The 57671-nt window shown below is 40.1% G+C and carries 60 protein-coding genes (2 of these 60 cut by a window edge); 36 read left to right on the forward strand and 24 right to left on the reverse strand.

What is annotated here, in order from left to right; translation table 11 throughout:
- Positions 1-475 carry the 5' portion of an NIPSNAP family protein gene (locus tag B3E92_RS02800; protein WP_239468817.1) on the reverse strand. The gene continues 317 nt to the left of window position 1, outside the view, so 475 of the gene's 792 nt are visible here — the first part of the coding sequence; the start codon lies at positions 473-475; the stop codon falls past the left edge of the window.
- 207 nt (positions 476-682) lie between these two features.
- On the opposite strand from B3E92_RS02800, the gene B3E92_RS02805 reads away from it, so the two are divergent.
- Together B3E92_RS02805 and B3E92_RS02810 are read left to right on the forward strand one after the other, a co-directional pair.
- Positions 683-1042 (forward strand): response regulator, encoded by a 360-nt coding sequence (locus B3E92_RS02805; protein WP_046675074.1) that lies wholly within the window; start codon positions 683-685, stop codon positions 1040-1042.
- A gap of 305 nt (positions 1043-1347) precedes the next feature.
- On the forward strand, positions 1348-1860 hold the full coding sequence (locus tag B3E92_RS02810) for a GNAT family N-acetyltransferase (RefSeq protein ID WP_286895293.1): 513 nt from the start codon (positions 1348-1350) through the stop codon (positions 1858-1860).
- Positions 1861-1965: 105 nt separating this feature from the next.
- Here the strand turns inward: B3E92_RS02810 and B3E92_RS02815 are convergent, their stop codons facing one another.
- The 3 genes from B3E92_RS02815 to B3E92_RS02825 all read right to left on the reverse strand — a co-directional run bounded on the left by B3E92_RS02815 (position 1966) and on the right by B3E92_RS02825 (position 5721).
- Positions 1966-3798, reverse strand: a complete 1833-nt coding sequence (locus B3E92_RS02815) for a cytochrome-c peroxidase (RefSeq protein ID WP_286895295.1) — start codon at positions 3796-3798, stop codon at positions 1966-1968.
- A 34-nt stretch (positions 3799-3832) separates the two neighbouring features.
- Entirely contained in the window at positions 3833-5179 is a 1347-nt protein-coding gene (gene acpA / locus B3E92_RS02820) for an acid phosphatase (RefSeq protein ID WP_286895297.1), read from the reverse strand.
- Between the two features lie 158 nt (positions 5180-5337).
- Positions 5338-5721, reverse strand: a complete 384-nt coding sequence (locus B3E92_RS02825) for a winged helix-turn-helix transcriptional regulator (RefSeq protein ID WP_046675072.1) — start codon at positions 5719-5721, stop codon at positions 5338-5340.
- A 307-nt stretch (positions 5722-6028) separates the two neighbouring features.
- Here B3E92_RS02825 and B3E92_RS02830 point away from each other — a divergent pair, with 307 nt between their 5' ends.
- Positions 6029-6712, forward strand: coding sequence for a YceI family protein (locus B3E92_RS02830; protein WP_070566941.1), 684 nt, complete (start codon positions 6029-6031; stop codon positions 6710-6712).
- Between the two features lie 134 nt (positions 6713-6846).
- Here B3E92_RS02830 and B3E92_RS02835 read toward each other — a convergent pair whose 3' ends face one another.
- Positions 6847-8574: a tetratricopeptide repeat protein gene (locus B3E92_RS02835; RefSeq protein WP_286895298.1), complete on the reverse strand. Its 1728-nt coding sequence runs from the start codon at positions 8572-8574 to the stop codon at positions 6847-6849.
- A gap of 278 nt (positions 8575-8852) precedes the next feature.
- Between B3E92_RS02835 and B3E92_RS02840 the strand changes: the two genes are divergently transcribed.
- Positions 8853-9344, forward strand: coding sequence for a GNAT family N-acetyltransferase (locus tag B3E92_RS02840; RefSeq protein ID WP_286895300.1), 492 nt, complete (start codon positions 8853-8855; stop codon positions 9342-9344).
- Positions 9345-9359: 15 nt separating this feature from the next.
- On the opposite strand, the gene B3E92_RS02845 is transcribed toward B3E92_RS02840, so the two are convergent.
- Together B3E92_RS02845 and B3E92_RS02850 are read right to left on the reverse strand one after the other, a co-directional pair.
- The gene (locus tag B3E92_RS02845) at positions 9360-10481 is read right to left on the reverse strand and encodes a DUF2931 family protein (RefSeq protein WP_286895353.1); all 1122 of its coding nucleotides are present in this window, start codon (positions 10479-10481) and stop codon (positions 9360-9362) included.
- On the reverse strand, positions 10370-10888 hold the full coding sequence (locus tag B3E92_RS02850) for a hypothetical protein (protein ID WP_286895301.1): 519 nt from the start codon (positions 10886-10888) through the stop codon (positions 10370-10372). Before B3E92_RS02850 ends, B3E92_RS02845 begins: the two co-directional genes overlap by 112 nt.
- 363 nt (positions 10889-11251) lie before the next feature.
- On the opposite strand from B3E92_RS02850, the gene B3E92_RS02855 reads away from it, so the two are divergent.
- The 4 genes from B3E92_RS02855 (at position 11252) to B3E92_RS02870 (ending at position 14154) form a co-directional block, all read left to right on the forward strand.
- Positions 11252-11827, forward strand: coding sequence for a GNAT family N-acetyltransferase (locus B3E92_RS02855; RefSeq protein ID WP_286895302.1), 576 nt, complete (start codon positions 11252-11254; stop codon positions 11825-11827).
- A 172-nt stretch (positions 11828-11999) separates the two neighbouring features.
- The gene (locus B3E92_RS02860) at positions 12000-12479 is read left to right on the forward strand and encodes a hypothetical protein (RefSeq protein WP_046675066.1); all 480 of its coding nucleotides are present in this window, start codon (positions 12000-12002) and stop codon (positions 12477-12479) included.
- 85 nt (positions 12480-12564) lie between these two features.
- The gene (locus B3E92_RS02865) at positions 12565-13728 is read left to right on the forward strand and encodes a PepSY-associated TM helix domain-containing protein (RefSeq protein WP_286895303.1); all 1164 of its coding nucleotides are present in this window, start codon (positions 12565-12567) and stop codon (positions 13726-13728) included.
- 93 nt (positions 13729-13821) lie between these two features.
- Entirely contained in the window at positions 13822-14154 is a 333-nt protein-coding gene (locus tag B3E92_RS02870) for a winged helix-turn-helix transcriptional regulator (protein WP_046675064.1), read from the forward strand.
- 2 nt (positions 14155-14156) lie between these two features.
- Here the strand turns inward: B3E92_RS02870 and B3E92_RS02875 are convergent, their stop codons facing one another.
- Positions 14157-14615 (reverse strand): VOC family protein, encoded by a 459-nt coding sequence (locus B3E92_RS02875; RefSeq protein WP_201638853.1) that lies wholly within the window; start codon positions 14613-14615, stop codon positions 14157-14159.
- A 382-nt stretch (positions 14616-14997) separates the two neighbouring features.
- On the opposite strand from B3E92_RS02875, the gene B3E92_RS02880 reads away from it, so the two are divergent.
- Positions 14998-15621 carry an HPP family protein gene (locus tag B3E92_RS02880; RefSeq protein WP_046675061.1) on the forward strand — a complete coding sequence of 208 codons (624 nt, stop codon included), beginning with the start codon at positions 14998-15000 and terminating at the stop codon, positions 15619-15621.
- Positions 15622-15702: 81 nt separating this feature from the next.
- On the opposite strand, the gene B3E92_RS02885 is transcribed toward B3E92_RS02880, so the two are convergent.
- The 4 genes from B3E92_RS02885 to B3E92_RS02900 form a co-directional block, all read right to left on the reverse strand.
- A complete protein-coding gene (locus tag B3E92_RS02885; RefSeq protein WP_070566961.1) occupies positions 15703-15966 on the reverse strand; it encodes a hypothetical protein in 264 nt (87 codons plus the stop codon).
- 255 nt (positions 15967-16221) lie between these two features.
- Complete coding sequence (locus B3E92_RS02890) at positions 16222-16629, reverse strand: VOC family protein (RefSeq protein ID WP_046675059.1); 408 nt, start codon at positions 16627-16629, stop codon at positions 16222-16224.
- Between the two features lie 128 nt (positions 16630-16757).
- A complete protein-coding gene (locus B3E92_RS02895; protein ID WP_286753346.1) occupies positions 16758-17279 on the reverse strand; it encodes a hypothetical protein in 522 nt (173 codons plus the stop codon).
- 71 nt (positions 17280-17350) lie between these two features.
- Entirely contained in the window at positions 17351-18004 is a 654-nt protein-coding gene (locus B3E92_RS02900; protein WP_286895304.1) for a Pr6Pr family membrane protein, read from the reverse strand.
- A gap of 187 nt (positions 18005-18191) precedes the next feature.
- Here B3E92_RS02900 and B3E92_RS02905 point away from each other — a divergent pair, with 187 nt between their 5' ends.
- The 3 genes from B3E92_RS02905 (at position 18192) to B3E92_RS02915 (ending at position 20850) form a co-directional block, all read left to right on the forward strand.
- On the forward strand, positions 18192-18935 hold the full coding sequence (locus B3E92_RS02905) for a LytR/AlgR family response regulator transcription factor (protein ID WP_286895306.1): 744 nt from the start codon (positions 18192-18194) through the stop codon (positions 18933-18935).
- A complete protein-coding gene (locus B3E92_RS02910; RefSeq protein WP_286895307.1) occupies positions 18932-19294 on the forward strand; it encodes a hypothetical protein in 363 nt (120 codons plus the stop codon). Before B3E92_RS02905 ends, B3E92_RS02910 begins: the two co-directional genes overlap by 4 nt.
- A 71-nt stretch (positions 19295-19365) precedes the next feature.
- The gene (locus B3E92_RS02915) at positions 19366-20850 is read left to right on the forward strand and encodes a sensor histidine kinase (RefSeq protein WP_286895308.1); all 1485 of its coding nucleotides are present in this window, start codon (positions 19366-19368) and stop codon (positions 20848-20850) included.
- 276 nt (positions 20851-21126) lie between these two features.
- Here the strand turns inward: B3E92_RS02915 and B3E92_RS02920 are convergent, their stop codons facing one another.
- A complete protein-coding gene (locus B3E92_RS02920; protein WP_376781280.1) occupies positions 21127-23595 on the reverse strand; it encodes a glutaminase family protein in 2469 nt (822 codons plus the stop codon).
- A gap of 272 nt (positions 23596-23867) precedes the next feature.
- Between B3E92_RS02920 and B3E92_RS02925 the strand changes: the two genes are divergently transcribed.
- Positions 23868-25688: a mechanosensitive ion channel family protein gene (locus B3E92_RS02925; RefSeq protein ID WP_286895310.1), complete on the forward strand. Its 1821-nt coding sequence runs from the start codon at positions 23868-23870 to the stop codon at positions 25686-25688.
- Positions 25689-25780: 92 nt separating this feature from the next.
- On the opposite strand, the gene B3E92_RS02930 is transcribed toward B3E92_RS02925, so the two are convergent.
- A complete protein-coding gene (locus B3E92_RS02930; protein WP_286895312.1) occupies positions 25781-26275 on the reverse strand; it encodes a GNAT family N-acetyltransferase in 495 nt (164 codons plus the stop codon).
- Between the two features lie 152 nt (positions 26276-26427).
- On the opposite strand from B3E92_RS02930, the gene B3E92_RS02935 reads away from it, so the two are divergent.
- From B3E92_RS02935 to B3E92_RS02955, 5 genes are all read left to right on the forward strand, one after another.
- Complete coding sequence (locus B3E92_RS02935) at positions 26428-27063, forward strand: FMN-binding negative transcriptional regulator (protein WP_286895314.1); 636 nt, start codon at positions 26428-26430, stop codon at positions 27061-27063.
- Positions 27050-27586 (forward strand): GNAT family N-acetyltransferase, encoded by a 537-nt coding sequence (locus B3E92_RS02940; protein WP_286895316.1) that lies wholly within the window; start codon positions 27050-27052, stop codon positions 27584-27586. Before B3E92_RS02935 ends, B3E92_RS02940 begins: the two co-directional genes overlap by 14 nt.
- Before the next feature lies 1 nt (position 27587).
- Positions 27588-28319, forward strand: coding sequence for a YggS family pyridoxal phosphate-dependent enzyme (locus tag B3E92_RS02945; RefSeq protein WP_286895318.1), 732 nt, complete (start codon positions 27588-27590; stop codon positions 28317-28319).
- Between the two features lie 11 nt (positions 28320-28330).
- Complete coding sequence (locus B3E92_RS02950) at positions 28331-28990, forward strand: glutamine amidotransferase-related protein (protein WP_286895320.1); 660 nt, start codon at positions 28331-28333, stop codon at positions 28988-28990.
- A gap of 95 nt (positions 28991-29085) precedes the next feature.
- Positions 29086-29409, forward strand: a complete 324-nt coding sequence (locus B3E92_RS02955) for a hypothetical protein (RefSeq protein WP_112375828.1) — start codon at positions 29086-29088, stop codon at positions 29407-29409.
- 158 nt (positions 29410-29567) lie between these two features.
- Here B3E92_RS02955 and B3E92_RS02960 read toward each other — a convergent pair whose 3' ends face one another.
- The gene (locus B3E92_RS02960; RefSeq protein ID WP_286895322.1) at positions 29568-29858 is read right to left on the reverse strand and encodes a putative quinol monooxygenase; all 291 of its coding nucleotides are present in this window, start codon (positions 29856-29858) and stop codon (positions 29568-29570) included.
- An 80-nt stretch (positions 29859-29938) separates the two neighbouring features.
- A complete protein-coding gene (locus tag B3E92_RS02965; protein WP_070566979.1) occupies positions 29939-30550 on the reverse strand; it encodes an NAD(P)H-dependent oxidoreductase in 612 nt (203 codons plus the stop codon).
- A 97-nt stretch (positions 30551-30647) separates the two neighbouring features.
- Between B3E92_RS02965 and B3E92_RS02970 the strand changes: the two genes are divergently transcribed.
- Entirely contained in the window at positions 30648-31544 is an 897-nt protein-coding gene (locus tag B3E92_RS02970) for a LysR family transcriptional regulator (protein WP_046675049.1), read from the forward strand.
- A gap of 37 nt (positions 31545-31581) precedes the next feature.
- Here the strand turns inward: B3E92_RS02970 and B3E92_RS02975 are convergent, their stop codons facing one another.
- On the reverse strand, positions 31582-32151 hold the full coding sequence (locus B3E92_RS02975) for a Crp/Fnr family transcriptional regulator (protein ID WP_286895323.1): 570 nt from the start codon (positions 32149-32151) through the stop codon (positions 31582-31584).
- A gap of 173 nt (positions 32152-32324) precedes the next feature.
- Positions 32325-33728, reverse strand: coding sequence for a dihydrolipoyl dehydrogenase (gene lpdA / locus B3E92_RS02980; RefSeq protein WP_286895324.1), 1404 nt, complete (start codon positions 33726-33728; stop codon positions 32325-32327).
- Between the two features lie 382 nt (positions 33729-34110).
- Between lpdA and B3E92_RS02985 the strand changes: the two genes are divergently transcribed.
- Complete coding sequence (locus B3E92_RS02985) at positions 34111-34587, forward strand: OsmC family protein (protein WP_286753334.1); 477 nt, start codon at positions 34111-34113, stop codon at positions 34585-34587.
- Positions 34588-34670: 83 nt separating this feature from the next.
- Here the strand turns inward: B3E92_RS02985 and B3E92_RS02990 are convergent, their stop codons facing one another.
- The gene (locus B3E92_RS02990; protein WP_046675045.1) at positions 34671-35366 is read right to left on the reverse strand and encodes a LytR/AlgR family response regulator transcription factor; all 696 of its coding nucleotides are present in this window, start codon (positions 35364-35366) and stop codon (positions 34671-34673) included.
- Between the two features lie 3 nt (positions 35367-35369).
- Positions 35370-36380 (reverse strand): sensor histidine kinase, encoded by a 1011-nt coding sequence (locus tag B3E92_RS02995; protein ID WP_286895325.1) that lies wholly within the window; start codon positions 36378-36380, stop codon positions 35370-35372.
- A gap of 172 nt (positions 36381-36552) precedes the next feature.
- Here B3E92_RS02995 and B3E92_RS03000 point away from each other — a divergent pair, with 172 nt between their 5' ends.
- Genes B3E92_RS03000 through B3E92_RS03010 form a run of 3 tightly spaced genes read left to right on the forward strand, consistent with a single transcriptional unit; the run spans position 36553 to position 42361 of the window.
- A complete protein-coding gene (locus tag B3E92_RS03000; RefSeq protein WP_286895326.1) occupies positions 36553-37941 on the forward strand; it encodes a TolC family protein in 1389 nt (462 codons plus the stop codon).
- Positions 37942-37951: 10 nt separating this feature from the next.
- Positions 37952-41242 carry an efflux RND transporter permease subunit gene (locus B3E92_RS03005; protein WP_286895327.1) on the forward strand — a complete coding sequence of 1097 codons (3291 nt, stop codon included), beginning with the start codon at positions 37952-37954 and terminating at the stop codon, positions 41240-41242.
- Between the two features lie 21 nt (positions 41243-41263).
- Positions 41264-42361: an efflux RND transporter periplasmic adaptor subunit gene (locus B3E92_RS03010; protein ID WP_286895329.1), complete on the forward strand. Its 1098-nt coding sequence runs from the start codon at positions 41264-41266 to the stop codon at positions 42359-42361.
- 63 nt (positions 42362-42424) lie between these two features.
- On the opposite strand, the gene B3E92_RS03015 is transcribed toward B3E92_RS03010, so the two are convergent.
- Together B3E92_RS03015 and B3E92_RS03020 are read right to left on the reverse strand one after the other, a co-directional pair.
- Positions 42425-43465: a linear amide C-N hydrolase gene (locus B3E92_RS03015; protein WP_286895330.1), complete on the reverse strand. Its 1041-nt coding sequence runs from the start codon at positions 43463-43465 to the stop codon at positions 42425-42427.
- 174 nt (positions 43466-43639) lie between these two features.
- Positions 43640-44473 carry a hypothetical protein gene (locus B3E92_RS03020; RefSeq protein ID WP_146753145.1) on the reverse strand — a complete coding sequence of 278 codons (834 nt, stop codon included), beginning with the start codon at positions 44471-44473 and terminating at the stop codon, positions 43640-43642.
- Positions 44474-44801: 328 nt separating this feature from the next.
- Between B3E92_RS03020 and B3E92_RS03025 the strand changes: the two genes are divergently transcribed.
- The 10 genes from B3E92_RS03025 (at position 44802) to B3E92_RS03070 (ending at position 52879) form a co-directional block, all read left to right on the forward strand.
- Positions 44802-45587, forward strand: a complete 786-nt coding sequence (locus B3E92_RS03025; RefSeq protein WP_286895332.1) for a methyltransferase domain-containing protein — start codon at positions 44802-44804, stop codon at positions 45585-45587.
- Positions 45568-45987: an alpha/beta fold hydrolase gene (locus B3E92_RS03030; RefSeq protein WP_286895333.1), complete on the forward strand. Its 420-nt coding sequence runs from the start codon at positions 45568-45570 to the stop codon at positions 45985-45987. Before B3E92_RS03025 ends, B3E92_RS03030 begins: the two co-directional genes overlap by 20 nt.
- A 51-nt stretch (positions 45988-46038) precedes the next feature.
- Positions 46039-46389, forward strand: coding sequence for a hypothetical protein (locus B3E92_RS03035; RefSeq protein WP_204990986.1), 351 nt, complete (start codon positions 46039-46041; stop codon positions 46387-46389).
- Positions 46390-46462: 73 nt separating this feature from the next.
- Positions 46463-47386, forward strand: a complete 924-nt coding sequence (locus B3E92_RS03040) for a Dyp-type peroxidase (protein ID WP_286895335.1) — start codon at positions 46463-46465, stop codon at positions 47384-47386.
- Between the two features lie 112 nt (positions 47387-47498).
- Positions 47499-47861 carry a DUF4180 domain-containing protein gene (locus B3E92_RS03045; protein ID WP_075993848.1) on the forward strand — a complete coding sequence of 121 codons (363 nt, stop codon included), beginning with the start codon at positions 47499-47501 and terminating at the stop codon, positions 47859-47861.
- A 3-nt stretch (positions 47862-47864) separates the two neighbouring features.
- Positions 47865-48260 (forward strand): GNAT family N-acetyltransferase, encoded by a 396-nt coding sequence (locus tag B3E92_RS03050; protein WP_286895336.1) that lies wholly within the window; start codon positions 47865-47867, stop codon positions 48258-48260.
- 159 nt (positions 48261-48419) lie between these two features.
- Positions 48420-48920: a GNAT family N-acetyltransferase gene (locus B3E92_RS03055; protein WP_286753323.1), complete on the forward strand. Its 501-nt coding sequence runs from the start codon at positions 48420-48422 to the stop codon at positions 48918-48920.
- Positions 48921-48984: 64 nt separating this feature from the next.
- Positions 48985-49881, forward strand: a complete 897-nt coding sequence (locus B3E92_RS03060; protein WP_286842241.1) for a helix-turn-helix domain-containing protein — start codon at positions 48985-48987, stop codon at positions 49879-49881.
- Between the two features lie 96 nt (positions 49882-49977).
- Entirely contained in the window at positions 49978-51918 is a 1941-nt protein-coding gene (locus B3E92_RS03065) for an oleate hydratase (RefSeq protein ID WP_286753321.1), read from the forward strand.
- 64 nt (positions 51919-51982) lie between these two features.
- Complete coding sequence (locus B3E92_RS03070) at positions 51983-52879, forward strand: 3-hydroxyacyl-CoA dehydrogenase (protein ID WP_286895338.1); 897 nt, start codon at positions 51983-51985, stop codon at positions 52877-52879.
- A gap of 106 nt (positions 52880-52985) precedes the next feature.
- Here B3E92_RS03070 and B3E92_RS03075 read toward each other — a convergent pair whose 3' ends face one another.
- Positions 52986-54107 (reverse strand): serine hydrolase domain-containing protein, encoded by a 1122-nt coding sequence (locus B3E92_RS03075; protein ID WP_286895340.1) that lies wholly within the window; start codon positions 54105-54107, stop codon positions 52986-52988.
- Positions 54108-54338: 231 nt separating this feature from the next.
- Here B3E92_RS03075 and B3E92_RS03080 point away from each other — a divergent pair, with 231 nt between their 5' ends.
- Positions 54339-55088, forward strand: a complete 750-nt coding sequence (locus B3E92_RS03080; RefSeq protein WP_286895342.1) for a hypothetical protein — start codon at positions 54339-54341, stop codon at positions 55086-55088.
- Positions 55089-55232: 144 nt separating this feature from the next.
- Here the strand turns inward: B3E92_RS03080 and B3E92_RS03085 are convergent, their stop codons facing one another.
- Complete coding sequence (locus B3E92_RS03085) at positions 55233-55757, reverse strand: DinB family protein (protein ID WP_112376531.1); 525 nt, start codon at positions 55755-55757, stop codon at positions 55233-55235.
- 167 nt (positions 55758-55924) lie between these two features.
- On the opposite strand from B3E92_RS03085, the gene B3E92_RS03090 reads away from it, so the two are divergent.
- On the forward strand, positions 55925-56599 hold the full coding sequence (locus B3E92_RS03090) for a response regulator transcription factor (RefSeq protein WP_145329625.1): 675 nt from the start codon (positions 55925-55927) through the stop codon (positions 56597-56599).
- Between the two features lie 9 nt (positions 56600-56608).
- Positions 56609-57671, forward strand: the 5' portion of a protein-coding gene (locus B3E92_RS03095; RefSeq protein ID WP_112375808.1) for a sensor histidine kinase. Its footprint extends 224 nt past the window's final position; 1063 of the gene's 1287 nt are visible here — the first part of the coding sequence; the start codon lies at positions 56609-56611; its stop codon lies off the right edge, out of view.

Here is a 57671-nt window from a genome sequence, read left to right on the forward strand (position 1 = left end):
GTTTATTTTTTTCAGCAGATAATTTAGGAAGCGCCGATTTGGGCATTCCTTCAAATGCTTTCATCCATATTGTCTCCAACCTTTTGAAAGGAGGATTACTATAACCTGCCTCGATATAAGCCTTTCCAGCCTCCAGGTATTTTTGATCTTTGGCAAGCCGCTGATCCAAATTAACCAGCAAACTGAAGTCTGCAGCACTGATGAACACATAAACCAATCTATCTTGATCAGTAGCATTTTCTAAGGGCTTAAATACCCCGACCTCTTTAAATCCCAATTGATGCAATGCCGGCAAATACGCCGATTCAAGATACTGATCAATGACTTTCTCCTGCTCATCGTTCTCATAATGATATACTTTCAATTGAAAATACGCTTGTTTCGATTTCTCAAAAGCGAACAGGCAATTTCCTGCCATGATAAATAATAGCGGCAATATGAAATGCCAATTGGGAATAAAAATGTATTTTTTCATTAGAATTCAGGACAACATTGGATAATTAAAAAATAAAGATAATACTATTTTTGAAAGTTCAAAATTAGACTAACCCAGCAAATTAACTCCCTTTTTCATCTTTATATATCGAAAATACGGGTTTATACTTATTAGAATCGGTATTTTAACCTTATTCTCGCAATAGCTTTTTATTTAATTTAGCTCCACCTTTTTTAAAGCTGCAACATGTCAAACAAAACAATACTTATGTTGGACGATGATAAACATGTCCTTGAAATATGTACTATAATCCTCGAAACAAATGGCTATAATATGGCGGTCTCTGAAACGTCTCATGATATTATCGAAAAAGTAGAAGAGGTACATCCTGATTTAATTTTGATGGACAACTGGATACCCAAAATAGGCGGTGTAGAAGCCACACGATTGCTCAAAAATCATCCCTTATATTGCAATATCCCTGTCATCTATCTATCCGCTAATACCGATATCGAAACACTAGCCCAGCAAGCTGGAGCAGACAGCTATCTCGCCAAGCCCTTTGATTTAGAAGACTTAGAAAATAGAATAGCCGAACTACTGTAGTTCTAATCTTATAATTCAGCACTTTTACATATTTTAGCACCAATACGGAAATGCTACTCGTGAAACTTATATTTTGATGTCCTAATTGCGCATAAGGCCACATTGAAACGAATAGGATCATGTGTTGCTTTAATACAATTGCGGCTAGCTCAATTGCAGGCATATATAGTCGTAGTTGTCGCGCCATAATCATCGGGAATCAGCAATTGAGAAGGAATGCTATACCACATTTGAAGTATAAATAATAATACATACTTTCGCGTTATAGTATTAGAAATAATCATTAAGACAGCATTAATTACGTTATGTCAGAGCGCGTTTTAGCATTTCAATCAGGTTCATTCCATATCCGTCAGCTTGCAGAGAACGAATCTCCACTTTACAAAGCGATGCGTATCGAGTCAATTCAAACCGAACCTACACTTTTTAGACGGAGCACTCCTCCTGAAATAGAACTATCTGACTTGGATTGGGCAGAACGCATAAGATACCCACGCATTGTTTTTGGTCTTTTCGAAAATGAAAAAATGATTGGGATAACCAGCATGCTGCTGTTGAATAAAGAAGAGGCCTACTTTGGTCAGTCCTTCATACAGCCGCTGTACAGAAAATTAGGTCTATCGAGTCTTTTGTATAAAATAAGAATGGCGTGGGCCACCGAGAATCAATTAAGAAAACTGACGATAAGCCATCGTGAAATAAATATGATTTCGAAAGCCGCTATCCAAAAAGCCGGTTTTCATTATAGTCATAAAGAACTTGTGCAATGGCTCGACGGAACAACTGGCTACTCCATGTATTATAGTTTATTCCTATAGTCAGTAAGGCTAACTAACTTGACTGTTGATCAATCCCGGCAAACCAAGATAGGGTAAAAATAACAGCTTTTCCATCTTGAATGCGTATATTGAATCGTAGTCATTTTATTGGCTTTCGAGACTTTCCATAAACGCAATAATATCTTTCATTTCCTTTTCACTCAGATGCAAATTTTCATCTGACAATGTCTGATTGGATAATTTGATCCCCAATCCTGCCCCACCCCCATCATTATAAAATTCCATGACCTCATCCAACGTCCGATAGATCCCATTGTGCATATAGGGAGCAGTTTTCTTTACATTCCGGACAGAAGGTATTTTAAAAGCATATTTATAAGAATCAACACCAATGATATCATAGTAGCCTAAATCCGAATCCAGCACAGAATCTTTCATGGATTTTGGAACTCCTAGGACTTCGACTTCGCTCTGAATAAATTTGGGCGGTGTAACACCGTTGAATAAAGGCAGGAAATGACAGGTCGCACATTTTCCCTTGCCCATAAATAAATTAAACCCATTCACTTCCGATTTGGACAATGCGTTCTTATCCCCACGCATATAATCATCAAATCGGCTATTGATTTTGGTCAGGCCACGAATGTAAGAAGCAAGTGCATTGCTTACCTGCTCTGCTGAGATTGGGCCATCCACTGTATTGAATGCTTTATTAAATAATGACCGATAGATTTTATCCGAAGAAACATATTGAACGATATCAGTTACCGAGCCGTCCATTTCCTGCTTATTACCAATGACATCGTGTATCTGATCTTCCAGCGTCAACGAACGCATATCATAGAAGTAGTTGGACTGTAAGGCCGCATTGAGCAAAGTAGGCGTATTACGTTTGAGCAAACGTCCCGAACCATGAATGTCCACTTGCAAGTTCAACCCATCTGTAAATGCAAGGTCAGGATGATGGCATGAAGCGCAACTTCTCGTATGTGTTCCTGACAAAGCAACATCATAAAATAATTTTTCTCCCAATACGGCCTTTTCATTGCTGAAGTGAAATTTTGGTCCCGGGCTAAAGGCATCTACATTAAATGCATTCAGATCAAACATCGTATTGACGTCTTGCCGAAGCATTCGATTGTATCTGATTTTAGGGCCAGGCAGATTACGTTCCAACTGTGCTATCTCTGTACTGATGTTGTTGGCAAATTGGGTAATGAATTGCGCTCTATCGAACGATTCAAATTCCGCGTGTTGTTGCAAATATTTGATCGCCCCTTTAAGCATCAATGTTAGCGTTTCTTTTCTACCTTCATATTGCAAAAGAATTTGTTGTAGGCTGCCTAACGCCATAGAAGACTCGATCATACTATTTCGAGAAAGTGCATTATCAAATCCGGTAATCCCCAAAGATATAATCCGAAATACTTCAAGTTTCGAAGCATCCAAAATGCGCCAATCCTCCAATTGATGATCTTCAAAATAGGAAATCAAATAATCCGTATTGGTTATCAAATGTTCGATTTCACGAATTAGCTTTTGCCTATTGCTATTATCGTAAGTGGGATAGATAAGCTCTTCAATCACCTGCAATCCAATAGGCTCCACCCCTCTAGCCAAAGAGGGATCCAACAAATCCGCATTTTCAACTTCCTCCACCGGAGGTCCATTTAACCTTCTGGATAGATCTGCAGTAAAATACTCCGAAGCCCATTCAAACTTTTTAAAAAGTAGCCTTGTCGTCAAAAAGGCTCTTCTGAGACGTAGCGTATCCACCGTACCTTTCTGTACTTCGGCCTGCAGCGTATCCTTGATATATGTCTTAAAAGAAAGCATCTGACCCAGTACTTCTTTCTGAATCAGATGCTCTCGGGCATTGCCTTCTTTTTGTTTTGTATAAACAGGCTGCCCTGTAGTAAATCCGAGGGTAAATACTATTGCAACCAATAAGATAAAAACGACAACCTTTTTACACATAGTTCAATTTCCTATCTCTCGATATAAAAACCGACTATTTGAAAACGAGCGCATTTCTAAAGGGATTTGCTTTTTTATCCCTTTCAGCAAGAGGCTCTATTCCCCAGCGTTTTTCTATAAATGAAAGGATGCTCACTGTCTCATACAACGTATGATCCACTACACCACGCTTAGCAAATGGTCCAATGACAATTGCCGGGATTCGGCTACCAGGTCCCCAGCGGTCAACGACGGGTGGGTTAACATGGTCAAAAAAGCCACCAAATTCATCGTAGGTCAAAATCACTAACGCATCTTTTGCATTCGGTCCCTCCAATACAGCATTGATCAAATTAACAGCAAGTTGTTCTGATGAATAGACTGCCGAACTTCCAGGATGCTCATCATTGCCCCCACCTGGTTTAACAAAAGATACACTAGGAAGCGTTCCTTCTTTTGCGGCCTTGATAAAATCGTTTTGATCCTTCATGTGTTGTCGCCCTTCCTTACCATCCTCATAATTAGCAAAATATAAAAAAGGCTCATGATTGTAGGCAAAATTATTTTTACGTTCGGCCACAGCGTCATCCCAGCCTTCTGAATACCAAGCCCAACTTACATTTTTCGCTGTCAAGCGATCGCCAATGGTCGGCATAGTCTGAGAAGGTAATAATTTGGAAGTATCAGATTTCGCAGGATAAGGTTTGTTGCGAGAAAGCACATGATTGATTGCATAACCATCTGGCGTAACTACACCATCTTTAATCATCTTTCCATTTGCATCGAGTTTAGCAACCATTGAGCTTGGTGCATCAGGCCAAACAGGAATAGCCGCAGAAATCATATAAATATGATTTAAATAGGATCCGCCGAATACACTCTGAAAGAAATTATCACATAATGTATAGGCTTTGGCAAACGGATACAAAGGTAGCTTCTCTGTATTGTAATAGCCCATCGCTAAACCTTTGGAATCATTATAGAGTGCAAATTTATCCATCTTTCCACCATTGATTTGCAATTGATTATGATAAAACCGATGTGTAACATCGGGCGTCGCCTTATCCGAAGGTACATATTGGTCTATATTAAAAAATTGATTGGGTAGATTGGTTGGAAAGGAATTGTTACGTGGAATTTCGGGGAGGTATTGATAGGCTTTACCATTCTCGTCTACCTGTAAAAAATCCCCCTTTTTGACATTTGCTATGCCATTGGCTCCCTTGAATTCACCATAAAGATTGTCAAAACTATGGTTTTCCATATAAATAACAACCACATGGTTAATTTTTTTGATACCTTCATCAAAGGGAATCTCTTGGTGTCGGGCGTTTTTGGTAACTCCGCAACTGCTGATACTCAAAACTCCAAGAGACAAATAAAGTAAGTGTTGTAACCGCATCCTGTCTTCTTTTTAGTAGGTTAGACTGTAATTTCTAGAACAAACTTACAATTATTATCGTTTTCATAACCTATAATCAAAGGGATTTGCTACCAACGTATCAGGTTCTTTACAGGCATCCTCCCTCTTATCACTAAAAGTAAAGGCGTGTTTACATACTAGGTCGTAGCTTCCAGTTCCCCATTCTTGGTATAAAGCTTACTTCGGTAAGTTATACCCCATTTCGTAATCTCATCGATGATTGGGCCCAAAGTTTTTCCGCATTCGGTCAATTCATACTCCACCGTCAGAGGTTTGGTATTTAATACTGTTCTTCTGATCAGCTGGTTCATTTCTAAATCCTGCAGTTCTTTAGACAACATCTTCGCACCTATCCCCTCAACTTCGCGCAGCAGTTCCATAAAACGTAATTTCTCAACCAACAATAAGGTACCTATAATATGAAATTTCCATTTTCCGGCCAAAATCTCCATGGTATCGTTAATGGCCAACACACGTGTTTTGCATGCACCTGACGACGTTAAAGTTGCTTCCTTTTTCATTTCACTATTTTTTATTCATGTATTGCCCACCCTCACAGGCTTCCTTATCCCGATACGATCAACGATAAATGAACACACAAGCAAAGCTTGGACCACGACATGATTTCTTTATTCTTACAAAAATACGCATTTATAAAGTTACAGACCACTATCTTTTTGGAAAGTAGTTTCTTTAAGGAAACTGATACCAAAAATAAACTATCTATCATCTACCTTTGTATCGACACCATCAGCAGCTGCAAATTGGCACAGTTGATGCGGCAAAATATAAAGTGTAAATAACATATAAAAAATAAAACGATTAAAAATGAAAAAGCAATTAATCTCGGGTTTAGCCCTTATCCTGTTGTTAGCTTCTTGTCAAAATACAAATGGCGACAAAGCAACAACAACAACTGCTCAGGAAGTAACTGAACAAAAAGGACAGACTTACACTGTTGAAGCAGATAAAAGCTCATTAAAATGGACTGGTTACCATAAAGGCGGTTTAAACCCAAGATATGGTGTTTTGAAAAGCGAAGGAACACTTTCAGCTGAAAATAACGCAGTTACTGGTGGTACTTTCACTATCGATGTCAATTCTATTCTGACAGATACAGCTTCTGTAGATCCTGCGACATCCGGTGGCAAAAAATCATCAGATCTGGATGCACATTTAAAAAGTGCTGATTTCTTTGACGTAGCAAAATATCCAACTGCAAAATTCGAAATCACCAAAGTTGGCCCATTTGATGCAGCGCAAGGAAAAAGTGTTGTTGCTGATGCGACAAATACAGTTAGTGGTAACTTAACCATCAAAGATAAAACGGTGAATGTAACTTTCCCTGCAAAAATTACTTTCAATGGTGATGAAGTAACATTCTATTCTAAATTTACGATCCAAAGACAAGATTGGGGTCTTACATACGGTACAGAAGGTAACCCTCAAGATTGGATGATCGCACAAAACGTTGACATTGAACTTAATGTCACTGCAAAAAATGCGAAATAGATTTCGATAGCGCTTCGTCGCTCTTAGCAAATAGATTAATCGGGTAAACTCTACTTGATTAATCTATTTGATTTAAATAACCTCCAAATACGAGATCACCTTTATTCAAGACATGGATCAAATGTGAATCTCCCTTACTTTTCGGTTTGCTCTAATTTTTTCTTCAACCGTTGTTTTGCCTTACGAACGGCTTCCACCGAAACACACAGCAATTCACTCATACTCGCATTACTTAAATCCAATTTGAGCAACGCTAATATCTTAAGATCATTCTCGGTAACCTTTGGATAAGTTTGCCGCATTTGTGTCAGATAAGCGGGATACACTTTGTTAAAAACATGTTTGAATTTTTGCCACCGCTCATCTGTCATAATGTGTTGCTGCAAAAGCGCATTCAAATTATCCGTAACCTGCGTGATGTACGCCGGATCAGATTCGGAGATCTTCGCCACCTCCTGCCTAAGTTGCTGGATAACGACATCATTCTGGCGGATGGTGGCTGTAAATTCAGTCAAAGAGTTTCGTAAAATCATTAGCTCCTGATCTAGCAATTGTTTTTCATAGGCAAGCGCAAGTTGGTCTTTTTCTAGTAAAGTATTCCGCATCTTAATTTTAATTTTCGACTTATTGACCAACAATACAATTATGGCAAAAATCAAGAGAAGAACAATGCCTATAAACTGATACATGCGTTTTGTCCGAATCCGTTTTTCTTCAGTAGCCTGTATAGTCCGATTGTATTTTTCAGACTCCCTTTGCCACAGCATTTTCTGTATCTCTTTATCATTCATCCTTTTTTCCAACGAATCTTTCAACATCAGATACAAATGCAATTGCTTAAGCTCCTCCCCTCCACGTCCTAACCCCCGCATGATGTTAGACTTGGATTTTGCTAATTCTACTTTATATTTTAAAAAATAGGGCTTATCTTCCATCAAACTTTCACAGGTCATCACATATTGCTCAGCCAATTTCCATTCTTTCAATTCGATATACCAATTGGCTAAATTGAGATTTGCACGCATCGCATCTTTCCGCTCATTATAACGCATAGAAAGCTCAATATTTTTCTTAACTAACCCAATAGCTTTTTCCTTTTCACCTTTTCGCCATGCATGATCTGCTAAATTACCCGAAATGATACCAATCCAAACCGAATCTTTCGCCAATTTAGCTTCATCCATTGCGCGATTCAAATAGGTAAAAGCTTGGTGATCGAGCGAGTCCTTTGCTAGATATACAGCAATGGAATTGATCAGATCGACACGTTCCCGTGCAGCCGGCGTGGTAAAAGGTAGCGCTTCCTCTAAATAAGCAACAGCATTTGCCTGTTCACCAATGTAGCTGTAGAAACTCGCCATAAATTGGTAATGCTTGACTACCATGGGGATTTTTTTGATAGTAACTTTAGATTTTAAATCATTCGCTCGTAAAAAGAACGGAAATGCTTCTTTTACCCGTCTATAGATAAAGTTGTAATACCCTTCACGGGCACAACCCAACATTTCTAATTCAGGATCCGGATGTACACGGAGCAACTGCTCAGCCATACGATAATAGCGCTCAGATGATGAATTTATGCGATCAAACGCAATTGAGAAACCGTCAGCCATACGCATATAATAAGCCCATTTTAAAGCAACACTTCTTTTTTTGTCTGCCAATTCCAAAAACGGCGCCAAGGCATTTTTCAATTTTATCGTATCACCCTCAAACCTAATAGGCAACTGAAGAGCAGCCTCCAGTTGGACAACAGGGTTTTTAATTGCAGCTATTTCCACTACAGATTGCCCACATAAATGATTAAAGTTGCTTGACAATACCAAAGAAACGAATACAAAAAAATAAAATATGGTCTTCATGCTTGAAAAAGGTCAATTTCAACGTTCTGTCTGCCTATTGGCATAACCGATAAATTAATTTCAACAATTCTGTGAAATTAATACGCAAAATCCTCCGAGAAAATGGTTAATACTGACTTATTGTTCGTAAATCGGATCGCCGACTTGCGGTTATAAATATAATATTTATAACTTTAACATAATTACACGTTTTCATTAAAATTTCGCCTTCTTTTGATACCACTGCAACCCATTAGGTTTGGCATATCAGGCCTTTTATCTAACACTTTTTCCAAAAGATGACCAAAATTCAAACAAAAACAATGGGATTGACTCTCCGAAAAGGAGTATTGCAAGATCTGCAAGAAATGTTAATCCTATTTTCTGAAACTATTGCGACTGTATGCGCAGATCATTATAATAACGAGCAAACTGCAGCATGGGTATCGTCCGTCAATAATCATGGCCGTTGGCATCGGCTAATCGAAGATCAGTATTTTATTGTAGCTATGCTAAATCAGAAAATGGTTGGGTTCGCTTCCCTCAATCATGGAAACTATGTCGATGTCATGTATGTCCATAAAGATTTTCAACGCCAAGGGATTGCTCAAAAACTTTATACTACATTGGAAGATGAAGCAAGAAGACAAGAAAGAACTTTCGTGACTGCTGACGTAAGTAAAACCGCGAAACCCTTTTTTGAGGCAAATGGATTTAAAGTTATCGCTGAGCAGATACAAATAAGAACTGAAGTCGAAATACCAAATTATAACATGAAAAAAGATCTTTAGATTCACTTCCAAATTTTAGAAATGCTCCCCATAGTCGATTACTTCAGTTTTCAAAAGCAGCTTACTTTCACTATCGGTTCTTAATGTCGCTGTTGCTATTTTAGTCTTTGTGTCAAGACTGAACTCCAGCATAGCCCCAACGTCCTTTTTGTCATTAAAAAATGAAGCGAAATTCTTAAATGTCTCAGTTTCATCAAACAAAAACCGCGCAGCACATCGGTTATTATGTTGATCATACCATTTGATGTACACATCTTTGGTAATACCTCGAGATGCCATGTCCATATCCCGAAGACGCTCATCAAAGACAAATCGTTCGGAATTATAAAACTCAAAGTCCGCATCAAATGCTTTTATGTCAGAAGACAATACAAATTTAGGCTGTACAGGATAACGTTGCCGTAATTTATCCCAGTAGCCATAGGGAATAGATTTATTTGCAATGGCTTGTTGAACATCCGAAGGAATAATCGATGTATCGGACAATACTTGATCGCGCCATTCCTGATTAAAGACATTACCGTACGCTCCATTATCTTTGGATGTATCCGTAGCATGTATCACTACTTTTTCGGCTTGATAACGACCGATTTCGACCTGACGACGTCCTGTCCCACTGGCCCATACTACAAGTACTCCGCCAGGAGCAAAACCCAAAATAATCTTATTATAATGTTCATCATTAGTTTTGATCGCTCCTTTTTCTTGGTATGGTGTACTGAACAACCTCCACAATTTACTATAATCAATCGGACCGTTCATGCGATAAAAAACATCTTCAGCAAAGGAATACCAAGTAACGTCTAATGCCTTAGGCAATGACATCACCTGCTCATATGTACCGCCTCCAGCTTGTCCCCAAACGGCGTTATAGTTTACGATATTGCCTTCACTAAATGTAAATTCATAATCTTCAACTTTCGGAAAGATAAAACGGCCACTATATAACTGGACGGGATAAGCTGCTGGATTACTCATCGCACAGAACCATTTATAGCGCCCATCTCTGATATTATCTTCTTGTGTTAGGCGTTCTTCCCTGAGGTCATTAAACTCACGTATGTCGTTGAGAACGCGAATATAATCGGTAGTAAAATAAGATATCCAAGCAAAGTCGGAACCAAATATTTCCAGGATTTTATTGCCCATGTGATAATCACGCTACTAAAGAATGTCAGGAAAATACTGAGTGTTAAAATCAAGGGAAACATTTCCTTAATCACTCCCCCTAAATCTGCATAAAGCCGATGCTCGTATTCATCACCCCAGGTTGATAAAAAAAGAAGTACCGGAAGCAATAAAGAAAATAAGCAATAAAAAAGAAAACCATAGCCAAGTTCAAAAGCGAATTTTGGTTTCTCTAAGACCTTTAACTTCTTCCGAAAGAAATTAAAATGGAAATAAACCAAAGCGATAACAATAAAATAAGGCGAACAGCAAAATGCGGCATAAACCATATTTAGATCTGCATTCTGTACAAGTAAGGTCGCAATTAGGCTGATGATAGCAACCAAAAAAGCAGAAACTGTCGCTCTTAAAATCATTGTAATTTGTTTTTAATCCAAAAAAAGCTGCCGAAAGCCGTATAACTGACAACAACACGATTCAAAAATAACAAGAAATGTCTTATGAATATAAGCCGATCAATATTCAAATACATTGATCAACTATTCGATCCAACGTGGACAATATATTTTTTTCACAAGAAGGATTTAATTAACTGTTATCCGTTTTCGTCAGGATCGATACATTGAGCCATTTCATATTACATTCAATAAACGGTCGACTTTATCCCCTCAGCGAGATATCGCTCGTTATAGTAAAATTTCTTCGAAAAAAAATCCGATCAAAAGCCCTTTAACGAAAATCATTTAAGTTTACTAACTTCGCTTTTATTCTTCAAAAAAATGGATATACATCATAACATTAGAAGTGCCCAAGAAAGTGACGCACATCATGTCCCTGAAATTATGCTCCAGGCAATGGAAGACATTATATTTCGCTTTATCAAAAAAGAAGATCGAAGCGAGGCTGTAAATTTCTTAACGCAGCTCTTCAAGCAAAAAGGTAATCTCTATAGTTATGAGCATACGTTTGTCGCAATTGACGACAATGGACATATTTTAGGCTCATTAACCGGTTACGATGGTGATCGATTTATTGAATTAAGACAGCCTATTTTGGATCATATGAAGGAACAGTACAATAATAATTTGATTCCAGAAGCCGAAACAATTGGCGACGAATTTTATATCGATTCAATTGCGGTTGCTCCCATGGCACGGGGCAAAGGTATCGGAACAGAACTTTTAAATTATGCGATTACACATGCCAAGCAAAATGGTTTTAAGAAAGTTGGCCTGCTCGTCGACCTAGAGAATCCCAATGCACAAAAACTCTATGAAAGGATTGGTTTCAAACTCGGCAAAAAAACTCCTTTAGTAGGGGGCGAATATTATCACATGTATATTCAACTTGATTAGATACGGCTTTTATCTAATTTATCGCCATTTCAGGCCTTATCCCGCTAATCAGTATCTTTTGAGAAGAAGTCCAAGCAGCTCTGGCAGACGACACCAATTAGATCAGACATAACCACTGATCAATTGGCAAGGATTTTGTATTCTAGAAAATAACTATGAAAATTTGGGAATAATGAAAAAGCTAATTTCAATTGCGGTGGGCTGTCTAAGCCTAGTTCTGGCGACGCCAGCTTTAACACAAGCACAACACAGAGGACATGGTGACCATGGCTGGCATGGCAACAAGGACCGTGAAAAATACATTCGAAAACGGGAAAAAGAGTACGACAAATATGTGCGCGAACGCGATAAGCAAGATCGCAAATACTGGAAACATGCATACGAACATGATCATGGCCGTCCAAGATGGGCTAGTGCACATCACTACGACATGAGACATCATGTGTACTTTAGCGATTACAAAACATTCTATGATCCTTATCGGGGCGGATATGTTTATATGACCAATGGCCGATGGAACTTTTCTGTGAATGTCCCTTCTTTTCTCGTGAATGTCAACTTAGGAAATGCTGCGATTCGTGTGGTCAAAGATGTACCTCTTGACAGAAGACCAGAAGAGTATTACGACGATAATGAGGATTGGGACGATTAACGGTACTATTAAACTTTACGTTTATTTAGAATAATTACTGATAATACTGTATTTTTGCGCTGTTCATCCGATTGACAGCGCATCTATGACAACTAAAAGAGCTAAACAAAAAAGCCTAAAAAATATAGTTAGAAAATTGCATCTATATTTGGGCTTATTATTTGGTATAATCTTTTTTACTGTTTGCGTGACAGGGATGTTATTGAGCTTTGAAAAAGAGCTTACCCCACTTTTATGGCCGAAAGAACAGCAGGTAACTGTACAAAGCAATCGCCTTTCCCTTGCACATATTTCCCAAAAAGCCGAAGCTATATTTCCGGACAAGAAGTTGTTTCGCATCGAAATTCCAGCAGATCCTTCCCGTAGTTTCCGTATTCAGTATGGACAAAAAAAGACCGGATACTGGTATGCATATATAAATCCTTATACAGGAGCACTATTATCCAAAGGTCGGCAGAGTGACCGTTTTTTTCAAAAGACTTTGGATATCCATCGTTTTCTTCTCGTCGAAAAAATCGGAAGTACCCTAACTGGAATCTCAGCTCTAGCGGCTTTCTTTCTTGCCCTAAGTGGTATTTACCTTTGGTGGCCAAAAAATAAATCCATGCTCAAACAACGTGTAACGATAAAAATGGCAGCCTCTCTCAAAAGAAAAATCTGGGATTTTCACGCAGTGGGCGGTTTTTACGCATCTTTGTTTTTAATTATTTTTACCTTGACGGGATTGACCTGGAGTTTCGATTGGTACAATAAACAATTCTATAAAGTATTGGGTTCAACCCAAAAATCAACAAAAGAGAAGATCAGCAACATCAACAATCAGGCTTTTTCAGACTACCTCGTGCTGGATACGATCTATCAGCAGCTAAACAGCCTATATCCCAGCTCTGGAAATATAATTATCACGTTTCCCGAAAAGAAGGACTTAGCTTTTGCACTAACTAAGGAAAATTTTTCAAATGCAACTTTACAGATCAACCAGGCTTTCTTTGACAGCAAATCCGGACAACTACTTAAAAATAACCCTTTAGAAAAATTACCTTTGGCGCAACAGGCTCAACGTATGATGAAATCTATTCATATGGGGTCGATATTTGGATTACCTTCTAAAATTATTGTATTCTTAGCCGTTACACTAGCCGCTTCTCTCCCCATCACAGGGATATGGATATGGTTGAACAAAAGAAGAAAGAAGAAACCGTCAAAAAGCCAAAAGAAGAAAGCAATTCAACTTCAAACCATAGCATAGCGTATTATCCTTATTTTTAAACTTATTCAAATGAATTCTTATATCAGACACACGACTAGATAATAATAGAAGAAATGATCGATATTAGCTGCTATGAAAGACCGCAAAGAAAATTCGACGAATGCAATCAATGAAAAAGCATTACAACAGTTCTGTAACGCCTCCAAGACGCTGGCATTATTCAGTGGCCGATGGAAGCTTTCGATTCTATTCAAACTCCTGGAGCAGGATACGAACTACTCGGAATTCAAAATTCTCCTGCCCCAAGTCAGCGATCGTACACTTGCAAAACAATTGAAAGAATTACAGCTGGACGGACTCATTCAAAAAGACCGAAGTAAAACAGCATCAATCTATTCGCTGACCGATAAAAGTCGTAAACTAAAACCCCTATTGGCGGCGCTTTCTGGGTTTAACAACGACTAACCTTAACTAAAATCAACACGCTCCAAAAACTCAATCACTTCCCCATTCGGACTGTAAACGAGGCTATTTCGTACAAAAACATCTTTTTTACCTTGGCTGAGTATGAGTTGAAATACTCCATCACTCAAATCTTGAGCACCATGGGCGATAGCCTGTATTCGGGCATCTTCGGCGTCTTCTACCGTAAAACACAGATGAAGTAGCGCATTCTCGACATATTCCTCCCCTTCTATACGCCTTCTTCCCTGCGTTGGAATAGCAGCATTCTTATCACAAATTTCCAAATAATAGCCAATAGAGGCATTAAAAAGCATAGCACAACGTTCTAAATTAAACTCGGGTAATGACCATTCATGCACAATAATAAAACCGAGATTTTCATAAAATCCAATTGTCTTATCAAAATCCTGAGCCTTAATCGACAGGTGGTGAAAACCCACAATATTATCTTTCAATTCCATAAAGTATATTTTTTGAACAAAACTAATTTGTTTTTCTGGTGACTGGAACAACTTACAAAATTGTAAGTTGCGCTGGTGGCCATAAAAGAGTATACGTTAAAACTAGCAGTATCAGAGGGCGATTTTAAATTATAGGAGATAGATTTTATTATTTTAATGTACTTTTGCCCATTAAATTTCTCGATCTGAAGAAGGAATAAAAGCTTTGTAACTACCATGAGTCTATAAATATGAGGTATTCATTAGACATCATTTCGATGGACTTTACTGTCCAAAGTATCGTGACATCCAACATAAGAAATCGGATGTTATAAATTCTTCAAAAATCGAGATAGAATGCGCAAAGTTTAAAGCCCTTAGTCTATATATATTTGCAAATAAAATGAAACAGCATCTTCACCGACAATTACGGATCTATAGATATGTAATCTATAGAGAGACGTTAGTCGATCCTTGGGAACATTTTTGGTCATTTATTGGCGCCTTTGTAGGAATATTTATTATCGCTTATATCCAATCTCTTCATTTACCTTCGCTGGAAAATATCTTTTTGATAGGCTCCTTCGGAGCTTCCTCGGTTTTGGTTTATGGTGCCATACAAAGTCCACTTGCCCAACCCCGCAACTTAATTGGTGGGCATGTTGTTTCTGCAATCGCCGGTGTTACCGTTGCACAGCTCCTTCCCGATATTATCTGGCTGACCGCTCCCTTCGCCGTGGCCTTGTCCATTGTTTGTATGCAGCATACACGCACGCTACACCCTCCTGGTGGAGCAACAGCACTCATTGCCGTCAGCAGCGGAACAAAAATTTCATCGATGGGATATTGGTATGTATTAAGTCCAGTACTATCGGGTTGCATAATTTTATTCCTGGTGGCTCTGATCTTTAACAATATCACGAAAAAGAGACATTATCCTGTAAAAAAATCACGTTTACGCCGCTCAAGAAGACAGCATTTAAAAACCCGTTTTGAAACAAGTAGGAGCCCATCGAGTCTTGATTAAAAGTCTTTATAATCTATTGAATAATACGATCTAAAACTAATAAAGGATAGCGTTTTGGGTAGACGCCCAAACGCTATCCTTTTATGATCGCTTCTTCCCGTCATCTAAAACAGTTATTATAGCCCGATAAATTCCATACAGAAGGAATAGTAAACTCGTAATTGTAAGCCCCAAATACTCCACCACCCAAGCAATAAGTATGGCGACCAAATGGATTTTACCATTCTCCGGTTTAAATGCGGCACCTGAATAAACGTAATAAGCGATGGAACCAAATATAAGAATCCATATTATCGCATAAACATAATGAAGCGGATTTTTGCTGAGCTTTCTATTTTTAAACATATGTCAAGTTTTATGATCTAATACTGATCTGCTTATCTAACACGAACGAGCATTTCGTCAAATGTAGGGTGCACATCCGTTTTTGACAAGCCATAACTATAATTCGCTTACCATGATTTAATATTCGTACTTCCTATAAAAAATCGCCCGCGGCAATGGTCGGCATACACTTGCTTCGCTACGTTAAAATCAAAAGAAAAAGTCCCTTACATTACTGCAGGGACCTTGCTTTCACCGATTATTCCGTTGTGATTTTTATGCGGTTGGAAATTTGCTCATATCCATGTAAAATATCTCCCAGGTATGCCCATCAAAATCTTCAATACTTCGCTGTTGCATAAAACCATAGTCTTTCATTGGCGTGGGTTCTATACCGCCAGCTTTCAGTCCTTTATCAACAATTTCGTTCACACGATCCAGACCAGAGACAGCAAGTGAAAATAGTCCTGCGATCTGTTTTTTTGTATCTGCAAGCGGTTTTTCCGTAAATGTTTTAAACTTATCCGGAGATAAAAGCATAACAAAAATATGCTCACTCCAAACCATACATTTACCTTGCTCATCCGAAAACTGAGGATTGTTCGTAAAGCCCAATTGTGTATAAAAATCCATTGACTTATTCACATCTGCTACCGCGAGATTTATAAATATCTGTTTCATCATTTAAAGTTTAATTGCTACTGATCTAACAAAGATGAAAATTTCCATCCAAAAAAAACTTGGCCTATGCGAAGATTTTTATTCAGCATCAATGAACTGGTGGAATAGCTAAATCTTGTTTGGAAAACTCCTTACTTGGAGAGCTCATTCAATTCGGCCTGCGAAAACACATGCTCGCCTTTTAGATAACCATTCGCTTCTTTCAGATAGGTATATATTACATCTCGGCCCTTTGGATTGGGCAATTTATGTAAATTTTTGACCAAGAAATCTTTATCACGCAATCTATCTTTACCATAGCTTAAAAAAGATGGTGCATGCGTCTGCACGCTCCAACGTATAAAACGTAAATCGATATTGTCAGGGTATTTCATGATCATTTCTTCGAGGAGCTTTTTTCCTTTCTTGAATTGCCCCAATTTTGTAAACGGGTTGCCCATATGTTTTGCCCATAATATCTCATAAGCCGCGAGATAACCCTTTTCTGTGGCGGAATTGGCAGCTTTTTCCAATAGTTTCAGATTCGTTTCACAGAGCTTTTTGTTTTGAACAGCAGTCGCGTACTCGGCTCTCATTTTATCAACATCCACTTGACCAAAACAACAAATCCCACATAATACCAAAGAGACACAGATAAAAAATCGTATAACCATTTTCAATTCAATTAAAGTAAAAAATAAACGCTGTTTTGTGATATAACAATATCGAAGAGCTTTGAGTTTTCTTATTTTTTAATCCGTTGAGAACGCTGTTTGTTTTGCCACCTTCCCAATACAATGAGCAATGTACCAATGACGATGAAAACCAACGTTACTCCAAAGCTGTTCAAAATAACCCTGTCCATCCCCAATTCGGAAACATTGACAAAAGGATAGGGATAAAATCCAGAAAACGAACCATGCCACAACGTATAAAAAAGATAGACTAATGGGAAGATCAACCAATAAAAAATATGACTCCACCGGATTGTTCCCTTGTCCAAAAAACGCCACCAAAAAAGGAAAAAACTCAAAGGAGCGAGCACATGCAATAATTCGTCAACCACCATTGATAAACCCTGCGGATGCGACAGAAAGCGAAGTATGGTATTATAGATAATTCCGACAATAAGAATATATAATGTTACGGCAGTAATTGTTTCGGGTCTAGTAAAAAATAGGCCCATTCGACTTTTTGACCAGCAAATAGTAAAAAAACAGCATAACATAACCATTACATTACTCAGAATCGTAAAATAACTAAAAAACTGAATAATATAGTCGACCCTGTCAAGCTTGGAGGTATGAGCACTTAAGATAAACTGTCCAACAATTGCAAACAAGGTAATCATACCAAGGCTACCAGCAAAAACTGATTTTAATGATTTTTGATTCTCCATAGTCCTATCGGCTTTTACCATACTAAAGATAAAAATTTCAACTGCTATTTGGAATTTTAAATGATCAAATCCAATTCACCCCTACTCGAATCTTAAATCCAGATTGTAAATAATTGCAACGAATTGTAAATGGATTCAGTTTCCTTACTTACAATTATTATTTTTATAGGCTATAAAGTATTGATAAATGATCAGAGTAGCCATTATCGAGGATGAACCCGCGGTACGCAAAGAAATCAGCTATTTAATCCAACAGGAAACTGATGTTGAACTTGTTGGCTGGAGTGATACGGTGACAAATGCTGTAAAATTGATTGAAGAGAAACAACCAGACGTTATACTCATGGATATTCAACTCCGTGATGGTACAGCATTTGACATCCTAAAAAAGCTAATCGCTATTCCACAGAATATTATTTTCATTACGGCCTACAATCATTTTGCAATCAAAGCCATCAAATATGGTGCTTTGGATTATCTTTTGAAACCGGTCGATCAAACCGAATTAAACGAGGCATTAGAACGTTACCGGCGTAAAAGCGAAAACAATCCCCAATGGATGCAGCGTTTATCAATGGCGCAGGAAGCTTTACACGCCAGCGAACTTCCCGAAAGCATCGCCTTGTCTTCCATACACCATGTACGTATCGTCCCCGTTCACAACATCGTGTACTGCAAAGGAGACGGTCCCTATACTTTTTTCTTTTTAAATGATGGTACAAAGGAGTTAATTTCTAAACCCCTCAAATATTATGAAGAATTATTGCCACCGCCCTATTTCTTACGCACCCATCAATCGTATCTTGTTAATAGGTCACATATTTCTGGTGTCAATCGTTCCGAGTATATTGTCTTAAAAAACAAAGAGGAAATTCCGATTTCATCACGCAGAAAAAACTCGATCTTAAATCAGCTGTTTCCTGAAAGATGAGCCTATTGAACCGCATTTTCCCTTGGCTGCTACTGTCTTTGTTTTCGATCGCTTGCGCTCGAAAGAATGACGCACTGTCGCCCGATCATAATGCTATTGCCGCAGAGATTAAAACGCTGGAGGACCAAAGATTAAATGCAGCAAATGGGGATTCCATCAAACTTGCCTGGTTAAAGTTGGACCAGCATGCCACCGTAAAAAAAGACACGGTACTCGCTGCCCGTGTAAAATATTATCTAGCACGACTCTATGCTATGAGTGGCCAGGATTCGGCTCTTTTTTTGTTCAACAGGCGCTCGAACTCATTGAACCCACCACCGGAAACGCTAAATACAAAGCTCTTATTTACAATGGCATAGGAAATATCCGCAGCATAGAAGCAAAACAACGCGAAGCGGGCTATTATTACAACAAAGCCGCCACGATTGTTTTGTCGGATACCGCATCAGGATTGTCAACCGAAGCGAAATCAGCGATATTACTGTCCGCTGCCCAAAACAACTTGAGCTCCTTTCAGTATAACCTTGCAGAAAAAATGAATCGTTCGGTACTCCCCCTAATTGATTCGCTGCCTGAAGGACACATTAACCGACAACGCGTATTGGTACAAATGATCCAGACGCTGAATACTTTACAGCGGCCAGCAAAAGATATTGCCCCCTTCCTTCATCAACTCGAAGAATTACATGCCAAAAATCCAGACAAATACAACATTAGTTTTCTATATGATTCGAAGATCCAATACTATGAAACGGCTAAAAAACCGGACTCCATTTTACATTATGAGTTGCTAAAAATAGCGATAGATGAACGTTTGCACCAACAAACAGCGTCCTCTATATTGATGAACAATTTATTCGTAGACTACAGTAATGTTGCCGCAATCTATGTTTCATTAAATAAGCCGGCCTTGGGAGAAAAATTCATCCAAAAAGCCAGCAAACTTAAAGCGCAGTTTCCAAAATTAATCTTTCCAAACAACGAAATTACATTTCAAAACAGTCTAGCAGCCGTCTATCGCTTGCAAGGAAAAAATAAAGCCGCAATAGACGTATTGAATCATCTTGTGCAATTACAAAGGGGTATTTACCAATCGGAGAATACACAAGCGATCGCAGAAATGAATGCCCTATATCAACTCCAGGCGAAGGATCAATCTATTCGAATACTGAACGAAAATATCAAGATCAATAAACTCCAGCTACAACAAAATCGTTTAGGGCTGATCATATCCTCGCTCGCGGTTATTTTATTGATCATCATACTTTTCTTCCTATATTACAGTTTTCGCCAGCGCCGTTCCATACAAGAGAAAGAAAAGGTCTTGTTGCAGCAGCAGTTGTTGCGCACACAGATGGAACCGCACTTTATTTTCAATACCCTTTCCGCTGTACAGAGCTTCATGCGCCTGGATAAGAAGGAAAATGCCATCAAATATTTAAATCGTTTCAGTCGACTACTACGCAGCAATCTCGAATTAAGCCGTGAAAACCTTGTTCCATTAAATGAGGAACTGGAAACCTTAGAAAACTATTTGATCTTGCAGCAAATGCGTTTTGAAGATGCCTTTCATTACCATATCACACAACCTGAAGATCAAGATTTAAGTGCGGTCATGCTACCACCAATGCTCATACAACCCTATGTTGAAAATGCGATTCTGCATGGCATAAACCTCGAAACGGGCGATGGCAGTATCGACATCCAGTTTACGTTATCTGAAGATATCCTACAGGTGACGATTAAAGATAGTGGTAAAGTAAATCCAGACATTCCTGTAATTACCCATCGTTCACTCTCTGGGACCATCAGTCGTGAACGCATGCAGCTGTTGGGCAAGAAAGCAAGTGTACAGATCACCAAAAAACCAACTGCTGGTACCACAGTCATCCTGCATATACCAGTGACATATTAATGGCAAACAAAGGAATATTTAACGTCCTTTCTAGGTTCTACTGCAGTGAAAATTTCAGGAAAACAATACAGAACTTGCAAGACAACACGTATTTCAACAGAAATCAGAAAAAAGAACCATGTTGAGCCAAATTTCGATACAGTAAAATACGAGATATTGAAACGCATAACCCTATAAACAAACGGCGAGCAATCTTTTAATTGCCCGCCGTCTTATTAACTAAACACAAACTAAATATTTCATTGTGGACTCCCGTCTCCTACTCATTTTCCTCATTTATTTCTGTTTCATGATATCCGCTAAAAGTTTCATGTAAAAACCTCCAACAACACTACGCGCCTTGAAGTTTTCGCGGATCCCCGTAGTCGAATCATAAAAATCATTTAATGGGACACGGGATTCCGTTTGAATCGCATGATTATAGACTGGTTTTATCAAAGCTTCAAATGCTTCTCTTGATGGAGCAAATGATGCCGTCCAAAGAATCCAGTCATTTTTTGTGTATGCTTTACGGCTATCCAATGGTATGCCGAATCTATTTTGCTTGGTCAGATAATACTTAATTTCTGTATCATACACTTTTTGTGGAAACAGATTCAATCCCAACACTTTGTCCCAGATCAAATTATATTTTTGACTCCAGGTATTTTTATCATCAAATGTCAGTGCATAATGATCACCGGCATCTGCCATTTCCATCCATTTCGGAACCATTTCCTCGGCAATTGCACGGTATTTTTTTGCTATTGCAGTTTCACCAATGGCCTCCGCGAGCTGCGCATAACAAGCAATACCAACGATAGCCTTAACAGATAAATTGGCATTTCGTGCAAGGTGACCGGCAAAATCATCTGTACAGAGCTGCGTTTTAGGGTCAAAACCATCTTTAACGAGATAATCTACCCATGTTGTCAATGTTTTCCAATGCTTCCTGGCATAGTCAGCATTCCCTTGCACTTTTGCGATTGCAGCAGTTAAAATAATCATATTGCCCGATTCCTCCACAGGCATAGGTTCACCATAGGTTTGACCATTGGCCAATGGATACGTACCCAAATCGTGCGCTGCCCAAGGATAGGGATATTTACCGCTCTCACTAAAATAAAATATTCCACTTAACATCCCTTTCAACAACTCCGGATTATAGATCAGATACAATGGCGCTGAAGGATAAGTGACATCGACCGTATTGATGAATCCGCCACTATTATTTTCTTTGGAAAGCCATAGTAGTTCGTTTTGTGGACTTTTCACCAAGGTATGTGCTGCAATACTTTGACGATAAGCGAGAACGCTAAGGTGTGCATACTCTTTTCCACCCGATTTTAGCGCATCTGCATACACTGTTTTGTCGAATGCCACGCACTTATCGAGTACCTTACGATACTCATCTGCAGCCAAAGTCAGCTGATTTTCCATCGTTTCTTTACCGGAGTTGTTCCACCATGGTCTCAGGTTATTTTTGAAATACTGAATCGCATAAATTTCATCGTACCCAACCTCTACAAAACGTTCCTCCGCTTTCGCCCCCACATTGCCAAATGGAATGACCGTGTTCAGCGCAAGTGATATCCCCTTAACAGTTTTTACCGATGTCGTTATTCCCTTTCTAAAGGCGTCTACGGCTCCGCCTCTCGGACTAATAAACTGTTGCGTTTTATCCCGCTTCGGCGCAGCAACATAAAAATACCCCCAGTCTATCCGCATATCATCGGCCCCTTTCTGCAGAATAGGCTGTTCGACCGTTCCCGTTTTTAGTACAGACAATTTTGCCGTCTCATATTTTTCGGCGATCACCTCCTGTGAAGGTTTATACACCGCAATATTTGTGGATGCACTTAGAAAAACTTTAACCGCATGCTGCTTGCCATCGTTTGCTTTGACGTTATACGTGATATAGCTTACCGGTCGAGCCAATAAATTCAGATCATCCATAAGCAAAGGCGACGTAAAGGATAATTTTAGATCAACCTTACCTGCCTGAAAGTTATAAACCGTACGCGTCGCTGTTATTTCTACATCGTTTTGCACGGCTTCTTCAATCCGTGCCCCACGCTCTTTAAGCCTGTCAACCAAACCAAAATCGAGATAACGACCGCCAGCACTATTCTTCAAATGGATGGCAATATTATTTTGCCCAGCCTTCAAATTCGCCTTGTCAATCGGTATATACTGAAAGTTGTTGGTCCAACCTACTTTTTCGTAAACCTTCCTCCCATTCAAAAATACGTCTATATTATCATCATGATTGAGTTTTAAAAACAACTCATTAATACCCTTCGGATCCGCTACGGAAAACTCGCGTCTCACCCAGATATCGTCCGATTTCCAAAGGGTTTTTACCTGCTTCTCGTCATCACCCATGGGTGCAAGTCCCGATTTCCACGTATCCGTATTATAAGCGGAAGATTCCCAGCCACCTTGAGGTTTTGATTCTGTATACTGTACCGTATAAGATTTATCTTCGGCAGTCGGTAGAATAACCGCATAACTCGGTTCCTCTTTGCCAAGAAAACGATAAATATGACCATCAACATCAATTAAGCCCAACAGCGAATGATCAGCGTCTGTCCAGTGCTTTGTTGTCGATGCATGAAGCTGATCTGTCATTGACCATATACTAAAATTTGGGTTGTGTGTAATCAATGGATAAGCCGGAGCTTTGCGTTCTTGGGCTTGTCCATCTAAAACAGTGGAAACACAGGCTACAATAACACAGAGACCTATCTTCCCAAGTTTGTTCATTGCATAAATAGATTTTTGAAAAGGTTTAATCATATTTTTTAGATAAAATTAGCTATACAGTTTTTCGTATTGAGCATATGCTCAATCGTTTTAACAAAGAAAGTCGGAATAAGTTAAATTCAGCTGTCGCATCGTATCATTTTACCTTCAATTTATATCATATTTGACGATCTGCCGTCTAATCGAGATAATTATTATCTTTGAGAACCTGTCCGATCGTTATGCGCAAAATAACCTAGTAAACATCGGCATTCAATTTTACCAATAACACGATGAGAAGTATTTACGTTTATTTCTTAATGACTATATCTTGTCTATTTTCAACGAGCGCACCGCTTTATGCACAAGAAACAGATTCGGTCAATAAAAAAGAATTGGATCTAAGTTCCCTACTGAACGGAATTAGACAACAGCAAATTAATGATTCTCTTGAACGGGTAAAGCTTCAGCATGAAATTGCCGATCTTAAAAGTCAAAATAGCCCCAAAAAAGAAAATTTAAAACAGCAGCTGAATGAGTTTGACGAAGAAAATAACCTTCGGAAGCAGCAGCTGAAAGTTAAAGTAGACTCCATCAAAAAAAACACAAAAAGATATGCGGTCGCGCCATTTCAGGATACGCTATTCTATATCTATAATAAACTTGGATCATCATTAGCCAAAGACCGCGCCTACAATGTGGTCAGCAGAATCCATAATCTATATGAAGACGATTTTGTGAAAGTAGATTCCTTTAAAATCGAAAACAGCGAAATAAGTGCCGACATCGTTTATAAAGATCTCGTCATAACTTCCGTCACAGAACTCGATGCCCTTCTTGAAGGAAAAAGCAAAGAAGAGATTGCGGCAAACTACCTAAAAAGAATTCAGGATTCAATCAAAACGGAACGTGCTGATAACAGCATTACAAAACTTCTTACGCGTATTGGGCTTGTATTTCTCATTCTAGTCGTTTTTTCGATATTGATTCTATTGATAAACAAATTGAAAAAATATGGTACGCGACGTATATTGACAGAAAGAACACAGCGGATCAAAGACATTAAGATCAAAAATTACGTCCTTGTCACCTCCGTACAAAAAACACGGATGTTTATTAATGCCATAAATATCTTACGTTGGGGCTTGATCGTACTCATTGCCTTTATCATGCTGCCGATTGTCTTCAGTGTCTTTCCATTTACACAGAGCTGGGCATCCAATCTCATTGGACTTTTTACAAAGCCCCTGAAGACTGCAGTTTTGGCCATTTGGGATTATATTCCCAATCTGATTACTGTATTTGTCATACTCGTTGTCATGCGGTATGCCGTTCGATTCATAAAGTATATTTTTAGCGAAATTGACAAAGGCAAATTAGAGGTCAATGGCTTTCATCGCGATTTTGCCATGCCAACGTTTACTATTGTTCGCTTTCTGCTCCAAGCCTTCACGCTGGTGCTCATATTCCCTTACTTACCCGGCGCAAATTCAGATATCTTTAAAGGAATATCCGTATTTATAGGTGTCCTGTTCTCTTTGGGATCATCTTCTGCAATTTCCAATATCATAGCTGGTCTTGTGATTACTTATATGCGTCCCTTCCGTATCGGAGACCGGATCACTATCGCCGACAAAACAGGCGTTGTTATCGAAAAATCACCCTTGGTAACCAGGCTTCGGACGATAAAAAATGAAGAAATTACCATTCCCAATTCCTCGGTACTTTCGGGAAATACCGTCAATTATTCGACATTCTCTGAGGAGGGAATCTGCTTTCAGGTGGAATTGACAGTTGGCTATGAAGAGCCTTGGCAACGTATCCACGAATTGCTGCTGAACATCCCACCCCGAATAAAAAGAGTCAACCTTAGCCCCGCGCCATTTGTCTTGCAAAAAAAATTAGACGACTTCTATGTCCTGTATGAACTGAATGTGTATATCGCTAGATCCGCGGAAATTGAACTGGCAAAATCTGAAATTTTTCAGTTGATCCTCGATGATTTTTTAGCGGCAGGAATTGAAATGAATGGTCCACACCTATTTGCCAAGGTTGATCATGTCCAGCAATATAATCCAAAAGCACCCAACAATTCGCACGAAAACGAACTTTAAAGCTTGTTTCCATGCGTTGTATTTTATAGATCAATTGCTGCGTTCAGACCGGACTGAACGCAGTAATTGATCAACAGCGGGAAGCAGGTTAACTAAAGATTCAAAACATAGATCAGCTCTTCTGCTTTGACCCCATCAGGCCAAACGACATCCCTTGAATGTGTATACGCAAAGTTAAACGATTGATTTGCAGCTCTCGAGGCTTCGTTACCAACCCGATGAGATACCGTAATCCGGAGGCAGCCTTGTTCACGTGCCCATGTTATACGCGCTTCATAAAACAAGCGGGATAACCCCCGGCCTCTATGGCCTTCCTGAATGAAAGACGCGATCAAAATCGCATTTGATTCATCCGTCCGATCCAACACGACACCAGTCAGCCCAATCAATAATTCTTGGTTATACAAACCGAATATCGCACATTTGGGATTTCCCAGTAAGGCCATCCACTCAGCGTCACTATAAGCCGCTTCCTTTTGATAATTGCTACCGAACACCTCAGGAGCAGAAGATAAGGCCTCCAGTCTTATCTTTTTGTATTGCTGCCATTCTCCTATTTCTAAACGTCTTAGCTCATATTTCTCCATTTTTGGCGTCTTTTTTTGCTTATCTTTTAACGTAAATATACTTAAGCAAGCGCAATAAATGAACACTGGACCAGCTACATTATTCAATTTGGACTAGCTCATTTGCACCCATTGGCCGTAATTTTGAATTAAATCAAGAAATAGCTATTTGCATGTATGTACCCAAACATTTCCAGTTCGAAGATTACGCAGAAAAGGTTGAATTTATGCAACAATATAGTTTTGCCACCATCGTATCGGTTAAAGAGGGGATTCCAATAGCAACCCAGCTCCCCTTCCACATCCGTACAGATAAAGATCAGCTGCTTTTAACATCACACTTCGCTCGCGCAAACGAACAAGCCAATTATATCGAAAATACACCGTCATTAGTCATTTTCTCCGAACCACATGCTTATATCTCGCCACAGCACTACGACAAGGAAGAAAGTGTACCAACCTGGGACTACATTGCGGTTCATGCCTATGGTCTTGCATCTATCCTTACGGAGGAAAAAGCAATAAACAAGGCTTTAGAGCAAATGATCCTCAGTTACGACGAAGCTTATCTAACACAATGGAACAATCTCTCCGATCGCTTCAAAAGTGGCATGATGCGAGGTATCATCACCTTCGAACTTGCCGTTACGGATTTACAGGGCCAAAAAAAATTAAGTCAAAATAAAAGTGAAACAGAAAGACAGCGTATCCGCGATTTTCTGAAAAATAACGACAATGAGCTCGAAAGAAATATTGCCGCAGCAATGAAAAATGGATCAATAAGTAATGAAAAAAATGAACAAAAATAACACCGAAATAACAATCACTAAAGTAAAACTAACAGATATTGACCTGCTGCAGCAGATTGGAAAAGAAACATTTATCCAGACCTTTTCAGACACAAACACCGAAGATAATATGAGAACCTACCTGACTGAAGGATTTTCAAGAGAAAAATTATTGGCCGAGCTCTGTCACGATGAGTCTGAATTTTACTTCGCCGTTTTAGAAAATAATGTTATCGGTTACTTAAAAATAAATACCGGACAAGCGCAGACCGAAAACCAATACCCAGAGGCATTGGAAATTGAACGCATCTATATTCTACAGGAATTTCACGGTAGAAAAGTGGGGCAGCTATTGTTCGAGAAAGCACTAGCCTTAGCTCAAAAAAAAGCAGTTTCATTTATCTGGCTTGGTGTTTGGGAAAAAAATTCCCGCGCGATCAATTTCTATCGGAAAAATGGCTTTGTGGCATTCGACAAGCATATATTTCAACTGGGCGACGATAAGCAAATCGATATTATGATGAAAAAAACAATACAACCGTAACATGGATGAGTTTATTACAGAGAATATACGCATTATACAACAGCGTATCGACAAAGCGTGCAAAGCAAATCAGCGCGACCCACGCGAAGTAAAATTATTGCTAGCGACTAAAACCGTACCTGCCGAACGTATCGAAATCGCACTGCAAACTGGTCAAACCTTAATTGCCGAAAATAAAGTACAGGAATTAAAAGACAAATTTGAGTATTTAGATACTATTCCGCATGTTAATCATTTTATTGGCCACCTGCAAACCAATAAAATCAAGGATCTGCTGAAATACAACGTATCCTGCATCCATTCAATCGATCGTATAGATCTTGCCGAAAAATTGCATCAACGACTTTTTAAAGAAGATAAAACCATGGAAGTGCTCATTCAGGTGAATACTTCCTTTGAAGAGAGCAAGTACGGCGCTGCTCCAGAGAAAGTGATCGATCTGGTTCAGCAAATAGCAACATTAAACACACTAAAGATTAAAGGATTGATGACGATAGGTCTATTGAGTGCCGAGGCCGAACAGGTGCGAGCCTGTTTCAAATTGCTTAGACATATTCAACAACAAATTATAGCCCTAGCCATTCCTGATGTATCGATGAAAGAACTGTCTATGGGCATGAGCGGGGATTTAGAAATAGCGATAGCGGAAGGTGCGACGATTGTCAGGGTAGGAACGGCAATTTTTGGACAGCGTCCTACTCCAGATAGTTATTACTGGAACGAAAACCGATAACATAAAAACCAATGCGGATACATTTTATACAACACGAAGTTTTTGAAGCACCTGGAGCCTATTTAGCCTGGGCAGAAAAACAACAGCATGAGGTCACCTTTTCCCAGGTCTACCAACAGGACCTTCTGCCAGACGAAATTGATTCCGTCGATGTATTGATCATTATGGGCGGACCGCAAAGCCCAGATTCATCCCCGTCCGAATACCCTTATTTTGACGCTAAGGCCGAAATCGCCTTTATCCCCCGATGTATTGATGCAGGCAAGACAGTTGTTGGTATATGCCTGGGCGCACAACTGATTGGCGAAGCGCTATTGGCAAAGTACAAACATAGTCCGCAAAAAGAAATTGGGGTTTTCCATTGGCACAACGATATGCCTGGACTTACCCCTGAAAGTGAAATCTTAGCAAGTAGCGCCGGCTGCCCTAGGCAAATTGTGCGTTATACAAATCTCGTTTACGGATTTCAATGCCATATGGAACTCACGGCTGAAGTCGTCCGGCTATTGATAGCTTCAGAAGAAGATCTCCTTCTCCAAAGCCAATTGCACCAATTTGTGCAATTACCCGACGTAATTCAGGCTTATGATTACAACGAAATGAACAATAAACTTCATACATTTTTAGATTTACTTGAATGTGCATACAGGAGAAGTCTGGTCAATAAATGAGCATAACTGTTTAAATGAGGCCATAAAAATTCATACAGGTAATTCATTAGTTGGATAAAAAATCGTAGATTTGATATTAACACAAAGAACTATTGATGGACCTAAGACGCAGTAAACTTCAAAAAATGGGCTATGTCGCCCTTCTGGCATTTCTCCTGTACAGCTGTGTTTCCCAAAAAGAAAACAAAAAACTGACCTGGTATCAACATCAGATTATCGAGCAGCTTGTTCCGGAAACTGATTCCAGTTACAGAGTGCAAATTGGTATCATGGCTGCTACCTTCTGGCTAGATAATCAAGATGGTCAGCTGACCAAAAAATTGAATCTCCTGCAACAGAGCTACACGCAACGAAATAAAGTCGACGTCGCTGTTCAGCAAGGTACCAACAAAATCATTCGCGTCACCAAATCAGAATAGAGCACGCTCTATCTAGGCAACACAAATGATTTTGGCACCACCAATACTTCAATTATAGTTACTTCAATTATAGTTCATATCCTAGGCCCACACAAATCATCCACTACACATGTTGTTTGCTATCTTCTCAATAAGGTCCGGACAGACCACATGGTAAATTAAGAAATCTTATTCATTGCTATAATTTGAGGCGTTTCCTGTAATTTTTCACCAGCCACTTTTCCAAATGCCACAATATAAGGTTGTTGATTATGCGCATCCAAGCCCGCTTGATCTTCCCAGATTTCATAAAATATAAATTGATTTTCATCACTGTTTACCTGGTGCAGATCATACTGTATACACGCTGCTTCTTTCCTACTTGCCTCGACCATTTCTAACAATAATGCCAATACTTCTTCCCGATGTGCAGGAACTACTTTTAAAATTGCGGTTAAATATACCTTCATGTTATTGATTTTATTTTGGTAATTTACTCTTTTCATCGCAATAACGCCATGGATAAAGCGATTTATCGATCAATAAATTTTTAGTTCAACGTAGTTTCCAAATGGAAGACCTCTTCCAAATATTGTTTATATTCCTTTTCGTAATTGTCGACACGTTCTTGAGATGCCCCCTTTTCCATATCATGAAAATGGAAACTTCCCAGGTGTTCCAATCCTGCAAACTGATTCATCTTATGAAAACCGAATAAAACACCGGCATCAACTGAATGCTGATCAAAAAACTCATTTTCCATTGTAAATGCTGTCTCAGGGGCATTCCAGCTCGAAGTCACCATGTATTTTTTACCTTGCATCAAACCCCCGGTGCCGTAATTAATTGCCGGATTCTTACGCGATCGACCATCACTCTTATAGATACCGTTGTTGTGGCCGGCCGTAAAGACTTCATCGATATAAAGTTTCAGACGATTCGGAACCTGGAACCACCATACAGGAAAATGGTAAACGATAATGTCTGCCCATTTAAAATTTTCAACTTCAACCATTGGATCAAAATCATCATTGATATTGGTAACCCTTGTTTCAAATCCATTTTCAGCCAATGTTTCAACGGTCCAATTTGTTATCGTAGTATTAAAAGAACCTCCCGAGTGTGCGAATTTCTGTCCGCCATTGATAATAAATATTTTCATCTCTATAATTTTTATTATTGATAATACAAATTTCTATCATATTTTTGAATCATAAAAATAATTTAAATTGTATATTTGTATCATAAAAATAATAACTATGAAATGGAACTTAGAATGGCTTCGTACATTTAAGGCAATCTATGAAACCGGAACATTATCTGCAGCTGCACAGGAATTATTTATTTCTCAGCCGGGGGTAAGCTTACATCTGAATTCCCTGGAAGCATTTACGGGGCACAAGCTTTTTGATCGCTCTGCGCGAAGAATGGTGCCGACCGAAAAGGGGAAAATCTTGTATAACTATGTTATTGATCCGCTTAAAAAACTAGAAACCGGTGAACAGCATTTTCACAAACGGGCATTGGACGAACGTATAACGATCAGTATCGGAATGTGTTTTGAGACCTTTCAGTACACCCTCGAAGAACATATTGCCCAGCTCCCCTTCAATTTAATTATCAAATTTGGAGAATATCCGCAGATGCAACAGGATCTTGATAATGGTTTATTGGATCTTATTATTACGCCTCAAAAAGGAAACCAACAGAATCTACAGTATGAAGCTTTTTCAAAAGAACGTATTGTCTTGATTGCAGGGTGTCAGACGGATACATCCACACTGGAAGCACTGCTGAGTGCCAATAAAATTAAAGAAGCAGCTCAACTCCTTAAAAAACAATTATGGTATAGCACGGCTGCCGATATGGATCATTTAAAAAACTACTGGTCAACACACTTTGGCGAACATCCAGACTTTAGCCCCAATTATATTGTTCCCAATATTAGCTCCATCATACGCTGTTTGAGCAACAATACAGGCTTTTCGATTGTTCCTGACTTCCTATGTGCTGAAGCAATTGCATCCGGGAAAATAAAACTAATCTGGGAAGGGACATCGCCTGTCGAAAATATCCTTTACTTCGGAACTAGAAAGAAAACCATGTATCAGGAAGAAATTGGGCAGTTGGAAACGCTGTTAAAAGAGAAATGGTAGTTCACCGGGCTATTTCTTGCCGATGGCCCGATTTACCTTACTGGTGGAGCATTTTACTTAAAAACTCGAGCGTAACGCCAATATATGCAGCAACTTGTTTCTGCGGAAGACAGTCGATCAATGTAGGATAACGTGTACAGAACTTTTCGTAACGTTCTTTGGCAGCTAGACGGAGATTCTCCATCGATCGACTTTGATAATAAACCAATGCATTTTCGGCAAGTATCCGAAAATAGACATTCAGTTTCGGAATCTCCTGATAGAGTCGATGCAGATCGACTTTGGAAATCATCCATACTTCAGATTCAAATACCGCATCGATGTATAAACTTCCGGGTTTTCCCGTCACCAAACTATACATATCGCCGATCCACCAACCCTCGGGAGCAAACTGTTGAATATATTGAAAGCCGTCTTCATCCACGCAATAACTTCTTAGACAACCCGAAGCGACAAAAATAGCATACCTGCTCAGATCGCCCTCCAACAGCAAATATTGTTTCTTCTTCACTTTTTTGGATTTCACAACAGCCAATAGGCGTACGATTTCATCTTCCGTTAGGTCGATCTCTTTCTGAATACTGTCTAACAATACCTGCTTGTCCATAAATTAAAGGATGATACACAACAAACATAGATAAATTGATTTTTGTATCCAAAAAAATAGACCAGCAGCGCCTTTTCTTGGACGGAAACCCGTTTAGTTCTTCTGAAAGAAATACATTAAGCTCTTTCGAAAGAAATACGTGTTGTCCTTCTCTGAAAAGGCGCATAGGATACTTATATATTTACAGATGGACGCCCTGAAGCAATGGTATGCGCTTCCTTCAAGACTTCTGAATAAGTAGGATGTGCATACGACACCCTTGACATACTATCGGCGGTGATTTCATATTCCATGCCCAAAACACCTTGAGCAATCAGATCGGCCGCACGTGCTCCAATGATATGAACCCCCAATAATTCGCCATATTTAGGATCGGCTAACACCTTTACAAACCCTTGCGTATCCATCCCCGCGCGGGCACGGGCGTTTGCGGAAAATGGGAATTTCCCAACCGTATACGCTACCCCCCTTGCGTTGAGGTCCTCTTCTGTCGCACCAACTGAAGCGACTTCAGGCCAGGTATAAACCACACTTGGAATGCGATCATAATGCACCTTTGGTTTTTGGCCGTCTATATGTTCAACAACAAAAATTGCTTCTTCTTCAGCTTTATGCGCCAGCATTGCTCCACCGATCACATCGCCAATAGCGTAAATATGGGGAACCGCCGTCTGTAGCTGCTCGTTGGTAACGATCATACCTCTGGCATCCAGTTGAACAGCTGTATTCTCCAACCCAAGCCCCGCTGTAAAGGCTTTCCGTCCGACAGCAACCAAAACATAATCCGCCCGTAACTGCTGCTCCTGACCATCGCTATCCCGAAAGAATACGCTTGCCGAACTGCCTTCATTTTCTGTTTTGTAGACAGCCTGTTTAAGCAGAATTTTAATGCCATCTTGGAGTAGTATTTTTTTCAATGCATCCCCCAATTCATGATCCATATTAGCAAGGAGGCGATCGGCATATTCTATGATAGTGACCTCACAGCCCATCCTGTTGAATATGGATGCCATCTCTACCCCAATAACACCACCACCGATGATAACTATTTTACCCGGCTTCTCAGGCAAAGATAACGCCTCCGTTGAGCTGATAATACGTTTTTTATCTATGGTTATTCCCGGAATTGTCGCCGGCTTTGAGCCGGTAGCAATGATGAATTTATTTGCACCAAGGGATAGTCGTTCCCCAGCTGATGTAGCGATCTCAACAGTAGAATTATTCACGAAAGAAGCCGTTCCGTGGATCACCGTTACCTTATTCTTTTTCATCAGGAAATTCAGCCCCTGCGTATTTTGCAAAACCACTTTATCTTTACGCTCATACAGCCGACCAAAGTCTATCGACAGCCCTGCTACCTGAATCCCATGTGCAGCAAAATGATGCTGCGCGTCATGATAGTGATGTGTACTATCCAAAATTGCCTTTGTGGGAATACAGCCGACATTGGTACAGGTACCACCCAATGTATCATATTTCTCTACAAGTGCAGTTTTATACCCCAATTGAGCACTGCGAATCGCCGCTACATAGCCGCCTGGGCCAGACCCAATGACAACCAAATCATATTGTTCCATATACGAACTATTTTTAGTTAACAGAATTATTCACGACCAAAACAGGTCTTACAAATACGCCCCGCATAGTTGACACCATCCAAAAGGCTACTATAAAAATTTCACGATATATGCCAATCATAGTACAAAATAAAATACCAAAAGGTATATATAAAGACAATAGAAAAAATGGTATTATTCACAAACAGTATATTTAATTAAAATCACAACAAACTTACTAATAAAATACCAATCAGTATATTGTAAACAAAAAAAATAAATCAAAAAACATAATATGAAAGTCAATTCTACCCAAAAGACATTGCGCTTATGTTGAGGATAAAGGGATATTCTTTAACTTGCTTACAGATTAGCACCAACAGCGTCAAACGATTATTTTCAAATGAAACAACATAACTACACAGCCACAATCGCGTGGACAGGAAATCGCGGCAGCGGAACCGATCATTATAAAAACTACGAAAGAAGCCACCGCATTCGTATTGACGGCAAAGCTGAGATTGAAGGTTCTTCGGATCCAGCGTTTCTGGGAGACCCCAGCAAGCACAATCCCGAAGAATTATTGCTTGCATCCCTATCCTCTTGCCATATGTTATGGTACCTTCATTTCTGCTCCGTCAATAAAATTATTGTAGAAGAATATGTAGACCACGCAACGGCGATCATGCTTGAAGAAGAAAGTGGAAAGGGCTATTTTAAAGAAGTTACGCTAAATCCTTCAGTCCGGGTAAAAGATTCTACGATGATTGCACAGGCCATTGAATTGCACAAAAAAGCAAGTGAATATTGTTTTATTGCCAATTCAGTCAACTTTCCGGTATTGCACAAGCCCAACGTCAGTATCAGCACATCCAGCTAAATGAATAAACTTTCTTCTTCAAATGATATGCTGTGAATTGACAAGAACGGCGATACCTGATCGAATTACTTCATAGCTTGGCGCTATTTATTGGCTAACCGCTCCTGCAATTCCCGACGAAAAGTTATACCGACAGGTAAAGACGTATTATTGATCTGCACCATGCCATGCTCATATTTGATCACCTTATTGATCGAAGCAATGTAGGATTTGTGGATACGGACAAACTTTGATGCTGGCACCTGTGTGAGAATTTGTTGGGTGGTGCTTGCTGTTAAAAAAGTTTGTCCCGGGGTAACAATTTTTACGTAATTGCCAAAGCTCTGAATAAAATCAATCTGCGATAATTTAACCTCAATAATACGACCATCCATGCGTATACTAATCGATTTGGGTTCTTCTTCCTGGGGTGACAGGACCGTATTATACGACAAAAAACGTTGAACAGCCTTAAAAAAACGGGGGAATGAAATAGGTTTTAATAAATAATCGACAACGCCATAGTCATAACTCTCCAATGCGTATTCGGAATAGGCTGTTGTCAAAATCGTTTTGGGTGGATTATCCAGCATCTTCAAAAACTCCATCCCATTAATTTCGGGCATTTCAATATCCAGGAAGATTAAATCTACTTTGTTCTCCCGAAGAAACTCCAATGCCTCAAAAGCATTATAACATTGAGCAACCAACTGTAGATCAGTACTTCTTTCAATATAATTGACCAGGACATAATGCGCGGCAGGTTCATCATCAACCACGATACAGCTTTTTTTATTCATTGTTTAAAGATTGATAACCAATGACACCTCATACTCTTCTTTCCTGGAATCTGCGGCCAACACGTAGCGATTAGGATACAAGAGCTTTAATCGAGCTATCGTATTTTCCAAACCAATTTTTGCTGAGAACACATTCCTTTTCTTGACCGGAACAGAATTTCGGACATGCAAATATAAGTTCCCTTTTTCAATCTTGATTGAAATATGTACAAAACAATCTTCAATACTGCAGGTTCCGTGTTTAAAAGCATTTTCCACAAAAGTAATCAATAACATTGGCGCTATCTGATAATTGATATCTTCCTCTTTTTGATAGTCAAATTCAATTTTCGTTCGATAGCCTAACCGCTCGCGTTCCAGTTCAATATAACTTGAAATAAAATCAATTTCATCATCCATAGGCACATACTCCCGTTCACTGCTCTCCATTTGATAACGAAGCAGCTGAGACACTTTGATGATCAATTCAGAAGTACGTTCCGGATACTTTAGATTAATACCATAAATGGTATTTAACGTGTTGAATAGAAAATGTGGGTTGAGCTGCTTTTTTAAATGCGACAGTTGCGTTTGATTGGAAAGCAGTTCGCGTCTGGTCTTCACCCGTTGAAAGCGGTAAAATTCGATAAATTGGATACTGCCCAATATGCAGATCAACGAGCCCAATAATACACCAAATTGATAATGGAATGTTTTCTGTACAAGATTCTTATAGAGAAAACAATTCTTGTAAATGACGTTATCCGTCAGCTCTTTTAATATCAGTGCAAAAATCAGCAGCGTTGCCACCGAAGCCAGAATATACAACAGGGGTTTATTCTTTTTAAGCAGTAATGGCAATAGAAAAAAGCGATTTAGTTGCGCATGCGCATAAAGGATCAGGAAATAGAGCACCCCCATCAAAAATCCCTTCCAACTCAGGATCAAAATCCAGTCGTTCAACGTAAAGAGGATAAACGAAAAGATCAATAGGACGACTTCCTGTATCATCTTGTTCTCCAAAACCTTTCTCATAATCCTTTTTTTTTGTTAAAATTCTGTTACAAAGTAAGAGTTTTAAGTTTATAACAGCAGAAAAATAAATGACGAATTAAATTGGTCACTTTTAAACACGATAGATCATTTAAAAGGGGCCTTACAGCCTAGCTCATCGCTATCTTCGTGTCCATAAAATGATAGATAACCTATGCTGAAATTGAATTTAGTGCTGTCATTGGCTGTGTCACTTGCGACATCCTCCTCCTTCGCTCAGACGCTTACACTGCGCGACGCCGTAGAACAGGGTCTTGCAAATTATGGAAATATCAAGGCAAAGGAATATTATCTCCAGTCTTCCCTGCAGACCAATGAACAAGTCAAACGCGACTTTTGGCCCAATCTGAACATCGTAGCGCAACAGGACTTTGGAACAGTCAATGGACAAAATGGTCCACTGTATGGATTTGGCGGACTAGGGGTAGCTTCTTCAGGAGCCGCTCTTCCCGAACAAAATTGGAATGCCGCATTTGGTGCGCTTTACTTAGCCAACGTCAATTGGGACATTTACACCTTTGGACGAAAAAAAGAACGGATCGAATTGGCCAAATCTGACACCAAACGACTACAGGCCGATCTCGGCCAGGAACAGTTCCAGCATAAAGTCAAGATTGCTGCAGCTTACCTCAATTTATTGGCCAGTCAGCGCTTGGAAAAAAATCAACAGATGAACCTCGACCGTGCACTGGTATTTTTAAATATCGCTGCCACGAAAGTAAAAAACGGCATATTGCCCGGCGTAGATTCAACGCTAGCTTCTGCCGAAGTCTCACGCGCAAAGATCAGCCTCAACCAGGCCAGCGAAAATGTTAAAGAGCAAAACAACAAATTAACAGTACTGATGGGAATACCAGCAAAAAACCTGCAAATAGATACCTTACTCGTCCAGAAAACACCAGTACAGCTAACTCCCCTTTCAGACAACTTGATTGAAAGTAATCCTATTCTGCAATTTTATAAAAGTAAAATTGAATTGGGTGAACAACAATTAAAACTATCAACCAAAGAATATCTTCCCACTGTAAGCGCCTTTGGTGTTTTTCAGACAAGAGGATCAGGTTTTAAGAGCGACTACATTACGGATCTACAAGCTTATAGCACAAATTATTGGCAAGGAGTTCGTCCCAGTAGGCAAAATTATCTCTTGGGATTGGGCATAAACTGGAATCTGACTTCTATTGCACGCATTAATAAAAAAATCAGTGCACAGCGCTTTACGAATGATGCCCTAAGAGAAGAATACCAAACCGCCGAAGCCCAATTGGCAGCACAGCTGGATGCTGCTGATGTTAAAATTCAATTGGCCCGAAAAAGTGATTTAGAAGCTCCCCGACAAGTATCGGCAGCCCAGCAAGCTTACAATCAAAAAATGACGATGTATAAAAACGGCCTAGCTACGCTTGTCGACGTTACACAGACCCTTTATACACTCAATAGAGCCGAAACCGATCGTGAGATCGTCCACATCAACCTTTGGCAGTCGCTTTTATTAAAAGCCGCAGCTGCGGGAGATTTTGATATTTTCAACAAAGAACTATAAATAACATTACATGAATTTAATACGTTTTGCCTTACGCAAGCCGATATCCATCCTCGTACTCGTATTGGGACTTATTGTCTTTGGCATAGGTGCCGTTCGATCGATCAAGGTGGATATCCTGCCAAAAATGAACCTTCCGGTTATTTATATTGCCCATCCATTTGGTGGCTATTCGCCGGATCAAATGGAATCTTATTTTGCTAAAAACTACGTTAATATCCTTCTTTTTGCCAATGGGGTCAAGTCTATTGAGACCAAGAATATTCAAGGTCTGACCTTAATGAAAGTATCGTATTACGAAGACACCAACATGGCACAGGCTGCAGCCGAGCTAAGTGCCCTGGCCAATCGGATCCAGGCCTCCTTTCCTCCAGGCTCGCAACCGCCGTTCATCATTCGCTTTGATGCCTCGTCGCTTCCTGTAGGTCAACTGGTATTGAGCAGTAGCAAACGATCCAATAATGAACTGCAAGATCTGGCCAACGTCTATGTCAGGGCATCATTTACATCAATCCCCGGCTTATTGTCCCCACCTCCTTTTGGGGGAAGTCCACGCACAATTGAGGTCAACGTTGATCCCGATTTAATGCGGAGCCACAATATGACACCCGACCAAGTCGTAGAAGCGCTACGACTGAACAATCAAACTGCCCCGGCAGGAAACGTACGCATTCAGGATAAAAACTACATTACGCCGACCAATACTACCATTAAAGAGGTCAAAGATTTTGAAAAAATCCCGCTATTTAAAGGTGGTGTACAAAATCTTTACCTTGGAGATATCGCTACGGTAAAGGACGGAGCTGATGTTACTGCAGGCTACGCCTTGGTCAACGGCAAGCGCTCCGTATACGTCAGTATTGCCAAAGCTGGCGATGCCTCCACATGGGAAGTCGTCCAGAACTTAAAAGCAGCTTTACCAAAAATTCAGGAGAATTTGCCCGACGACGTCAAGTTATCGTATGAATTTGATCAATCCGTTTATGTCATCAATTCGGTAAAGAGTTTGATTACCGAAGGTGCCATCGGAGCTATCCTGACCGGACTTATGGTGCTCCTATTTTTAGGTGATCGAAGAGCCGCGCTGATCGTTATCCTGACCATACCGATATCCGTGATATCCGGAGTGCTCTTTCTGAAACTCTTCGGGCAGACCATCAACCTCATGTCCCTCAGCGGACTAGCCCTGGCTATTGGTATCTTGGTCGACGAAAGTACGGTAACGATCGAGAATATACACCAGCATCTGGATATGGGTAAACCCAAAGCCTTGGCTATCTGGGATGCCTGTAAGGAGATCGCCTTACCAAAATTATTGATCCTGCTCTGTATATTAGCCGTATTTGCACCTGCATTTACCATGACGGGAATTCCGGGCTCGCTATTTCTTCCCTTGGCCCTGTCCATTGGATTTTCGATGATCGTATCCTTTCTTCTTTCGCAGACATTCGTTCCCATCATGGCAAACTGGTTTATGAAAGATCATGCCCATAAGGCTCCACATGCGACCAAATCCGAGGGTTTAAATGCAGATGAAGCCCAGTTTGCAGCATCTGGACTGACCGTAGAATCCGAACAGGATACCTTGAATCAGAAGAAACTATTGGTGGAACGTGACGACTTTAACAACGATGGAAAGATCAGTATTTTTGAACGGTTCAGAAACAGATTCATGAAAATGATCGATCGCTTGTTCAAAAGAAAGAAAACCATTACGGTGATCTATCTGCTTGGAGCGCTAAGTCTTGTTGTCATTTTACTTTCCACGATAGGCCAGGATGTATTTCCGAAAGTCAACTCCAGCCAGTTTCAAATGCGCCTTCGTGCCGCTGAAGGTACACGTATCGAACGCACCGAAGAAAAAGCAAAACTGGCGCTGGCCGAACTGGAAAAACTGGTTGGCAAAGAACATATCAGCATATCTTCTGTCTATATCGGTCAGCACCCCGGGCAGTTTTCAGTATCGCCGATCTATCTTTTCATGGCCGGTCCACATGAAGCTGTTTTCCAAATAGCACTGAAAGACTACCATCATGATATGGACAGTTTCCGTGATGAATACCGAAAACGCCTGAAAGCAGCAGTTCCCGATGTACAGGTATCCTTTGAACCGATCGAACTTACGGATAAAGTATTAAGCCAGGGGTCGCCTACCCCTATTGAAGTTCGGATAGCAGGAAAAAACAAAAAAAACAACGAGAAGTACGCCGGAAAATTGATCGAGAAACTAAAAGCCATCCCTTACTTTAGAGATGTACAATTAGCACAATCCATTAAATATCCTTCGTACGATATTAAAATAGATCGCATTAGAGCTGCACAATTGGGTATCGATCTCAGCGAAGTGACACGATCGCTTATCGCATCCACCTCATCTTCGCGTTATACCGAAAAAAACACCTGGATCGATGAAAAAGCAGGACTCTCATATAATGTCCAAGTTCAGGTTCCCATCGATAAAATGAAAGATGAGAAAGAAATCGGTGAAATCCCTTTATTGAAAAATTCGGCGCGACCAATACTGAGCGACGTTGCAACCATCACACCGTCCTTCACTTATGGAGAAAATGACAATTTGGGCGCGATGCCCTATGTATCAGTTACAGCAAATATTGATCATACCGATTTGAAAACAGCCTCCAAAGATGTAAAACGTAGTATCAAAGCCCTTGGTGAACTCCCGCGTGGATTATCCATGGAGCAAATAGGCCTCGGAAAAGTATTGGAAGAAACCATGAGCAGCCTTGAATCTGGTTTGGCTGTAGCCATTATCGTTATATTCCTGATGCTATCAGCCAATTTCCAATCGTTCAAAGTTTCTATGGTTGTACTCACCACAGTTCCTGCGGTGGTGCTGGGGTCATTACTTCTATTGTTGTTAACCGGATCTACCCTCAACTTACAATCCTACATGGGGATTATCATGTCGGTGGGTGTATCCATTGCGAACGCTGTTCTACTCATCACCAATGCCGAACATATCCGTCGGCATCATGGAGATGCGCTGGCTGCAGCTCGTGAGGCAGCATCCTTACGGCTTAGACCCATTATCATGACCAGTTTGGCCATGATTGTAGGCATGCTCCCTATGGCTATTGGCCATGGCGAAGGTGGTGAACAAGTTTCACCACTCGGTAGAGCCGTCATTGGCGGATTACTATTTTCAACATTTGCCGTACTCGTCATCTTACCGCTCATATTTGCTTGGGCGCAAGAAAAAAGCAGTACACAATCGATCTCATTAGATCCTGAAGACAAAGAAAGTAAACACTATATTGCCGCATTAAAACCTTTATCGTAAAAGCAGTATAATCTATAAAATATGAAAAATAATTTGTTCAAAATATTATCTATCGCCGGCCTGATCGCATCCTTAACAGGATGCCATTCGGCAGCCGAGGAAAATGTCAAAAAAGAAAGTCCCGAAGCTGCAGCTCCGGCAATGGAGACATTTGTACCTTCTAAACAGAAATTAACCAATAAAATGCAGATCCCTGGGGAAATCACGGGATTCCAGCAGGTCGAAATTTACGCCAAGGTCAGCAGCTATGTCAAAAGCCTCAATGTGGACATCGGCAGTAAAGTGCATGCAGGCCAGTTGTTGGCTGTCTTGGAAGCTCCCGAATTGAGTTCACAGCTATCTGCTGCAAAATCGCGGCTCAAATCGCAAGAAGCAGTTTATATGGCTACAAAGAGCACTTACGATAGACTCTTCGAAACCAGCAAGGTGGAAGGAACTGTGGCTAGACTCGATCTTGAGGTTGCTGAGTCAAAAAAGAATGCTGATTTTGCCCAGTACCAAGCCGCTAAATCAGCCTATGCAGAAGTACAAAACCTCTTGAATTATTTGGAAATCAGAGCACCCTTCGACGGTGTCATCGCAACAAGAAATGTCAATCAAGGCGCCTATGTTGGTCCAGCTGGCCGTGGTTCGGAAATGCCCATCATGACCATTCAACAACAACGTAAACTCCGGTTAGCCGTTGCTGTTCCGGAACAATATTCGGGTTTTCTAGCTGAAAACCAGCCCTTGCAATTTACCGTCAAATCATTGCCTGGACAAACTTTCTCCGGTAAGATTGCACGTAAATCGGGTGCCTTGGACAGTAGATTAAGATCCGAACGGGTAGAAATTGATATTAACAATATCGACAACAAGCTATTGCCCGGCATGGTCGCAGAGGTCGAATTACCTTTAACATCGCAAGACAGTACTTTCGTTGTGCCAAAATCAGCGGTATTTACTTCGGGCGAAGGAAGCTTTGTGATTGCTGTCGTTGCTGGCAAAACCCAACGTATCCCCGTACAGAAAGGGCGCAGCATCGATGGTCAGATTGAAATATTTGGCGACGTAAAACAAGATACTAAATTGGTCAGCAAAGCGGATGAAGAGATTATAGACGGGACCTCAGTCAACTAGGATCGTCATAAAATCGCATAAATAAGGGCTTGTCCAATCTTTTTGGACAAGCCCGTTCTAATTTTAAATACCCATAAATTTAAAAGGTTGGGCAACCTTAAACAGCGTATTTGAAATGCCATTTATTGCCATCCCTTGCTTCATATCCAACTTCATCGTTGGAGCACCTTTCTTTAAATCAAATTTAGCCAGATCCACCCACAACGTTCCCGGAACCAATACATTCTCAAAATAATAGACTTTATTCTTCTGATCAGCTACAGATCGCCACCGCGTAGAGGAAATATTGGGCTCCGTTTCGGAACTTATTCCAAATGGAACCGAACAGTTTCTGATCACACTGAAAACGCTCGCAACAGAAAGCCGCAAATCATCTGTCTGCGGAATCGCATTAATGTAATAAGAAGCCCTCACAAAACGATCAGCAGCGCGGTTTGTTCCTGGAAGCATAATGGTTCCCGGAATTCCCTGCCAATACCTGTTTAGCGCAAGTTGATCTTCGAAGACAGGAGAATTTGTCATGACGGTATAAGCCGCATCGTGATGAATAACCAATTTCCCGTTAATATATTCAAATATAGCGTTATCGCCTGTGGCATCTGAAAGCGATAAATGCACCGTCGTAAATTTGGTAGTGCCCGGGATATAATCACTTACAATCACAAATGGTTCATCCTTTAAGGCAGATACGGCTTCATTGACGGTCGCAAAATTATCCAAAACATATTGGGCCCAAGCCGAGATTGCAAGACCTTTTTTTGGTCCCGCTGGATCAAATTTAGGATAAGTAGATTCGACAAGCCAGAGTACATTGGCCACTAATCCCTTTTCATTTAAACCATCGACCGTAGCAATGTCCCACGCACTGGAAACAACACTACCATATTGTGAAGTCCACTGCAATGACTGCGGCCCTACCTCCCCGCTTCTTGCTACGCCGCGCGGAAATACCCATAAATTGGCCGTGATATCGTCTCTCCAGTCCATACTTCTAGCTGTGATAACGGTCTGATTAGGTCCTTTATAAACAACGCGTGTACAGGATCGACCTTCGTTAGCAACAAAAAGAAAGACGATCAACATAAATTGTGCAAGATACTTCATATGTATAGATTTTTTTAATAAGTGATAACAGCTTTTTTGCCTTTGAGGATAAAAGGATCTAATATCTTAAACAATAATTCGGACTTATTGTTTGTCTAAGCTGTAACCGGCATGATTTAATCCGGCACAGCTTAGACAAGCATAAGCTACAGCAGTAGTAGATGGCTTTGGGTACTATTCAGTTGCTTTCGGGTCAATTGCTGCGGCCGCTGCAGTTAATGCCAAAGCACCCCCAACGATCATAGCCTCCTGTCCTTTTTTTTCCTTAACAGCCAGCACGTCTCCGCGCTTATTATACAGTTCTAGAATATTATTAAGTGCTACTGCACCGGTCTGCCAAAGCTGGACTGCATAAAATTTTTGCTCCGTAGTTTTAACAATAGCTTTACCATCTTCTAAAATCGAATAAGTCAAATAGCTACGTAAACTGTAAGGTGAATCAGCACCTTCAAATCGGGCTAGTTTTACCGCAAAACTTTCGCCACTCATATCATACATATACACTTTTTCTTTTTGGGATGATCGTACAATGGATTTAACATCGTTTTTAAAATCAAAATAATGCCCATCCACATAGGCATGCGGTGGGATAAGTACGACATCTTTAGGCAAACTTACCGACCCCGTGATATAACCGTTCACCCAAGTTTCGTTAAATATAGTGGATTTACTGGCGTTTATATCGGAAACCGAAGCATTCATCTTTCCATTAAAAGCAGCTTGTTCAGCAGAATAGCTTTGCGTTTTACCATTAATAACCATGGCCGAACTCTTAAGATCCCATAAGATCGGTTTATCGATTTTATTTTCTATCCGAAGGTAAATTCGACCATCTCTGTCGGCGAAGGAATAATCAATCTGTACCGTATCATTTTTAAATGAAAACGTTCCCTTGTCTTCGTCTTTTTTTACGTTCTCCCCATTGAACGTCATGAGATAGTTGGAAGAACAGGCTGAAAGAAAAACAGCACAATACATTAGCAGGAGAACTTTAAATACTTTTCGCATAATATCAGGATATCTTAGTGTAATTACACAGCACGATTGCTGTTGTATAACAATATAAAAAACTATTATTAAAAAAACAGCGAACCGACATAAAATAATTTCCTAATTAGGGTATTAATCGCAAAGTATCGCTGTTGCTATAAAATAGAAAATGATCATTATATCCTTCTTAATGGAGAATATGGTATTCGATTGATCGTAATCATAAACAAAGCAAGGAATATTCTCAACTGTTGGTCAGATTAGCGCGACAAAAACGATTAAACGAATAGAAGTTTTTTTAACCGGAAGGCAAAAGCTATATTTACAATCAACTAAACCCAATTCAATGAAAGAGAAATTTATCGACAGAAAAGATCAACAGGCCAATAAGATATTTGAAAGAAGGACACTATCCTCCGATTATAGAACGATTATTCCCTTACTGTCTCCTGGCATGGAAATCTTGGATGTGGGCTGTGGTACCGGAACACTCACGAATGAGGTCGCGACTTATATCGGTGACGGAACCATAATCGGGCTCGATAATACACAGCCTTTTATAGATAGTGGCAATGAACTATATGGCAACACCAAAAATCTACGCCTGGTCTGCAGCAATATTTTTGATTATCAGCCTCCACATCCGTTCGACCTGATTATAACGGCGCGCACCATGCAATGGTTAAGTGATGTTCCCAGAGCATTAGGCTTATTTAAATCCTGGTTAAAACCTGGCGGACAAATCTCTATTTTAGACTACAATCATACCGCCATTGAATGGACCCCCGCTCCGCCAGAAAGCATGCGCACATTTTACCGCACTTTCCTGCAATGGAGAGCAGATGCAGGGATGAACAATCGTGTTGCTGATGAGGTCGCTGCACTGCTCCAGCAAGCAGGTTTCCATTCGGTTCAGGTTATCAATGCCGATCAGATCTACAAAAAAGGAGAAGCTAACTTTGATACCAATCTGGCCATCTGGAACAAAGTCGCCCAGTCGCGACAAATGGTTACGGAAGGGTATATCTCGGACGAACTTCGCTTACAGGCTATCGCCGAATACAGCCAATGGATCGAAACAGAAGCGAAAAGCATGACACTTAAAATGAACGATGTACGGGCTAAAGTATAATCTCCTTTTATTCGTTTTCCTCCTACTGACACTCCCCGGCCTGGCCGTAAAAGCACAGCTCAGGGATACCATGATCAATGTAGGCAACCACAACCTTCATTTTACTTTAATGGAGGGAAAAGGTATCCCCATTGTCTTTGAATCTGGAGGGGGAAATGATGCTTCCGTTTGGAGAAAGCTATTGGAACCCCTGTCCAGCAAATTGGGTGCACCGTTAATTACTTATGACCGGGCGGGCTTTGGAAAAAGTGAAATAGACACCGTTAACATTAGCTTGACAAATGAAGTAAAGGATCTTAAAACTGCCTTGCAGCAATTGGGCTATCGTGATCGGTACTTTTTTGTTGCCCACTCCTTCGGTGGTAACTATACGATGAAATTTATAACGACCAATCCCTGACAGGTTGTCGGCACCGTAATGATCGATATTGTCTCCCCTTATTTCATGACTATGGAGCGATCCAAATCATTGAAGAGAGAATATGCCAATGAGCTTGATCACATAAAAAAAGAAAGCTTAGGGTTCTATCACCTCGTTTTAAACTACGAAGCGTCAACGGCTGTTTTACATGAGGTTGCTGAAAAAATCAATGTCCCTATGACTGTCATTGGCTCAGGAAAATCACCTTTTGAAGAACCCGATCGCAGTTTATTTATTGCTGCCCTTAAAAAATTTGCTGATCAAAAAAGCAATAGACGTTATATTTTAGCCGAAAATGCGGAGCATCATGTCTTTTACGATGAACCGGATTTAGTTATTGATGAAATCGTCAAACTATATCAACAAACCGCATTCGAGTAATCAAAAAGTCTATCGCTAAAACCGATTTTATTTGTAGCTTAGCAATGCTGTACAACACACAACAACTTATCTTATGGATCATCAGGCCCAAAATGTCATCGATACACCGAGCAACAATACGGTGTTTATGGTATGGAATTTCCACGAAAATGTGGTCATTAAAGATGTCTTCCAACGCTTATGTGCATTGGTTGTCAATCTCAACAATTCGGCGCAGGTACGTTCAAACCTTGTAAAAGCAAGCGTGGTATTGGGCATAAGTCACCATGCCTGGAAAAAGCTTGAACTCAACGAACCTATGCCAAAGGAATTGGTTCCTTTCGAACCTATCATCGGTCAAAAACATATTGCTGTAGCTACCCCCGGAGATTTACATTTCCATATTCGCGCTTATGAAAAAAGCTATTGCATTGACATGGCGACCGAAATAGCAGCCTTATTAAGTCCCGTTGCGGATTGCAAGGAGGAAATTCATGGGTTCAGATATTGGGATGGCCGAAGTATCTTGGGTTTTGTCGACGGAACGGAAAATCCCCTTGGTGAGGATCGTGCTTTCTTTGGTATCGTTGGTGATGAGGATGCAGCCTATACGGGTGGAAGCTATTTATTTGTACAAAAATATATTCACGACATGAACGCCTGGCGTTCTTTACCCGTCGCTGAACAGGAGAAGGTCATCGGCAGAAGCAAAGCAAACGATATTGAGATGGGCGACGATGAAAAACCGACTAATTCACATTCGGCCCTAGCCAATGTCGGTGACGATTTGAAAATTGTTCGCGACAATATGCCTTTTGGGCAAATCGCAACAAATGAAATGGGAACCTACTTTATCGCTTACGCCAGCACATTCAGTACCGTACAATTGATGCTGAACAGAATGTTTATTGGTGAACCCGAGGGGAATTACGATAGAATACTGGACTTTAGTACGGCCCATACCGGCTCCCTGTTCTTCTGCCCAACAATTAATATGCTGAAAGAATTTGCAGGTTAAAAGCTGTATCCCCACTATCTCGGATCATTTCCAACAGGATTTCCCAACGTAGAGCACTGGATCATGGAATATGGTCCCACAAATTTATTTTTAAAACTACACGACAAAAAAAATGGAAATCACTATTATTCAGCTAGGTGACGAAAACATTGCTGAAGTTAAAGGTTCAGGCGTCTTTATCCATAATCTCGATGATGGTCTACAGATTATGGTCGACTGTGGCGCGCAAGAAGCATACAAAGCAATTATTTATCAAGAGAACATCACAGACGATTTCTTCGAACTTAAAACAAAACTTGCCGGTGAAATTCTTCAAAAATATACGCAGTATGGCTTTGACATTGCCATCGTTGGCGATTTCTCCAGATACAACAGCAAAAGTCTAAACGATTTTATCTACGAAAGCAATAAATCAAAGAAAATCAATTTTGTAGGTACGCGTGAAGAAGCGATAGCCAGATTTTCAAATCGTTAAGTCATGCATATTGAATCAGAAAGATTAGCGATTCGCCCCATTATGGCAGAAGACAGTCAGGCCGTATTCGGTTACCGTTCGGATAAAGAAACCAATAAATACCAGGGCTGGATTCCAGACTCTTTGGCAGAATTCGATGCATTTATTGCTAAAAATCCGGGCACATTCAATCAACCAGAGTCCTGGTTTCAGCTCGTTATGACCGACAAAATAGCAAAGGCTGTAATCGGCGATATTGGCGTTCACTTTTTTGGTACTGAACACCTGCAGGTGGAATTGGGCTGTACCATAAAAAAAGAATTCCAGCAACAGGGTTATGCCAAAGAAGGACTAAAAACAGTTATAGCGGCCCTGTTCCGTCAAGGGAAAAATGGACAGCTGCACATCTTCCAGGAATGAAAAGTAGGGTCAAAATTCAAATGAGGAAAAAATCTATGTTGGGAACACAGAAACAGCTCCCTAAAATTTATTTGGGACACATGTGAAAGATGATGATTTAAGTTCCGATAATTTGATTTAAGAGAAAACAACCTTATCTTGTAAATAAACACATTAGCCATGCACAATACGTTACGATTTGAAAAATACCTATTGGAAGATTTTGATGCTTTCCACGACCTGGTGAAAGCGGATGATGTCATGAAATATATTACCGGCAAAGGATTAACTGAAGAACAGGCCCGCAGAAAATTCGATTCGATTCTCGCGATCAACCAGGATCCAGATTTAGGCTACTTTAAAGTCATTGAAGCCGATACACAAAGACTTTTGGGGGACTGCAAACTGGTTAACTATAAAAAAGATCCAACAGTATTCGAAATTGGTTATTTGCTCCGCAAAGAACATTGGGGAAAGGGGCTGGGAACACAGATTTGCGAGTCGATGCTAGCCCTTGCCACAACATTAAATCCAGATAAAGATGTGATTGGTATTATTGATCCCGATAACACCGCATCGAGACGACTACTGAGCAAATTCGGATTCAAAAGTTTCTTCGTTGGGATAGAAGACGATATTGCCACAGAAAAATTGCTGCTCAAACGGACAGCATCCGAATAAACAAAGCCCATACGAATATTAAAAACAATAGGAACTGTATATGCCCAAACCGAACAAAAAGTCAATGAAGTTTAAGGTAAAAACAACTTACAATACACACGAAAGTCTTCAAGATACCTTATCATTCTTTGGCGTAAATTGCCACCGCCCCTATTATATTTCTTCTGGAAATCCAATTTTTGAATACCCAAGCAATGCTTTTCGTATTGATTATTATGCCATCTGTATCTGTACGGCGGGCGATATTGATATTCAGGTAGACAATCAGGAATACCATATCTCGACAAATCATATCCTCGTATCCGCCCCAACAACAATTATCCGCTTTTCGCAGGTCAGTCCCGACTTTAGAATGAAGCTACTCTTTTTTGACAAAGCGTTCCTGCTTAAACATATTGTCAATCCATTCTTTATTGAGCAACTGGGGCTTTTCAAAAATTCGACCTTTACCATTGTCAGCTATCAAGACAAACAAATTGACAAGCTATTAAAATTAATAGACTACCTTAAAGAAGTTACCTTAAGGACAACGCATTTTACAGCAGATATTATCCGCACGATCATCTTTAACCTACTGCTAGAAATCGCCGACGAATTGGCCTCTAAAGACCACAATACAACGGAAAGTGGGCAAGAGACCAACAACCTATTCTATAAGTTTACAGACCTGGTGCAGCGACATAGCAATCAATACAAAGAGGTACAATATTACGCCGACCAGTTATTTATTTCAAACAAATACCTTATTCAGGTTGTTAAAAGAGCATCAGGTAAAACGCCACATGAAATTATTGATGAGCATGTACTTAAAGAAGCCTATGTGCTGCTCGGGAATCCCGAAAAGACAATCTCAGAAATTTCTTATGAAATCGGATTTAATTCCATCTCAGCATTTGGTCGTTTTTTCAAAAAATACGCCACCTTATCGCCATCTGAATACCGAAAGCGACAAAATATGTAGATAGAGGAAATTCGGTAGAACAATAGCGAATTTGAGGGCACAAATGATTAAGGTGGTCTTAGTAACTTTACTCAAGAATTAAAAAACATAAGAATCATGAAAGAAATCACCTCAAAATTCGACAAAGTATTAAATGCATCTGCTGAATATGGAAATGTAAATCATGAACCTGATTCAAGCAAAGAACAACAACGTAATACGCCGAAAAAATCGATGCCCTTTTCTGATCAGATCGGAAACTATCAACGTAATAAAGGTATTCCACCAAAATCATATAAAGACAGTAAAATCTACATCGTCGGAAGTGGTATAGCAGGGATGTCTGCAGCCTACTATTTTATCCGCGATGGCCATGTTCCTGCTGAAAACATCACCTTCCTTGAACAGCTCCATGTGGAAGGCGGCTCGTTAGATGGCGCCGGGAATGCAACCGACGGCTATGTCATCCGTGGGGGCCGGGAAATGGATATGACCTACGAAAATCTTTGGGACATGTTTCAGGACATTCCTGCATTGGAGATGCCTGCGCCCTACAGTGTCCTGGATGAGTACCGTTTGATTAATGACAACGACTCCAACTATTCCAAAGCAAGGCTTATTCATAAACTGGGTGAGATAAAAGATTTCAGTAAGTTTGGCCTAGGTAAGCTAGATCAGCTGGCCATCATTCGATTGCTGCTCAAAAATAAAGAAGATTTAGATGATTTAACCATCGAAGACTACTTCAGCGAGTCATTTTTATCCAGCAATTTCTGGACTTTCTGGCGGACCATGTTTGCTTTCGAAAACTGGCATAGTTTACTTGAGCTGAAATTGTACATGCACCGTTTTTTGCATGCGATCGATGGATTGAACGATCTTTCATCACTTGTATTCCCAAAATACAACCAATACGATACCTTTGTGACCCCTTTGCGCAAAGTACTCCAAAGCAAAGGTGTAAACATTCGATTCAATGTGTTGGTCAAAGACCTGGATATCCAAAGCAATACCGATGGAAAAGTTGTGGAAGCCCTGATTACAGAACAAGATGGCAAAGAAGTGAAAATACCGGTCGGAAAAGAAGATTTCGTCATTGTGACCACCGGATCAATGACAGAAGATACTTTCTACGGGGACAACAAAAATGCGCCGATCATCGGTATCGACAACAGCAGCAGCGGTCAGAGTGCAGGCTGGAAACTCTGGAAAAATCTCGCCGCGAAATCGGCCATATTCGGCAAACCCGAAAAGTTCTGCAGTAACATCGAAAAATCGGCCTGGGAATCTGCAACCCTTACCTGTAGACCTTCGGCGTTGGTCGAAAAACTCAAAGAATATTCGGTTAATGACCCTTATTCTGGAAAAACCGTTACGGGCGGTATTATTACCATTACCGACTCCGATTGGCTGATGAGTTTCACCTGTAATAGACAACCTCATTTCCCCGGCCAACCGGATGATGTTCTTGTCTTGTGGGTATATGCTTTATTTATGGATAAAGAAGGAAATTACATCAAAAAACCAATGCCACAATGTACCGGAGATGAGATTCTGGCTGAACTATGTTACCATTTGGGCATTATCGATCAACTGGACGATGTCATCAACAATACGATTGTACGTACGACATTTATGCCCTACATTACCTCTATGTTTATGCCAAGAGCAAAGGGTGACCGTCCGAGAGTGGTACCTGAGGGTTGTAAAAACCTGGGCTTAATCGGTCAGTTTGTTGAAACCAACAATGATGTGGTCTTTACGATGGAAAGCTCGGTACGTACCGCACGGATTGCCGTGTACGAACTGTTAAATTTAAACAAACAGGTTCCGGATATCAATCCGTTACAATATGACATCCGCCATCTTTTAAAAGCGGCCAAAACATTAAACGATGACAAACCGTTTGTGGGTGAAGGTTTGTTGCGCAAAGTACTTAAAGGTACTTACTTCGAACATATCTTACCGATCGGTTCAGAGGAACAGGAAGAACATGAATCGTTCTTGACTGAACAGATCACCAAATTCAAAGATTGGTTAAAAGGAATTAAAGGATAAGGATTACAACCTGCACCATTTCTCCGTGGTGCAGGTTTTTACGAATTGAAAAAACAATAACATCATGGACTTTAAAAATATAACGATAGCTGGAAGTGGCGTTTTAGGTTATCAAATCGCTTTCCAAACAGCCTTTCATGGCTATCATGTCACCGTGTATGACATCAGCGACGATGTATTAAAAAAAGCTGCCGCAAAATTTGATATTTTAGCGCAGGCATTCGAGAAAGATCTACAGGCGAGTAAAGCACAACTGGCTGCGACTTTCGATAGACTCAGCTATAGTTCAGATCTTGCATCGGCTGTAGCAAAAGCAGATCTTCTGATCGAAGCCGTTCCCGAAAATCCCGCTATTAAAATTGGCTTCTACCAAGAGCTGGCCAAAGTCGCACCGGAGAAAACCATTTTTACCACAAACTCCTCAACCTTGCTACCAAGTCAATTTGCACAAGAAACCGGCCGCCCCGAGAAGTTCTTGGCATTGCACTTTGCCAACGAAATCTGGAAGCACAATACGGCCGAAATTATGGGCCATCCGGGTACAGACAAAGCGGTATTTGAGCAGGTTGTAAATTTTGCAAAATCGATTGGCATGGTTGCACTCCCGCTGCATAAAGAACAGCCTGGTTATATTGTAAACTCCTTGCTTGTTCCCTTACTTTCCGCAGCAACGGATCTTTTGGTCAACGAAGTAGCTGATGCAGAGACAATCGACAAAACCTGGATGGTTGCCACCGGAGCTCCAACTGGCCCCTTTGGGATACTCGATATTGTAGGAATCACGACAGCGTATAATATCAACAAAATGAATGCTGAGGCAACAAATGACCCAGTAAAGATTAAAACAGTGGCCTATCTAAAAGAACATTTTATAGACAAAAACAAATTAGGCGTCGCTACTGGAGAGGGGTTCTATACCTACCCCAACCCCACTTATCAATCGCCTGACTTTTTAAAGTAAGTTGGCCATAAGCAACAAATCGTCCCAACATACATCTGGGGCGATTTGTTGGTTCTAACGTCCGTTATAGTGCCTGCGATTAACTGATGGGACATGGACGCTACTGCTAATTGGCATAAACAGCATTCAGCCATGCAAAAGTTGAGCGATGCTGTTCATTCAATACCGGTTTATTGATGCCCATTGTTTTAAGAATGGCGTCGAAGGCTTCACCGATCATAAAATCATCGCGGTTACTAAAAAAAGAAATCACCAGATCTTTCTGAACGTCCATATAGACCATATTGTGAAATCCGGTAGATTCCCCCGAATGAAACAAGATTGTATTATCGCCAAGATGCTGTATAAACCATCCCAAGTGATAGGCTATTCCATCCTTTACCGGCATTGCGTTTTGGGCTAACAACTGTTTCAGCTCCGGCTGTTGTAACCTGTCTTTTATTAAAAAATTCGCCCATGTATGATACTCATCGGCAGATAAGTAAACACCACCATCACCCTGTGTCGCACTGGTCACACTCTGATCGGCAAACAGATAGGAATTTTTCCCTACATGATAACCATATGCTCGCTCTTCCACTGTATCACCGGGTGTATAAACCATTCCCTTGATAAGGCCTATGGGTTTAAACAATTGGCCTTTGACAAAGGATGCAAAGGACTGTTTAGCCACCCGTTCAACAATTAGAGACAATAGACAATATCCCGTATTGCTATAGCGAAATTGACTTCCCGAAGGAAAATACAAACGATCAGTCTGCCTGACATACTTCAGCACATCCTTATCCGACACTTGGTCTTTCCTTTCTTTTGGTATCAATTCCTCATAATCCCAAATACCCGATGTATGTTGCAGAAGTTGGGCAACCGTAATATCTTTCAACGCAATGGGGAGATCTTCAAAAAAAAGGGACAATTGATCCTCCAGTTTTAAACGCTTTTGAAGCACCAAAGCATAGATCGCTTGCGCAGTTATTTGCTTGCTCACAGAGGCCAAACGAAAATGCGAACTGGCTGTAATCGCACGTTTTTCGGTCAAATCAGCCTGCCCAATGGCATAGCGATAAACAACAGTACCATGTTGACTAATGACACAAGCGACGCCTGGCGCTGTCTGTTCGTTGTAATAGCCTGCAATGCTGTTATCCAATTTTGACTTATCAATTTTTTGTCCCATAACCATACTTGTTACACAGATCAAAATAAAGCTCAATTTTAAGTTCCTCATATTTTTTAAGGCACATTTCGGTTTATATTATTAGCAGCTCGCAAAAGGTACATTCGTCAATGTGAAGTCCAGCTCGCTGATCTTCAAAAATCGCTATTTTACGGCAATGCTTGGCTCTTTTTTGTACATTTTTATTTATTTCTTTTATTTTTGCTTTCAAGCTTCATTTCTCATGAAGTCCAATTGGCGCAGGATCCTTCCGCGAGTTTTTTATTAAAATCACAACAGACTATGTTTTTTATTTACAGTATCTACGACTTTGTATTAGCAGAAAAAAGTGTTACAACAACATTAAAAAAAGAAAACGCGCCAAGAACCTTCACCTTACAGATTATTACCCCAGCCCGGCGGTTTATTGGCTTACCTTTCGGTGGCGGATTTGTCAAACTTTCCAGACTATATGACGAACATGGTAAATTGATTCACGCACGCAATTATTCAGATGAATTAAAAGCGGAGATCAAATCGTTCAAAAGTCAGGATAGCATCCCCTATTTCCAGTTATGGAAGGGATTTCTAATTGTCACTGCGGCAATCCTTATCTGGGCAGTCATTTATGGGGTAAAGAATAAATTGGGAAATCAACAACGGGAAAAAGAAGTTGGTCAGATGGTTGATAATTTGAAGCAACTAAAGGCAGGTCAACTTTATGGCGCTACTTTTTTTACCGATCAGGACGGTAACAGTATAAATGGACTTCCTGCAGGTTGGATAAAAATAGATAAAATCGTGGGCGACACTATTTTTATACATCGTTCAAAGCAGCTCGACACAAATTCGGCACTTTTTGACATGAAGAATATTGCTTCGTTCAGGCCCCAATCGACCGATGAATGGAAGGAAAAAACAGAAAAAATGGATTTAAATCTATTGAAAAAACAGCTCGAGGATGCTGCGACAAAAAAAGTCGATCTGCTCTATATCGGTAAAGACCACGAGAAATATTCAGGTGTTATATTGACGATAAAAGGTAGCGAGTAAACCTTATTTCTAGGTATAACCAACGTATTGACTTTTCAGCGCAGACAGATCATGCGGCTAGGTCCATACTTAAAAAACTCAAGATCGGACGTTTTAAGCAGCGGCCGATCTTGAGTCTCTATTTTTAGTACTGGATTTTTTCTTTTAGTACTGGATTTTTTCGTCAATATCGTATTTCATGCCTGGATAGTGCAGCAACCTTCGCATCAAGGCAATCTGACCGGCAAGATAATCCTCCCGTCCGATACACATCCCTATGAAATTTAGCTTATCCTCCTCAATAAAAGGGATATTCATATTCATTTTAAATAGTTCAGCCAGCTGCGTATCGTCCACTTGCAGCAAAGCAGCATAGACTTTCGGTGATATCGATATAAAATTTTCTTTTAATTCCTGCACACTGGGATAGTGATAACTTTCATCGAGTGTCTTTCCCATAAAAAATAGCTCATGGTAAGGATCATTTTCCTGAAGCCCAAGAACATGTGCCATTGCATAACGCACATTTACAAAATTACCTGCCATCCATACGATATGGTTGGTCTGTCCATCAATTCGTTTTAATGCATCTTCTTCCGAAACGCCATCCAACGCATTCAGAAAAATTTGACTGTGCATGCGATAAGCAGGAATGATGATTTCTAATTTTAATGATTTCGGTTTATCCATTTCGTTTTGATTTTTTTTAAACACTAAATAACTGATTTATACTAAAATTACACGTTTCAATAGCGATTACACTTGTCGTAGGACAAGAAATAAAAATGAACAAAATTGATAGATCATTGCGAAATAAATTCTAAATTTCTACTAAATTGAAATTCTATCTTTACCACATGAAGATTTTGATCATAGAAGACGAATTGGAGCTGGCCAAAAGCATCGCAACATACCTTAGCGAGCAACAGTATTTATGCGAATTTGCGCCAACTTTGCAGGATGCTCTGGACAAAATTCAGTTATACCAGTACGACTGTATCTTACTGGACATCGGCCTACCAGATGGAAATGGTCTGAAACTACTCGAAGAGTTGAAGACGCAGCGAAAGCAGGACGGTGTGATCATCATTTCTGCAAAAAATGCATTGGACGACAAAATTCATGGACTACAACTGGGGGCCGACGATTATCTGACCAAACCTTTCCATTTATCTGAACTCACAGCACGAATCTATTCCCTGATCCGTCGGAAACAATTCAACAGCTCAAATATTGTTGTGCAAAATGAAATACAGATTGATCTACTGGCAAAAACTGTTATTGTCAATGATCTTCCTGTTGTATTGACCAAAAAAGAGTTCGATCTGCTGATGTTTTTTATCGGCAACAAAAATAAAGTAATTTCAAAAAGCACCTTAGCGGAACACTTGTCTGGCGACATTGCTGATATGCTCGATAACCATGACTTTGTCTATGCCCATGTCAAAAATTTAAAAAAGAAACTACAGGACGCCGGAAGTCAACCCTATATCAAAACGGTATACGGTACGGGCTACAAATGGGAAAATTAAAATAGTAAGATGAAACCCCTACTGAGCAAAATAACGACCCCATTTCTACTCTATGTATTGATCGTACTAGGTGTCAGCATTCCTGTTTATTATTTTGTAATCGACGGGATATGGAAAAGTGAATTAGACGAACATAACGAAATTATCGTCAAGAAAACAACCTACGAGCTGAACAGTTTAAAACTGTCCGAAGACAAGCTCCAAGCCAGCATCGCTTTATGGAATAGCATACAACCTGAAACGAATATACATCAAGTAAAACCGGGCGATTTATTGCAAGATAGCGTGTATACCATCGAAAAACCGCAGCGTTTTGTCGAGCCAAAGACAATCGACCGATTTAGATGCCTATCATCTGTCATTCAGATCAATGGTGCGCCTTATCGTTTTACCGTACAAACAAATATTGAAGAATCTGTAGAAACCATCGCCGCCATCGCCGCAACAACACTGTTTTTCTTTGTTATCTTGGTCATTGGTTTACTTATTATCTCCAGAAAAATATCACTTAGGCTCTGGAAACCATTTCGAGATACTGTTGATAAATTGAAGGCATTTAATCTCAATAGTCAACAACAGGTTGACTTTCAGCAAACGGACACCATAGAGTTCCATGAGCTTAATCAATCCTTATCCAAGCTTCTTGAAAAAAACCTGGCCGTATACCGATCACAAAAGGAATTCACTGAAAATGCTTCTCATGAATTGCAAACACCCTTGGCAATCCTAAAAAATAAGTTAGATATCTTATTGCAGTACCCTGATCTAAGTGATGAGCAATACCAGCTCTTTGAAGATATGCATAAAGCGCTTTCACGTAGCACGCGAATCAACCGCAACCTGCTGCTGCTCGCCAAGATTGACAATAGTCAATTCGATCATTCCGAAAAAATCAGTATGGACTCGCTTGTTACACAAAGTATTGAAGTCATGCAAGAACATCTGGAGCTAAAACAGCTACAGCTGCAACAAGAGATCCAACCGTCGGTGCTGCTGACAGGAAACAGCAGTCTGACCGAAATCCTGATCAACAACCTACTCCTGAACGCCATACGTTACAGCAATGCCAACG

Source organism: Sphingobacterium sp. UBA6317, from assembly GCF_002440385.1.
In the GTDB taxonomy this organism is placed as follows: domain Bacteria; phylum Bacteroidota; class Bacteroidia; order Sphingobacteriales; family Sphingobacteriaceae; genus Sphingobacterium; species Sphingobacterium multivorum.

Coding starts and splice junctions, on each gene's coding strand:
- B3E92_RS02805 (WP_046675074.1), top strand. CDS start 683: ATGTCAAACAAAACAATACTTATGTTGGACGATGATAAACATGTCCTT.
- B3E92_RS02810 (WP_286895293.1), top strand. CDS start 1,348: ATGTCAGAGCGCGTTTTAGCATTTCAATCAGGTTCATTCCATATCCGT.
- B3E92_RS02815 (WP_286895295.1), bottom strand. CDS start 3,798: ATGTGTAAAAAGGTTGTCGTTTTTATCTTATTGGTTGCAATAGTATTT.
- acpA (WP_286895297.1), bottom strand. CDS start 5,179: ATGCGGTTACAACACTTACTTTATTTGTCTCTTGGAGTTTTGAGTATC.
- B3E92_RS02825 (WP_046675072.1), bottom strand. CDS start 5,721: ATGAAAAAGGAAGCAACTTTAACGTCGTCAGGTGCATGCAAAACACGT.
- B3E92_RS02830 (WP_070566941.1), top strand. CDS start 6,029: ATGAAAAAGCAATTAATCTCGGGTTTAGCCCTTATCCTGTTGTTAGCT.
- B3E92_RS02835 (WP_286895298.1), bottom strand. CDS start 8,574: ATGAAGACCATATTTTATTTTTTTGTATTCGTTTCTTTGGTATTGTCA.
- B3E92_RS02840 (WP_286895300.1), top strand. CDS start 8,853: ATGACCAAAATTCAAACAAAAACAATGGGATTGACTCTCCGAAAAGGA.
- B3E92_RS02850 (WP_286895301.1), bottom strand. CDS start 10,888: ATGATTTTAAGAGCGACAGTTTCTGCTTTTTTGGTTGCTATCATCAGC.
- B3E92_RS02855 (WP_286895302.1), top strand. CDS start 11,252: ATGGATATACATCATAACATTAGAAGTGCCCAAGAAAGTGACGCACAT.
- B3E92_RS02860 (WP_046675066.1), top strand. CDS start 12,000: ATGAAAAAGCTAATTTCAATTGCGGTGGGCTGTCTAAGCCTAGTTCTG.
- B3E92_RS02865 (WP_286895303.1), top strand. CDS start 12,565: ATGACAACTAAAAGAGCTAAACAAAAAAGCCTAAAAAATATAGTTAGA.
- B3E92_RS02870 (WP_046675064.1), top strand. CDS start 13,822: ATGAAAGACCGCAAAGAAAATTCGACGAATGCAATCAATGAAAAAGCA.
- B3E92_RS02875 (WP_201638853.1), bottom strand. CDS start 14,615: ATGGAATTGAAAGATAATATTGTGGGTTTTCACCACCTGTCGATTAAG.
- B3E92_RS02880 (WP_046675061.1), top strand. CDS start 14,998: ATGAAACAGCATCTTCACCGACAATTACGGATCTATAGATATGTAATC.
- B3E92_RS02885 (WP_070566961.1), bottom strand. CDS start 15,966: ATGTTTAAAAATAGAAAGCTCAGCAAAAATCCGCTTCATTATGTTTAT.
- B3E92_RS02890 (WP_046675059.1), bottom strand. CDS start 16,629: ATGATGAAACAGATATTTATAAATCTCGCGGTAGCAGATGTGAATAAG.
- B3E92_RS02895 (WP_286753346.1), bottom strand. CDS start 17,279: ATGGTTATACGATTTTTTATCTGTGTCTCTTTGGTATTATGTGGGATT.
- B3E92_RS02900 (WP_286895304.1), bottom strand. CDS start 18,004: ATGGAGAATCAAAAATCATTAAAATCAGTTTTTGCTGGTAGCCTTGGT.
- B3E92_RS02905 (WP_286895306.1), top strand. CDS start 18,192: ATGATCAGAGTAGCCATTATCGAGGATGAACCCGCGGTACGCAAAGAA.
- B3E92_RS02910 (WP_286895307.1), top strand. CDS start 18,932: ATGAGCCTATTGAACCGCATTTTCCCTTGGCTGCTACTGTCTTTGTTT.
- B3E92_RS02920 (WP_376781280.1), bottom strand. CDS start 23,595: ATGAACAAACTTGGGAAGATAGGTCTCTGTGTTATTGTAGCCTGTGTT.
- B3E92_RS02925 (WP_286895310.1), top strand. CDS start 23,868: ATGAGAAGTATTTACGTTTATTTCTTAATGACTATATCTTGTCTATTT.
- B3E92_RS02930 (WP_286895312.1), bottom strand. CDS start 26,275: ATGGAGAAATATGAGCTAAGACGTTTAGAAATAGGAGAATGGCAGCAA.
- B3E92_RS02935 (WP_286895314.1), top strand. CDS start 26,428: ATGTATGTACCCAAACATTTCCAGTTCGAAGATTACGCAGAAAAGGTT.
- B3E92_RS02940 (WP_286895316.1), top strand. CDS start 27,050: ATGAACAAAAATAACACCGAAATAACAATCACTAAAGTAAAACTAACA.
- B3E92_RS02945 (WP_286895318.1), top strand. CDS start 27,588: ATGGATGAGTTTATTACAGAGAATATACGCATTATACAACAGCGTATC.
- B3E92_RS02950 (WP_286895320.1), top strand. CDS start 28,331: ATGCGGATACATTTTATACAACACGAAGTTTTTGAAGCACCTGGAGCC.
- B3E92_RS02955 (WP_112375828.1), top strand. CDS start 29,086: ATGGACCTAAGACGCAGTAAACTTCAAAAAATGGGCTATGTCGCCCTT.
- B3E92_RS02960 (WP_286895322.1), bottom strand. CDS start 29,858: ATGAAGGTATATTTAACCGCAATTTTAAAAGTAGTTCCTGCACATCGG.
- B3E92_RS02965 (WP_070566979.1), bottom strand. CDS start 30,550: ATGAAAATATTTATTATCAATGGCGGACAGAAATTCGCACACTCGGGA.
- B3E92_RS02970 (WP_046675049.1), top strand. CDS start 30,648: ATGAAATGGAACTTAGAATGGCTTCGTACATTTAAGGCAATCTATGAA.
- B3E92_RS02975 (WP_286895323.1), bottom strand. CDS start 32,151: ATGGACAAGCAGGTATTGTTAGACAGTATTCAGAAAGAGATCGACCTA.
- lpdA (WP_286895324.1), bottom strand. CDS start 33,728: ATGGAACAATATGATTTGGTTGTCATTGGGTCTGGCCCAGGCGGCTAT.
- B3E92_RS02985 (WP_286753334.1), top strand. CDS start 34,111: ATGAAACAACATAACTACACAGCCACAATCGCGTGGACAGGAAATCGC.
- B3E92_RS02990 (WP_046675045.1), bottom strand. CDS start 35,366: ATGAATAAAAAAAGCTGTATCGTGGTTGATGATGAACCTGCCGCGCAT.
- B3E92_RS02995 (WP_286895325.1), bottom strand. CDS start 36,380: ATGAGAAAGGTTTTGGAGAACAAGATGATACAGGAAGTCGTCCTATTG.
- B3E92_RS03000 (WP_286895326.1), top strand. CDS start 36,553: ATGCTGAAATTGAATTTAGTGCTGTCATTGGCTGTGTCACTTGCGACA.
- B3E92_RS03005 (WP_286895327.1), top strand. CDS start 37,952: ATGAATTTAATACGTTTTGCCTTACGCAAGCCGATATCCATCCTCGTA.
- B3E92_RS03010 (WP_286895329.1), top strand. CDS start 41,264: ATGAAAAATAATTTGTTCAAAATATTATCTATCGCCGGCCTGATCGCA.
- B3E92_RS03015 (WP_286895330.1), bottom strand. CDS start 43,465: ATGAAGTATCTTGCACAATTTATGTTGATCGTCTTTCTTTTTGTTGCT.
- B3E92_RS03020 (WP_146753145.1), bottom strand. CDS start 44,473: ATGCGAAAAGTATTTAAAGTTCTCCTGCTAATGTATTGTGCTGTTTTT.
- B3E92_RS03025 (WP_286895332.1), top strand. CDS start 44,802: ATGAAAGAGAAATTTATCGACAGAAAAGATCAACAGGCCAATAAGATA.
- B3E92_RS03030 (WP_286895333.1), top strand. CDS start 45,568: ATGTACGGGCTAAAGTATAATCTCCTTTTATTCGTTTTCCTCCTACTG.
- B3E92_RS03035 (WP_204990986.1), top strand. CDS start 46,039: ATGGAGCGATCCAAATCATTGAAGAGAGAATATGCCAATGAGCTTGAT.
- B3E92_RS03040 (WP_286895335.1), top strand. CDS start 46,463: ATGGATCATCAGGCCCAAAATGTCATCGATACACCGAGCAACAATACG.
- B3E92_RS03045 (WP_075993848.1), top strand. CDS start 47,499: ATGGAAATCACTATTATTCAGCTAGGTGACGAAAACATTGCTGAAGTT.
- B3E92_RS03050 (WP_286895336.1), top strand. CDS start 47,865: ATGCATATTGAATCAGAAAGATTAGCGATTCGCCCCATTATGGCAGAA.
- B3E92_RS03055 (WP_286753323.1), top strand. CDS start 48,420: ATGCACAATACGTTACGATTTGAAAAATACCTATTGGAAGATTTTGAT.
- B3E92_RS03060 (WP_286842241.1), top strand. CDS start 48,985: ATGAAGTTTAAGGTAAAAACAACTTACAATACACACGAAAGTCTTCAA.
- B3E92_RS03065 (WP_286753321.1), top strand. CDS start 49,978: ATGAAAGAAATCACCTCAAAATTCGACAAAGTATTAAATGCATCTGCT.
- B3E92_RS03070 (WP_286895338.1), top strand. CDS start 51,983: ATGGACTTTAAAAATATAACGATAGCTGGAAGTGGCGTTTTAGGTTAT.
- B3E92_RS03075 (WP_286895340.1), bottom strand. CDS start 54,107: ATGAGGAACTTAAAATTGAGCTTTATTTTGATCTGTGTAACAAGTATG.
- B3E92_RS03080 (WP_286895342.1), top strand. CDS start 54,339: ATGTTTTTTATTTACAGTATCTACGACTTTGTATTAGCAGAAAAAAGT.
- B3E92_RS03085 (WP_112376531.1), bottom strand. CDS start 55,757: ATGGATAAACCGAAATCATTAAAATTAGAAATCATCATTCCTGCTTAT.
- B3E92_RS03090 (WP_145329625.1), top strand. CDS start 55,925: ATGAAGATTTTGATCATAGAAGACGAATTGGAGCTGGCCAAAAGCATC.